This window comes from Pseudomonas sp. MD330_10 (genome assembly GCF_042610415.1).
Lineage (GTDB): Bacteria > Pseudomonadota > Gammaproteobacteria > Pseudomonadales > Pseudomonadaceae > Aquipseudomonas > Aquipseudomonas rhodesiae.
Genome location: NZ_JBHGZU010000005.1, coordinates 348,780 through 398,431 on the forward strand (window position 1 = coordinate 348,780; position 49,652 = coordinate 398,431).

42 protein-coding genes, 1 tRNA gene and 1 pseudogene (1 of these 44 only partly in view) are annotated in these 49,652 nt (G+C 60.1%); 24 read left to right on the top strand and 20 right to left on the bottom strand.

Annotated elements, in window-relative coordinates:
* Nucleotides 1–93 carry the start of a glycogen/starch/alpha-glucan phosphorylase gene (locus tag ACFZPT_RS10895; protein ID WP_034095455.1) on the bottom strand. 2,358 nt of this gene lie to the left of the window's left edge, so the window shows 93 of its 2,451 coding nt (coding positions 1–93); its start codon is at nt 91–93; its stop codon lies off the left edge, out of view.
* 236 nt (nt 94–329) lie between these two features.
* On the opposite strand from ACFZPT_RS10895, the gene ACFZPT_RS10900 reads away from it, so the two are divergent.
* The gene (locus ACFZPT_RS10900; RefSeq protein ID WP_034095454.1) at nt 330–764 is read left to right on the top strand and encodes a YkgJ family cysteine cluster protein; all 435 of its coding nucleotides are present in this window, start codon (nt 330–332) and stop codon (nt 762–764) included.
* 193 nt (nt 765–957) lie between these two features.
* On the opposite strand, the gene typA is transcribed toward ACFZPT_RS10900, so the two are convergent.
* Both typA and thiI read right to left on the bottom strand, forming a co-directional pair.
* A complete protein-coding gene (typA, locus tag ACFZPT_RS10905; RefSeq protein WP_016972267.1) occupies nt 958–2,778 on the bottom strand; it encodes a translational GTPase TypA in 1,821 nt (606 codons plus the stop codon).
* Nucleotides 2,779–2,917: 139 nt separating this feature from the next.
* Nucleotides 2,918–4,372 (bottom strand): tRNA uracil 4-sulfurtransferase ThiI, encoded by a 1,455-nt coding sequence (gene thiI / locus ACFZPT_RS10910; protein WP_034095453.1) that lies wholly within the window; start codon nt 4,370–4,372, stop codon nt 2,918–2,920.
* A gap of 334 nt (nt 4,373–4,706) precedes the next feature.
* On the opposite strand from thiI, the gene glnA reads away from it, so the two are divergent.
* The 5 genes from glnA (at nt 4,707) to ntrC (ending at nt 10,193) form a co-directional block, all read left to right on the top strand.
* Nucleotides 4,707–6,113, top strand: coding sequence for a glutamate--ammonia ligase (glnA, locus tag ACFZPT_RS10915; protein ID WP_034095452.1), 1,407 nt, complete (start codon nt 4,707–4,709; stop codon nt 6,111–6,113).
* Between the two features lie 205 nt (nt 6,114–6,318).
* Nucleotides 6,319–6,864, top strand: coding sequence for a chorismate mutase (locus ACFZPT_RS10920; protein WP_099313020.1), 546 nt, complete (start codon nt 6,319–6,321; stop codon nt 6,862–6,864).
* A 94-nt stretch (nt 6,865–6,958) separates the two neighbouring features.
* On the top strand, nt 6,959–7,384 hold the full coding sequence (locus ACFZPT_RS10925) for a cupin domain-containing protein (RefSeq protein ID WP_099313019.1): 426 nt from the start codon (nt 6,959–6,961) through the stop codon (nt 7,382–7,384).
* A 290-nt stretch (nt 7,385–7,674) separates the two neighbouring features.
* Nucleotides 7,675–8,760, top strand: a complete 1,086-nt coding sequence (gene glnL, locus ACFZPT_RS10930; RefSeq protein ID WP_034095449.1) for a nitrogen regulation protein NR(II) — start codon at nt 7,675–7,677, stop codon at nt 8,758–8,760.
* Nucleotides 8,757–10,193 carry a nitrogen regulation protein NR(I) gene (ntrC, locus tag ACFZPT_RS10935; protein WP_034095448.1) on the top strand — a complete coding sequence of 479 codons (1,437 nt, stop codon included), beginning with the start codon at nt 8,757–8,759 and terminating at the stop codon, nt 10,191–10,193. Before glnL ends, ntrC begins: the two co-directional genes overlap by 4 nt.
* A gap of 444 nt (nt 10,194–10,637) precedes the next feature.
* Here ntrC and ACFZPT_RS10940 read toward each other — a convergent pair whose 3' ends face one another.
* The gene (locus tag ACFZPT_RS10940; RefSeq protein ID WP_034095447.1) at nt 10,638–11,078 is read right to left on the bottom strand and encodes a hypothetical protein; all 441 of its coding nucleotides are present in this window, start codon (nt 11,076–11,078) and stop codon (nt 10,638–10,640) included.
* Here ACFZPT_RS10940 and ACFZPT_RS10945 point away from each other — a divergent pair.
* Nucleotides 11,077–11,532, top strand: coding sequence for a tRNA (cytidine(34)-2'-O)-methyltransferase (locus tag ACFZPT_RS10945; RefSeq protein WP_034095446.1), 456 nt, complete (start codon nt 11,077–11,079; stop codon nt 11,530–11,532). The two genes, ACFZPT_RS10940 and ACFZPT_RS10945, sit on opposite strands and share 2 nt — an antisense overlap.
* Before the next feature lie 126 nt (nt 11,533–11,658).
* Here the strand turns inward: ACFZPT_RS10945 and secB are convergent, their stop codons facing one another.
* From secB to ACFZPT_RS10960, 3 genes are read right to left on the bottom strand one after another with little or no spacing between them, the layout of a single operon-like run.
* Nucleotides 11,659–12,138, bottom strand: coding sequence for a protein-export chaperone SecB (gene secB / locus ACFZPT_RS10950; RefSeq protein ID WP_014716520.1), 480 nt, complete (start codon nt 12,136–12,138; stop codon nt 11,659–11,661).
* A 42-nt stretch (nt 12,139–12,180) separates the two neighbouring features.
* Nucleotides 12,181–12,435 carry a glutaredoxin 3 gene (gene grxC, locus ACFZPT_RS10955; RefSeq protein WP_034095445.1) on the bottom strand — a complete coding sequence of 85 codons (255 nt, stop codon included), beginning with the start codon at nt 12,433–12,435 and terminating at the stop codon, nt 12,181–12,183.
* 1 nt (nt 12,436) lies between these two features.
* Nucleotides 12,437–12,850, bottom strand: coding sequence for a rhodanese-like domain-containing protein (locus ACFZPT_RS10960; RefSeq protein WP_034095444.1), 414 nt, complete (start codon nt 12,848–12,850; stop codon nt 12,437–12,439).
* A 151-nt stretch (nt 12,851–13,001) separates the two neighbouring features.
* Between ACFZPT_RS10960 and gpmI the strand changes: the two genes are divergently transcribed.
* The 5 genes from gpmI to ACFZPT_RS10985 all read left to right on the top strand — a co-directional run bounded on the left by gpmI (nt 13,002) and on the right by ACFZPT_RS10985 (nt 19,791).
* Complete coding sequence (gene gpmI / locus ACFZPT_RS10965) at nt 13,002–14,528, top strand: 2,3-bisphosphoglycerate-independent phosphoglycerate mutase (protein WP_099313018.1); 1,527 nt, start codon at nt 13,002–13,004, stop codon at nt 14,526–14,528.
* A 186-nt stretch (nt 14,529–14,714) separates the two neighbouring features.
* A complete protein-coding gene (locus ACFZPT_RS10970; protein ID WP_034095442.1) occupies nt 14,715–16,010 on the top strand; it encodes a murein hydrolase activator EnvC in 1,296 nt (431 codons plus the stop codon).
* A 31-nt stretch (nt 16,011–16,041) separates the two neighbouring features.
* Entirely contained in the window at nt 16,042–17,358 is a 1,317-nt protein-coding gene (locus ACFZPT_RS10975) for a S41 family peptidase (protein WP_034095441.1), read from the top strand.
* Nucleotide 17,359: 1 nt separating this feature from the next.
* Nucleotides 17,360–18,145, top strand: a complete 786-nt coding sequence (locus tag ACFZPT_RS10980) for a divergent polysaccharide deacetylase family protein (RefSeq protein WP_034095440.1) — start codon at nt 17,360–17,362, stop codon at nt 18,143–18,145.
* A gap of 65 nt (nt 18,146–18,210) precedes the next feature.
* Entirely contained in the window at nt 18,211–19,791 is a 1,581-nt protein-coding gene (locus ACFZPT_RS10985; protein ID WP_047881458.1) for a trypsin-like peptidase domain-containing protein, read from the top strand.
* Nucleotides 19,792–19,863: 72 nt separating this feature from the next.
* Here the strand turns inward: ACFZPT_RS10985 and ACFZPT_RS10990 are convergent, their stop codons facing one another.
* The 7 genes and pseudogenes from ACFZPT_RS10990 to ACFZPT_RS11020 all read right to left on the bottom strand — a co-directional run bounded on the left by ACFZPT_RS10990 (nt 19,864) and on the right by ACFZPT_RS11020 (nt 25,758).
* On the bottom strand, nt 19,864–20,619 hold the full coding sequence (locus tag ACFZPT_RS10990) for an ABC transporter substrate-binding protein (protein WP_034095438.1): 756 nt from the start codon (nt 20,617–20,619) through the stop codon (nt 19,864–19,866).
* Between the two features lie 66 nt (nt 20,620–20,685).
* Nucleotides 20,686–21,456: an imidazole glycerol phosphate synthase subunit HisF gene (gene hisF, locus ACFZPT_RS10995; protein ID WP_003171107.1), complete on the bottom strand. Its 771-nt coding sequence runs from the start codon at nt 21,454–21,456 to the stop codon at nt 20,686–20,688.
* 83 nt (nt 21,457–21,539) lie between these two features.
* A complete protein-coding gene (gene hisA / locus ACFZPT_RS11000; protein WP_034095437.1) occupies nt 21,540–22,289 on the bottom strand; it encodes a 1-(5-phosphoribosyl)-5-[(5-phosphoribosylamino)methylideneamino]imidazole-4-carboxamide isomerase in 750 nt (249 codons plus the stop codon).
* Nucleotides 22,290–22,328: 39 nt separating this feature from the next.
* Nucleotides 22,329–22,586 carry a DUF2164 domain-containing protein gene (locus tag ACFZPT_RS11005; protein ID WP_034095436.1) on the bottom strand — a complete coding sequence of 86 codons (258 nt, stop codon included), beginning with the start codon at nt 22,584–22,586 and terminating at the stop codon, nt 22,329–22,331.
* Nucleotides 22,587–23,225 carry an imidazole glycerol phosphate synthase subunit HisH gene (gene hisH / locus ACFZPT_RS11010; RefSeq protein ID WP_034095435.1) on the bottom strand — a complete coding sequence of 213 codons (639 nt, stop codon included), beginning with the start codon at nt 23,223–23,225 and terminating at the stop codon, nt 22,587–22,589.
* On the bottom strand, nt 23,225–23,818 hold the full coding sequence (gene hisB, locus ACFZPT_RS11015; protein WP_034095434.1) for an imidazoleglycerol-phosphate dehydratase HisB: 594 nt from the start codon (nt 23,816–23,818) through the stop codon (nt 23,225–23,227). Before hisB ends, hisH begins: the two co-directional genes overlap by 1 nt.
* Before the next feature lie 278 nt (nt 23,819–24,096).
* Nucleotides 24,097–25,758: pseudogene (locus ACFZPT_RS11020) on the bottom strand (OFA family MFS transporter).
* A 326-nt stretch (nt 25,759–26,084) separates the two neighbouring features.
* Here ACFZPT_RS11020 and ACFZPT_RS11025 point away from each other — a divergent pair.
* The 4 genes from ACFZPT_RS11025 (at nt 26,085) to ACFZPT_RS11040 (ending at nt 29,816) form a co-directional block, all read left to right on the top strand.
* Complete coding sequence (locus ACFZPT_RS11025) at nt 26,085–28,304, top strand: AsmA family protein (RefSeq protein ID WP_047881460.1); 2,220 nt, start codon at nt 26,085–26,087, stop codon at nt 28,302–28,304.
* Nucleotides 28,301–29,368 carry an A/G-specific adenine glycosylase gene (gene mutY, locus ACFZPT_RS11030; protein WP_379555175.1) on the top strand — a complete coding sequence of 356 codons (1,068 nt, stop codon included), beginning with the start codon at nt 28,301–28,303 and terminating at the stop codon, nt 29,366–29,368. Before ACFZPT_RS11025 ends, mutY begins: the two co-directional genes overlap by 4 nt.
* On the top strand, nt 29,365–29,637 hold the full coding sequence (locus tag ACFZPT_RS11035) for an oxidative damage protection protein (protein WP_034095430.1): 273 nt from the start codon (nt 29,365–29,367) through the stop codon (nt 29,635–29,637). The genes mutY and ACFZPT_RS11035 overlap by 4 nt, the downstream gene beginning before the upstream one ends.
* Nucleotides 29,638–29,740: 103 nt before the next feature.
* Nucleotides 29,741–29,816 (top strand) — tRNA-Phe (locus tag ACFZPT_RS11040).
* A 166-nt stretch (nt 29,817–29,982) separates the two neighbouring features.
* Here ACFZPT_RS11040 and ACFZPT_RS11045 read toward each other — a convergent pair.
* Nucleotides 29,983–31,590, bottom strand: coding sequence for a glycosyltransferase family 39 protein (locus tag ACFZPT_RS11045; protein ID WP_099313017.1), 1,608 nt, complete (start codon nt 31,588–31,590; stop codon nt 29,983–29,985).
* Nucleotides 31,591–31,677: 87 nt separating this feature from the next.
* The gene (locus ACFZPT_RS11050) at nt 31,678–32,643 is read right to left on the bottom strand and encodes an arsenic resistance protein (protein WP_099313016.1); all 966 of its coding nucleotides are present in this window, start codon (nt 32,641–32,643) and stop codon (nt 31,678–31,680) included.
* Between the two features lie 176 nt (nt 32,644–32,819).
* On the opposite strand from ACFZPT_RS11050, the gene ACFZPT_RS11055 reads away from it, so the two are divergent.
* A complete protein-coding gene (locus ACFZPT_RS11055; RefSeq protein WP_034095427.1) occupies nt 32,820–33,233 on the top strand; it encodes a hypothetical protein in 414 nt (137 codons plus the stop codon).
* Nucleotides 33,234–33,278: 45 nt separating this feature from the next.
* Here the strand turns inward: ACFZPT_RS11055 and gabP are convergent, their stop codons facing one another.
* Nucleotides 33,279–34,670, bottom strand: a complete 1,392-nt coding sequence (gabP, locus tag ACFZPT_RS11060; RefSeq protein ID WP_034136523.1) for a GABA permease — start codon at nt 34,668–34,670, stop codon at nt 33,279–33,281.
* Between the two features lie 552 nt (nt 34,671–35,222).
* On the opposite strand from gabP, the gene ACFZPT_RS11065 reads away from it, so the two are divergent.
* The 5 genes from ACFZPT_RS11065 (at nt 35,223) to ACFZPT_RS11085 (ending at nt 39,434) form a co-directional block, all read left to right on the top strand.
* Nucleotides 35,223–35,996, top strand: coding sequence for an ABC transporter ATP-binding protein (locus ACFZPT_RS11065; RefSeq protein ID WP_034095425.1), 774 nt, complete (start codon nt 35,223–35,225; stop codon nt 35,994–35,996).
* Nucleotides 35,997–36,009: 13 nt separating this feature from the next.
* Entirely contained in the window at nt 36,010–36,771 is a 762-nt protein-coding gene (locus ACFZPT_RS11070) for a transporter substrate-binding domain-containing protein (protein WP_034095424.1), read from the top strand.
* Between the two features lie 71 nt (nt 36,772–36,842).
* Entirely contained in the window at nt 36,843–37,538 is a 696-nt protein-coding gene (locus ACFZPT_RS11075) for an ABC transporter permease (RefSeq protein WP_034095423.1), read from the top strand.
* A 38-nt stretch (nt 37,539–37,576) separates the two neighbouring features.
* Nucleotides 37,577–38,266, top strand: coding sequence for an ABC transporter permease (locus tag ACFZPT_RS11080; RefSeq protein ID WP_034111429.1), 690 nt, complete (start codon nt 37,577–37,579; stop codon nt 38,264–38,266).
* Complete coding sequence (locus ACFZPT_RS11085) at nt 38,247–39,434, top strand: methyltransferase (RefSeq protein ID WP_099313015.1); 1,188 nt, start codon at nt 38,247–38,249, stop codon at nt 39,432–39,434. Before ACFZPT_RS11080 ends, ACFZPT_RS11085 begins: the two co-directional genes overlap by 20 nt.
* Before the next feature lie 239 nt (nt 39,435–39,673).
* On the opposite strand, the gene bcsQ is transcribed toward ACFZPT_RS11085, so the two are convergent.
* Nucleotides 39,674–40,633, bottom strand: a complete 960-nt coding sequence (gene bcsQ / locus ACFZPT_RS11090; protein ID WP_034111370.1) for a cellulose biosynthesis protein BcsQ — start codon at nt 40,631–40,633, stop codon at nt 39,674–39,676.
* A 290-nt stretch (nt 40,634–40,923) separates the two neighbouring features.
* Here bcsQ and lapG point away from each other — a divergent pair, with 290 nt between their 5' ends.
* Nucleotides 40,924–41,616, top strand: a complete 693-nt coding sequence (gene lapG / locus ACFZPT_RS11095) for a cysteine protease LapG (RefSeq protein ID WP_047881464.1) — start codon at nt 40,924–40,926, stop codon at nt 41,614–41,616.
* An 11-nt stretch (nt 41,617–41,627) separates the two neighbouring features.
* Nucleotides 41,628–43,574: a cyclic di-GMP receptor LapD gene (gene lapD, locus ACFZPT_RS11100; RefSeq protein WP_034095419.1), complete on the top strand. Its 1,947-nt coding sequence runs from the start codon at nt 41,628–41,630 to the stop codon at nt 43,572–43,574.
* A gap of 48 nt (nt 43,575–43,622) precedes the next feature.
* Here lapD and ACFZPT_RS11105 read toward each other — a convergent pair whose 3' ends face one another.
* Both ACFZPT_RS11105 and ACFZPT_RS11110 read right to left on the bottom strand, forming a co-directional pair.
* On the bottom strand, nt 43,623–43,961 hold the full coding sequence (locus ACFZPT_RS11105) for a hypothetical protein (RefSeq protein WP_034095418.1): 339 nt from the start codon (nt 43,959–43,961) through the stop codon (nt 43,623–43,625).
* 123 nt (nt 43,962–44,084) lie between these two features.
* Nucleotides 44,085–49,631 carry a tandem-95 repeat protein gene (locus ACFZPT_RS11110; RefSeq protein WP_379555173.1) on the bottom strand — a complete coding sequence of 1,849 codons (5,547 nt, stop codon included), beginning with the start codon at nt 49,629–49,631 and terminating at the stop codon, nt 44,085–44,087.
* Between the last annotated feature and the right edge of the window lie 21 nt (nt 49,632–49,652).

Sequence of the window (49,652 nt, forward strand, 5' to 3'; positions counted from 1 at the left end):
GGGGTCCTTGCCCACCGCATAGGTGAGTTTGGTCAAGACAGCATCGCGAAACGCGGCTACCTCTGCTTCTCGTGCAAGCGGTTCCTGAGACATCGGTGTGACCTCGGGCGAGATTGAAGGAGTTGCTAGAGCCTAGTCGGTCTGACAGACGGCAGAGGCTCTGGTTCGGCAGTTTTTTAACTCATTCACCGTTGCCGGAATTAGATGCAGGGGCCGTGCCCGATCCTGCGCCGCGCCGCCTTTTAGCCGAAAACCGCAAAATATTGTTCAAAAAAGCACCAATCCCGGTATGATCGCGCGCCCTGATACCGCCCCACCCTGGAACCCTGATGAAGCCTCAACTGATCGCCGCCGCGGAACTCGACCGTCTCGAAACCTGGCAGAAATACTCCAGCCATATGTGCGGCGGCTGCGTGTCCAGCTGCTGCACGCTGCCGGTTGAGGTGAAGATCAAGGACCTGATCCGCATTGGTATCGTCGATGAGTTCGAACGCGGCGACCCGCCGAAGAACATCGCCAAGCGGTTGCAGAAGGAAGGCATCGTCGAGCGCTACAACAACAAATCCGAGATTTTTACCCTGCAGCGCATGAGCAACAACGACTGCCTGTACCTGGATCGTAAAACCCGCTTCTGCACTATTTATGACAAACGCCCGGACACTTGCCGCAACCACCCGAAGATCGGGCCGCGGCCGGGGTATTGCGCGTATAAGCCCAAAGAAGTGGTGCGCGAGACTAACTTCAAGACCCTCGATAAGTTCTGATCGGGGTTTTGTGGGGGGCTTGAGGGCCCTATCGGGGGCAAGCCTCCTCCCACATTTTGATCTGTGAACACATTCAAAGGTGGGAGGGGGCTTGCCCCCGATGAGGCCAGAACAGCCACCCCAAAATCTGCAGGCATAAAAAAACGCCCCCGGCCTTTCGACCGGGGGCGTTTTTCATTCAGCCTGAGTTAACTCAGTTCTTGGCTTTCTTGGCAGCGCGGGTACGCTCGCCTTCGTCCAGGATCTTCTTACGCAGGCGGATCGACTTCGGCGTGACTTCGCACAGCTCGTCGTCCTGGATGAATTCCAGGGCCTGTTCCAGGGTGAAGCGAACAGGTGGAACCAGGGCGATGGTTTCGTCTTTACCCGAAGCACGCATGTTGTCGAGCTTCTTACCTTTGGTTGGGTTGACGCCCATGTCGTTGTCACGGCTGTTCAGACCAACGATCTGACCGTTGTAGATCTCTTGACCGTGTTCAACGAACAGCTTGCCGCGTGCCTGGAGAGTTTCCAGGGAGTAGGTCAGCGCCTTGCCGGTTTCAACCGAAACCAGAACACCGTTCTGACGACCGGACATGTCGCCGGACTTCATGGTGTCGTAGCGATCGAAGATCGAGGTCAGGATGCCAGCACCGTTGGTCAGGGTCAGGAACTGGTTACGGAAACCGATCAGACCGCGAGCAGGGATGTTGTACTCCAGACGAACACGGCCTTTGCCATCCGGCACCATGTTGGTCAGGTCGCCCTTACGCAGGCCCATCTCTTCCATGACCTTGCCCTGGGATTCTTCAGGGGTGTCGATGGTGACGTTTTCGAACGGTTCCTGCTTCACGCCGTCAACTTGACGGATGATCACTTCCGGACGACCAACACCCATTTCGAAGCCTTCGCGACGCATGGTTTCGATCAGTACCGAGAGGTGCAGCTCACCACGGCCGGAGACCTTGAACTTGTCGGCCGAGTCGCCTTCTTCAACGCGCAGTGCAACGTTGTACAGCAGCTCTTTGTCCAGACGCTCCTTGATGTTACGGGAGGTCACGAACTTGCCTTCTTTACCGCAGAACGGCGAGTCGTTTACCTGGAAGGTCATGGAAACGGTTGGCTCGTCGACGGTCAACGGCTTCATCGCTTCTACGGTGTCCGGGTGGCACAGGGTGTCGGAGATGAACAGCGAGTCCATACCGCTGATGCACACGATGTCGCCGGCTGCAGCTTCTTCGACGTCGATGCGGTGCAGGCCGTGGTGACCCATCAGCTTCAGGATACGACCATTGCGCTTCTTGCCGTCGGCGCCGATAGCCACAACCGGGGTGTTCGGCTTGACGCGACCACGAGCGATACGGCCAACGCCGATAACACCCAGGAAGCTGTTGTAGTCCAGTGCGGAGATCTGCATCTGGAACGCGCCGTCACGGTCAACAGCCGGTGCTGGTACGTTGTCGACGATCGACTGGTACAGCGGGGTCATGTCTTCGGCCATGTCGTTGTGGTCCAGACCGGCAATGCCGTTCAGGGCCGAGGCGTAGACGACTTTGAAGTCCAGCTGTTCTTCGGTGGCACCCAGGTTGTCGAACAGGTCGAAGATCTGGTCCAGAACCCAGTCCGGACGCGCGCCTGGACGGTCAACCTTGTTGATGCACACGATCGGACGCAGGCCGGCTTCGAACGCCTTCTTGGTCACGAAACGGGTTTGCGGCATAGGGCCGTCTTGAGCGTCAACCAGCAGCAGCACGGAGTCGACCATCGACATTACGCGTTCTACTTCGCCGCCGAAGTCGGCGTGGCCCGGGGTGTCCACGATGTTGATGTGGTAGCCGTTCCAGTTGATGGCGGTGTTTTTCGCCAGGATGGTAATACCGCGCTCTTTTTCCTGGTCGTTGGAGTCCATCACGCGCTCGTCGTTGAGCTCGTTGCGCTCCAGGGTGCCGGATTGACGCAGGAGTTTGTCTACCAGGGTGGTCTTACCATGGTCAACGTGAGCAATGATGGCGATGTTACGTAGATTTTCGATCACTTGTGTATCTCGATCAGAGGATTCGGTGTGCTGTCAGGTCGTGGCAGCGATTAACAGTAGAGTCAGGCCTTGCCGTTACAGCTTGACGGCAGAGTCGGGGGGCCGGTGACGCAGGCCACAGGCAAACAGCCCCGGGCTCTTAGCTCGGTCGATAAACGCGCACATTGGCATGCCCCTCACTGAGCAAATGGTGAGCATGCAGGCGACTCATGACGCCTTTGTCGCAATACAACAGGTACTGACGGCTGTTATCCAGTTCCTTGAAACGCGCGTTCAATGCATAGAACGGCAGCGTTTGTACGTCGATGCCAGGAATCTCCAGCGGCTCGTCCTCGGCGGCATCCGGGTGACGGATGTCGATGACGATCTGGCCGGCCAGGGCTTCGCTGACTTCTTCGATCTGCACATCCTGGCCCAACTCGTCGATCACGCGATCGATCGGGACCAGTTTGGCGTTCTCGAGCGCACGCTCCAGAATCGCCATGTCGAATTCTTTCTCTTCATGCTCCACGCGGTGACGCTTGGCGTGGGTCTTGGGGTTCACCGAAATGACCCCGCAGTACTCCGGCATATGTTTGGCAAAGTCGGCGGTGCCGATTTGCTCTGCCAGGTCGATGATGTCCTGCTTGTGACTGGCGATCAGCGGACGCAACACCAGCTTCTCGGTGACGCAGTCGATGATCGACAGGTTGGGCAGAGTCTGGCTGGACACCTGGGAAATCGCTTCACCGGTCACCAGCGCGTCGATCTGCAATTGATCGGCAATTCGGGACGCAGCGCGCAACATCATACGCTTCAATACTACGCCCATATGACTGTTATCGACTTTGCCGAGAATTTCTCCCAGCACTTCCTCGAACGGCACGCTCACAAATAGCACACGCTGGGAGCTGCCGTATTTCTTCCAGATATAGTGCGCGACTTCCATCACGCCCAATTCATGTGCACGCCCGCCCAGGTTGAAGAAGCAGAAGTGGCTCATCAGGCCGCGGCGCATGATCTGGTAGGCCGCCACCGTGGAATCGAAACCGCCGGACATCAATACCAGGGTCTGTTCCAGGGCGCCCAGCGGGTAACCGCCGATGCTGTTGTGCTGGCTGTGGATCACAAACAACCGTTGGTCGCGAATTTCCATGCGCACTTCAATTTGCGGCGCTTTCAGGGAGATTCCGGCGGCGCCGCACTCGCGACGCAGCTTGCTGCCGACGTATTTCTCGACGTCCATCGAGCTGAACGGATGCTTGCCGGCACGCTTGCAGCGCACAGAAAAAATCTTGCCTTCCAGCGAGCTGCCGTAGTGCCGTTTGCACTTCTCGGTGATGTCGTCGAAGTCGCCGAGCGGGTATTCGTCCACCTGCAGAAAATGCGCGATGCCCGGCATGCAGCTCAGGCGTTCGGTCATATCCTTCAAGGCTTTGGGGTCGGTAACACGGGTTTCCAGTTCGAGGTTGTCCCACACGCCGTTCACCACCACAGCCGGGTCCAGATCGCGGAGCACGGCACGGATGTTCTTGGCCAACTGACGGATGAAACGCGTCCGTACCGGTCGGCTTTTGATGGTGATCTCGGGGAAGACTTTAACGATTAATTTCATGGAAACAGCGCGCGCAGGGCCTGCCGAAAAAGGGGGGCGCGGATTATAGCGGAAATCGCTCAAGGTTTAACCAGTTAATATGCACTTCAACCGCCACGCACTAAAGCAGTGCGTTTAACGCGAGCCGCGCCACATTGCGGTGCGCTGTTTTTGCAGTTTTGTCGCAATGCACCTTTATAGGGGCGTTTTTGGAACAGAAAACCCATGTTGGCGCACTGGCATGCAATTTGCTCTCTTGTGAGGCAGGTTGCCATGGCGGAGTATCCGCGCCGGCATCACCCACATTCTAAGGGCTAACTCCACTACCCCAGCCCGAAGCCACCCGGAGGACACTATGTCGAAGTCGGTTCAACTCATCAAAGATCATGACGTTAAATGGATTGATCTGCGCTTCACGGACACCAAAGGCACTCAGCACCACGTGACCATGCCGGCTCGCGACGCGCTGGATGAAGCTTTCTTCGAAGAAGGCAAAATGTTCGACGGTTCCTCCATTGCTGGCTGGAAAGGCATCGAAGCCTCCGACATGATCCTGATGCCGGACGACAGCACTGCCGTGCTGGACCCATTCACCGAAGAGCCGACCCTGATCCTGGTATGCGACGTAATCGAGCCTTCGACCATGCAAGGCTACGACCGCGACCCACGTGCGATCGCCAAGCGTGCCGAGGAATACCTCAAGTCCACCGGTATCGGTGACACCGTATTCGTAGGCCCGGAGCCAGAGTTCTTCATCTTCGACGAAGTGAAGTTCAAATCCGACATCTCCGGCTCCATGTTCAAAATCTACTCCGAACAAGGTTCGTGGATGTCCGACCAGGACGTGGAAGGCGGCAACCATGGCCACCGTCCAGGTATCAAAGGTGGCTACTTCCCAGTTCCGCCATTCGACCACGACCACGAAATCCGTACCGCCATGTGCAACGCCATGGAAGACATGGGCCTGGTCATCGAAGTGCACCACCACGAAGTGGCCACTGCCGGCCAGAACGAAATCGGTGTGAAGTTCAACACCCTGGTGGCCAAGGCTGACGAAGTTCAGACCCTGAAATACTGCGTGCACAACACTGCCGTAGCTTACGGCCGTACCGCTACCTTCATGCCTAAGCCTCTGTACGGCGATAACGGTTCGGGTATGCACGTTCACCTGTCCATCGCCAAAGATGGCAAGAACACCTTCGCTGGCGAAGGTTATGCCGGCCTGTCCGACACCGCCCTGTACTTCATCGGCGGCATCATCAAGCACGGTAAGGCCCTGAACGGCTTCACCAACCCATCGACCAACTCCTACAAGCGTCTGGTCCCAGGTTTCGAAGCACCTGTAATGCTGGCCTACTCGGCTCGCAACCGTTCGGCTTCGATCCGTATTCCTTACGTGTCCAGCCCTCGCGCTCGCCGTATCGAAGCTCGCTTCCCGGATCCGGCAGCCAACCCATACCTGGGCTTTGCCGCCCTGCTGATGGCTGGCCTGGACGGCATCCAGAACAAGATCCACCCTGGCGACGCCGCCGACAAAAACTTGTACGACCTGCCGCCTGAAGAGGCCAAAGAGATCCCACAAGTGTGCGGCAGCCTGAAAGAAGCCCTGGAAGAGCTGGACAAGGGCCGTGCGTTCCTGACCAAAGGCGGCGTGTTCAGCGACGACTTTATCGATGCCTACATCGCCCTGAAAAGCGAAGAAGAAATCAAAGTACGCACCTTCGTACACCCACTGGAATACGAGCTGTACTACAGCTGCTGATCCGGTTGCGCTGCTTGACGTAGCGCGATGAAAAAGGCCTCCTTCGGGAGGTCTTTTTTTTGCCCGGACATTACATAGCTCCGTATCTGCAAACCCAATCAAAAAGGTGGGAGGGAGCTTGCTCCCGATAGCGGTGGATCAGCTGATACAGGTGCTGACTGACACTCTGCCATCGGATGTAGCCCCTCCCACAAGGAGATCAGCCTTGAAACGTCGACTTGTGTTCGCTTTGTTATTGGTCAGCGCCAGCGCCAGCGCTGCGCCGCCCGGCCTGGAACCTTTACTCAACAGCATCACCGAACGCCTGGCCATCGCCGACCAGGTCGCGCTGAGCAAATGGGACAGCAAAAAGCCGGTAGAAGATAAACAGCGCGAACAGGAAGTGCTCGCCAGCGTCGCCGCCCAGGCGCCCAGCTACAAACTCGACCCCGCCGTTGCCGAGCAGTTTTTCGCCGCGCAGATCGAGGCCAACAAACTCGTGCAATACACGCGCTTGTCCGACTGGCAGTTCATGGGCAAGGCCCCGGATCTGCCACGCCCGGACTTGGTGGGTAAAATCCGCCCGCAGCTGGATCAGCTGCAAAAACGCCTCTTGCAGCAATTAGCCGACTTCGCCCCACAGCGTAACAACCCGCAATGCCCTCAATGGGTGGCCAGGGCGATTCACGAGCCACTGCACGAGCCCTTGATGCAGATAGCAAGAGCCCGCGCCACTGGCGAGCTATGCCTCCAGGCGCCTGCCAGCAAATAAATACGTGGACTACCTCATCCTAGGCAGTTTCCGGCATCTTCCGATTGGGGGCTAACCCTAGCCTGGCGGGTCATTGACCACACAGGATGGCCCCATGAAATCCTTCAACGGCTTGATCGCTGCAGCCGCGTGCTTGTCCGCGCTCGGCTGCACCACCCCACAACCGAATACGGCCCCCATCAAAACCGAGTTACTGCTGCAAAGCAACGAGTCATGGGACGGCACGCCTTACACGGCTTACCCTTCGGGCGCTCCACAGTTGACCCTGATACGCCTCAATATCCCGGCCAATACCCAATTGCCGTGGCACACCCATCCCATACCCAACGCGGCGTATATCCTTTCCGGCGAATTGCAGGTCGAAGCCCGTGAGAGCGGTGCCACCCGCACATTGCGCCAAGGCGATACGCTGGCCGAAATGGTGGGCATCGAGCATCGCGGCAGTACGGGCGACACGCCGGTCGAACTGCTGGTGTTCTATGCCGGTAGCCCCGGTATACCGCTTTCGCAAACCCACTGACCGCCTTATGCATCGCAGGATCGTTTGCCCCAAACGATCCTGCCTTCACGCTTGCTGAACAAACGTCATCAATTCGCACTATATTGGTGCAACAAGTTGCACCCTACCCAATCCGAAAACCCATTTTGGTTCGAAACTTCACGATAAAGCTGGCAGAACGCCACAGTTTCGCGCCAAAAACCCTTATTTCAGGGCCTGCGCGCTTCTTTTCGGAGCCTTGGTTTGGTTTTTGCATTTTCTTGGTATCAGCGTGTGCCTCAAGCCCGCGCCTTGCTCCAAAAGAGGTCCTGATGACCATCAGCGATGCACTGCACCGTTTGCTACTCGACAACCTGACCACCGCGACCATCCTGCTCAATGACGATCTACGTCTTGAGTACATGAACCCGGCGGCGGAAATGCTCCTGGCCATCAGCGGCCAGCGCAGCCATGGGCAGTTCATCAGCGAATTGTTCACCGAGTCGGCCGAGGCCTTGAGTTCGTTGCGCCAGGCGGTTGAACAGGCGCACCCCTTCACCAAGCGCGAAGCGATGCTCACCGCCCTTACCGGCCAGACCCTCACCGTCGACTACGCCGTAACCCCGATCCTGAGCAACGGCGCCACGCTGCTGCTGCTTGAAGTACACCCCCGCGATCGCCTGCTGCGCATTACCAAAGAGGAAGCGCAGCTGTCCAAGCAGGAAACCAGCAAGATGCTGGTGCGCGGCTTGGCCCATGAGATCAAGAACCCACTCGGCGGAATCCGTGGCGCGGCGCAGTTACTGGCCCGCGAGCTGCCGGACGAGAACCTCAAGGACTACACCAACGTCATCATCGAAGAAGCCGACCGCCTGCGTAATCTGGTGGATCGCATGCTCGGCTCCAACAAGTTGCCGTCGCTGGCGCTGACCAACGTGCACGAAGTGCTGGAGCGCGTCTGCCAACTGGTCGAAGCCGAAAGCCAGGGCTGCATCACCTTGGTGCGCGACTACGACCCAAGCATCCCCGACGTGTTGATCGACCGCGAGCAGATGATCCAGGCAGTGCTCAATATTGTGCGCAATGCCATGCAGGCCATCAGCAGTCAGAACGAACTGCGCCTGGGCCGCATCTGCCTGCGTACCCGCGCCCTGCGTCAGTTCACTATTGGCCACGTGCGCCATCGCCTGGTGACTAAAGTCGAAATCATCGACAACGGCCCGGGCATTCCTGCGGAACTGCAGGAAACCATTTTCTTTCCCATGGTCAGCGGCCGTCCGGACGGTACCGGGCTGGGCCTGTCCATCACCCAGAACATCATCAGCCAGCACCAGGGCCTGATCGAATGTGAGAGCCATCCCGGCCACACCACGTTCTCGATCTTTCTGCCACTGGAACAAGGAGCCCCATCGACATGAGCCGTAGTGAAACTGTGTGGATCGTCGATGACGACCGTTCTATCCGCTGGGTCCTGGAGAAAGCCTTGCAACAGGAAGGCATGACCACCCAGAGCTTCGACAGCGCCGACGGCGTGATGAGCCGCCTGGCGCGCCAGCAACCCGATGTGATCATCTCCGATATCCGCATGCCCGGCGCCAGCGGCCTCGACCTGCTGGCGCGGATTCGCGAGCAGCACCCGCGCCTGCCGGTGATCATCATGACCGCCCACTCCGACTTGGACAGCGCCGTGGCGTCCTATCAGGGCGGCGCATTTGAATACCTGCCCAAGCCTTTCGATGTGGACGAGGCCGTGGCGCTGGTCAAGCGCGCCAACCAGCACGCCCAGGAACAGCAGAACCAGGAAGCGCCGCCGACACTGACGCGCACCCCGGAAATCATCGGCGAAGCGCCGGCGATGCAAGAAGTGTTTCGCGCTATCGGGCGCTTGAGTCATTCCAACATCACCGTGTTGATCAACGGCGAATCGGGTACCGGTAAAGAGTTGGTGGCCCACGCCCTGCATCGTCACAGCCCACGGGCGGCCTCGCCGTTTATCGCCTTGAACATGGCGGCGATTCCGAAGGATTTGATGGAGTCGGAACTGTTCGGCCACGAAAAAGGCGCCTTCACCGGCGCGGCCAACCTGCGTCGCGGTCGCTTCGAACAGGCCGACGGCGGCACCCTATTCCTCGACGAGATCGGCGACATGCCGGCCGACACCCAGACCCGCTTACTGCGCGTGCTGGCCGATGGGGAGTTCTACCGTGTTGGCGGGCACACCCCGGTGAAGGTCGATGTGCGAATCATCGCCGCCACCCACCAGAACCTGGAAACCCTGGTGCACGCGGGCAAATTCCGTGAGGACTTGTTCCACCGCCTCAATGTGATCCGCATCCATATCCCACGCATGTCGGATCGTCGCGAAGACATCCCGACCCTCGCCCGTCACTTCCTCAGCCGCGCCGCCCAGGAACTGGCCGTCGAGCCGAAGCTGCTCAAGAGCGAGACCGAGGAATACCTGAAAAACCTGCCATGGCCCGGCAACGTGCGCCAATTGGAGAACACCTGCCGTTGGATCACGGTGATGGCGTCCGGGCGCGAAGTGCACATCAGCGACTTGCCCCCGGAGCTGCTGAGCCTGCCGCAGGACTCCGCGCCGGTGACCAACTGGGAACAGGCCCTGCGCCAATGGGCCGACCAGGCCCTGGCACGCGGCCAGTCGAACCTGCTGGACAGCGCCGTGCCGGCCTTCGAACGGATCATGATCGAAACCGCCCTCAAGCACACCGCCGGTCGCCGCCGCGATGCCGCTGTATTGCTGGGTTGGGGGCGCAATACCTTGACGCGCAAGATCAAGGAACTGGGCATGAAGGTGGATGGTGGGGACGATGACGAGGGCGACGACGCCTGATCTCCAATCTACCGAGGTCTAATGTGGAGGGGGCTTGCCCCCGATAGCAGTAGGTCAGTCACAACCTCTGTGCCTGATACACCGCCATCGGGGGCAAGCCCCCTGCCACATTTTGACCGTCACAGAGCTTCAGGGTCGTGCACCGATTCAATGCACCATGAACCGGCATCGGGCACCGACACGAGCGCCTGAACACCACCGCCGCTAAACACCGCTGCTGAGCTTAAACCGCCAAAGCCCCGAATTCCGGGGCTTTGCGCTTTTCGGCATGATTTTTTGGGGAAAATTGCAAACTCTGGCACGCGCCCTGCAATAACCCTGGTACTACCCAGTTTCGGGGACCTTGGTACAGGCAGGCCGAGAATCCCCTCTTTAACGCCGAAGCCTTTACGGCTTCACCCTGTTTTGGGAGCCCTGGTACAGGCAGGCCGGGAACTCCCTCTTTTATTGCCCTTGGAGATGGATCTCCAGCCGCCAGCGGCCGTCGACCTCAGCGCCTTTCCACTCTCCGCGCAACGGCCGCGCCGCCACCAGGTTCAGCAGCAAGCCACCATCGGTCTTGCGAATGCGCCAATTCACGTCCTTATCGTTGACCTTGAGCTGCCCACTGGCAGCCTTGCCCTGGGCGTCGAATAACAGCGCCACGGTGCCGTCGATATGTTCGCCGTGCAGTTGGGGCTCACTGTTGAACCACACCACCACGCCGTCCGGCGCCGTTTCGACCTGCTGCAACTCAACCGGGTCGGGAATGGTCAGGCGGCCGATCATCAGGCCCACCATCAAGCCGACAATCGCCAATGACCCCATAACCCTCGGCAATAGCTTCGGCCTTGGATCCTCTTCGGGGGTAGAATGCAGCGCATCTTTGCCTTCGGAGCCGTGCATGTTTCACGTCATCCTTTTTCAACCAGAAATTCCGCCGAATACCGGCAACGTTATCAGGCTGTGCGCCAACAGTGGCTGCCACCTGCATTTGATCGAGCCCCTGGGCTTTGACATGGACGACAAGCGTCTGCGTCGCGCGGGACTGGACTACCACGAGTACGCCACCCTCAAGCGCCATGCCGATTTGGCCAGTTGCCTGGAAAGCCTCGGCCATCCACGGCTGTTCGCGTTTACCACCAAAGGCTCGCGCCCATTTCATGATGCCAGTTTTGCCGAAGGCGACGCGTTTCTGTTCGGTCCGGAAAGCCGTGGCTTGCCCGCCGACGTGCTCGACGCCCTGCCCGACGGCCATCGCCTGCGCCTGCCGATGCGCGAGGGCTGCCGCAGCCTGAACCTGTCCAATACCGTCGCCGTGGCGGTCTATGAAGGCTGGCGCCAACTCGGTTTCAAGTAATACACAAAACAAATGTGGGAGGGGGCTTGCCCCCCGATGGCGAAGTGTCAGTCAACTTATGTGTGACTGATCCACCGCAATCGGGGGCAAGCCCCCTCCCACATTGGGTGCTGCGTCGGTTACAGATTACTGAACCGTCGGCGCGCCTTCCTGCTGCATGCGCTGCAGCTCTTGCGCGTATAGGGCATCGAAGTTCACCGGCGCCAGCATCAATGCGGGGAACGAACCACGGGTCACCAGGCTGTCCAGGGTCTCGCGAGCGTACGGGAACAGGATGTTCGGGCAGAACGCACCCAACGTGTGGCTCATGGAAGCTTCGTCCAGGCCTTGGATCAGGAAGATACCGGCCTGTTGCACTTCAGCGATAAAAGCCACTTCTTCGCCGTTCTTGACGGTAACCGACAGGGTCAGCACCACTTCGTGGAAGTCGCCTTCCAGGGCTTTCTGACGGGTGTTCAGGTCCAGGGCAACGCTTGGTGTCCACTCCTGACGGAAGATGGCCGGGCTTTTCGGCGCTTCGAAGGACAGGTCACGCACATAGATCCGTTGCAGCGAGAATTGCGGGCCTTGGGCTTCTGCTGCTTCGGTGTTCTGTTGATCAGTCATCGCAGATCCTTCTCTATCTTGGGGTCTTTAAGGGTTTGGGAGTCAGGCGGCCAGCAGCGCATCGAGTTTACCGGCGCGCTCCAAAGCAAACAGGTCATCGCAACCACCGACGTGCTGGGTGCCGATCCAGATCTGCGGCACGGACGTACGCCCCGCTTTCTGGGCCATTTCGGCACGCACCTGGGGCTTACCGTCGACCTTGATCTCTTCGAACGCAACGCCCTTCTTCTCAAGCAGGGCCTTGGCCCGCATGCAGTACGGGCACCAATCGCTGGAATATACGACGACCTGGCTCATATCACTTCACCAGCGGCAGGTTATCGGCGCGCCAGCTGCTGATGCCACCGGAGAGCTTGGCGGCGGTGAAGCCGCTCTTGAGCATCTCGCGGGCATGGGTACCGGCGTGCTGGCCCTGGGCGTCGACCAGGATGATGGTCTTGGCCTTGTGCTTTTCCAGCTCGGCCAGGCGGGCGATCAGCTTGTCCTGGGGGATGTTCAATGCGCCGACGATATGGCCGGTGGCGAAATCCTTGGCCGGGCGGATATCCACCACAACGGCCTCATCCTTGTTGACCAGTGCGGTCAGTTCCGACGTGCTCAGGCTGCGGCCACCACGGCTCATTTCATGAGCGATCAGCAGCGCCAGCAGAATGACAAAGGCACCCACGAGCAGATAATGGGCAGTGGCAAATGCAATCAGGTGATCAACCATCAAGGAGGTTCCAGGGCGTTAAAATGGCGGTAAGTATACACAGCCGCCAGGGGGGGCCAACCCCCGTAAAGCGGTGACGTGCTCGGAACTTCGCTTTAAACTGCCACTCCCTTTTCAATTGCCTTCCTTTATTAACGCCGCGAGAGGATCTATGACTACCACGCCTAAACCTTTGGTCCTGATAATTCTCGATGGCTTCGGACACAGTGAAAGCCACCACGACAACGCCGTATACGCGGCTAACAAGCCCGTCCTCGACCGCCTCACGGCCAGCGTACCCAACGGCCTGATTTCCGGTTCGGGCATGGACGTGGGCCTGCCGGACGGCCAGATGGGCAACTCGGAAGTCGGCCACATGAATCTCGGCGCCGGACGAGTGGTCTATCAGGACTTCACCCGCGTGACCAAAGCGATCCGCGATGGCGAGTTCTTCGAGAACCCGACCATCTGCGCGGCGGTGGATAAAGCAGTCGCGGCCGGCAAGGCCGTGCACTTCATGGGTCTGCTGTCCGACGGCGGCGTGCACAGCCATCAGGACCATTTGGTGGCCATGGCCGAACTGGCCTTTAAGCGCGGCGCCGATAAGATTTACCTGCACGCCTTCCTCGACGGTCGCGACACACCACCTAAAAGCGCGCAATCGTCCATCGAACTGCTGGATGCCACCTTTACCGCGCTGGGCAAGGGCCGCATCGCCAGCCTGATCGGCCGTTACTTCGCCATGGACCGCGACAATCGCTGGGACCGCGTCTCCCAAGCCTACAACCTGATCGTCGACGGCCAGGCCGAGTTCAACGCCGCCACCGCCCAGGAAGGTCTCGAAGCCGCCTACGCCCGCGGCGAGAGCGATGAGTTCGTCAAGGCCACCACCATCGGCGAGCCGGTCAAAGTCGAAGACGGCGATGCCGTGGTGTTCATGAACTTCCGTGCCGACCGTGCCCGCGAGCTGAGCCGCGTATTCGTTGAAGACGACTTCAAGGAATTCGAACGGGCCCGCCAGCCGAAAGTGCAATACGTCGGCCTGACCCAATACGCCGCCAGCATTCCCGCCCCCGCAGCTTTCGCGCCGGGCAGCCTGGACAACGTGCTTGGCGACTACCTGGCGAAAAACGGCAAGACCCAACTGCGTATCGCTGAAACCGAGAAATACGCTCACGTGACCTTCTTCTTCTCCGGCGGTCGTGAAGAACCGTTCCCAGGCGAAGAGCGCATCCTGATTCCATCGCCGAAAGTCGCCACCTACGATCTGCAGCCGGAAATGAGCGCACCGGAAGTCACCGACAAAATCGTCGACGCCATCGACCACCAGCGTTACGACGTGATCGTGGTCAACTACGCCAACGGGGACATGGTCGGCCATAGCGGCAACCTGGAAGCCGCAACCAAGGCGGTGGAATGCCTGGATACCTGCGTCGGCCGCATCGTCGACGCCCTGGAAAAAGTCGGCGGCGAAGCGCTGATCACGGCGGACCACGGCAACTGCGAGCAGATGTCCGACGAATCCACCGGCCAGGCTCACACCGCCCACACCACCGAGCCCGTGCCGTTCATCTACGTCGGCAAGCGCGATTTCAAAGTGCGTAAAGGCGGCGTGCTGGCGGATGTGGCACCGACCATGCTGATGCTGATGGGGTTGGAGAAGCCCAAAGAGATGACTGGCACCTCAATCCTGGTCTGATCCAAACAAACAGTGTGAGAGGGCTTTCCCCCTCCCACACTGGCTTTTAAGTGTTTGGCAGATATCTTTTTGCCATACCACCGCCACTCGGCGCCTATCTTGTCCGCTTGCCCGAATTGGGCGTTTTTTTTGCAGCGCTTGGCGGGCATACTAGGCCGTCCCTTTCCCCTGGTGTCGCCCGCCTCTATGCTTCGCGCCTTGATTACCCTTGTTCTTGTCTGCCTGCTCCAACCGGCGTTTGCCGACGAGCGCGCACAAACCCAACAACAGTTGGACGCTACGCGTCAGGACATTGCCGAGCTGAAGAAGCTGCTTGGCAAACTCCAGGAAGAAAAATCCGGAGTGCAAAAGGACCTGCGCGGTACAGAAACCGAAATGGGCAAGCTGGAGAAGCAAGTCCAGGAGTTGCAAAAAGAACTAAAGAAGAGCGAGTCGGAACTGGAGCGACTCGACGCTGAGAAAAAAAAACTCCAGAGCGCACGCGTTGAACAGCAACGCCTGATCGCGATCCAGGCCCGCGCCGCTTACCAGAGCGGCCGCCAGGAGTACCTCAAGCTGCTGCTCAACCAGCAAAACCCGGAAAAATTCGCGCGCACCCTTACCTATTACGATTACCTGAGCAAGGCCCGTCTGGAGCAATTGAAAAGCTTCAACGAGACCCTGCGCCAGTTGGTGAACGTGGAGCAGGAAATCGCCAACCAGCAGTCTCAGCTGGAGGACCAGAAAAGCAGCCTCAATGCCCAGCGCGACGAACTGGACAAGGTTCGCAAGGAACGCCAACTGGCGCTGGCCAAGCTCAACGACGACGTAAAAGCCCGCGATGCCAAGTTGCAGGCCCGCGAGCAGGACCAGGCCGACCTGGCCAAAGTACTAAAGACCATCGAAGAGACCCTGGCCCGCCAGGCGCGCGAGGCCGAAGAAGCGCGGCAAAAAGCCCTGATCGCCCAGCAGGAAGCGGAAAAAAAGCGTCAGCGCGAAGCTGAACTGGCGGCCACCACCGACGCTCCGGCACCCCGCAAACCGGCACATACAGCGCCGGGGCCACTGGTTTCCAGCGCCGGCGAGTCCTTCGGCGGCCCCTTTGCTTCGGCGCGAGGCAAACTTCCATGGCCAGTTGATGGTCGACTATTGGCACGCTTTGGGGAAACCCGTGGCGATGACACCCGCGCCAAATGGGACGGGGTGATGATCAGCGCCGCCGCCGGCAGCCCGGTCCACGCCGTACACGGCGGGCGCGTGGTGTTTGCCGATTGGTTGCGCGGCGCCGGTTTGTTGGTGATTCTCGACCACGGCAATGGCTATTTGAGCCTTTACGGCCACAATCAGACATTACTCAAGTCGGCAGGTGATGTTGTAAAAGCCGGTGAGTCCATCTCCACTGTCGGTAACAGTGGCGGCCAGGACACCCCGGCGCTGTACTTCGCTATTCGTCAGCAGGGTCGCCCGAGCGATCCCGCACAATGGTGCAGAACCCAAGGATAAGGGTCGCATCTACATTAGGAGTTCGTTCGACATGCTGCATTTGTCCCGCCTCACTTCGCTGGCCCTGACGATCGCTCTGGTGATCGGCGCGCCTCTGGCTTTGGCCGACCAGGCCGCTCCGGCTGCACCCGCCGCCACGGCCGCGACCACCAAGGCGCCGTTGCCGCTGGATGAGCTGCGCACGTTCGCCGAGGTCATGGACCGGATCAAGGCAGCCTACGTTGAACCCGTGGACGACAAGACCCTGCTGGAAAATGCCATCAAGGGCATGCTCAGCAACCTCGACCCACACTCCGCCTACCTGGGCCCGGAAGATTTCGCCGAGCTGCAGGAGAGCACCAGCGGTGAATTCGGTGGCCTGGGCATTGAGGTCGGCTCCGAAGACGGCAATATCAAAGTGGTCTCGCCGATCGACGACACCCCTGCTTCCAAGGCCGGCATCCAGGCCGGCGACTTTATCGTCAAGATCAATGGTCAGCCGACCCGCGGCCAGAGCATGACCGAAGCCGTCGACAAGATGCGCGGCAAGATCGGCCAGAAAATCACCCTGACCCTGGTGCGCGACGGCGGTAACCCGTTCGACGTGACGCTGACCCGCGCGACCATCACGGTCAAGAGCGTGAAGAGCCAGTTGCTGGAGTCGGGCTACGGCTACATCCGCATCACCCAGTTCCAAGTCAAGACCGGCGACGAAGTAGCCAAGGCCCTGGCCAAGCTGCGCAAGGACAACGGCAAGAAACTCAACGGCATTGTGCTCGACCTGCGCAATAACCCCGGCGGCGTCTTACAGTCGGCGGTGGAAGTGGTGGACCACTTCATCACCAAAGGGTTGATCGTGTACACCAAGGGCCGTATCGCCAACTCCGAGCTGCGCTTCTCGGCCACCGGTAACGACCTCAGCGAGAACGTGCCATTGGCCGTGCTGATCAACGGCGGCAGTGCCTCGGCCTCGGAGATCGTCGCCGGCGCTCTGCAAGACCAGAAACGCGGCGTGCTGATGGGCACCACCAGCTTCGGCAAAGGCTCGGTACAGACCGTGCTGCCGCTGAACAATGAGCGCGCCCTGAAGATCACCACCGCGCTGTACTACACGCCGAACGGCCGTTCGATCCAGGCCCAGGGCATCGTGCCGGACATCGAAGTGCGCAAAGCCAAGATCACCAACGAGATCGACAGCGAGTATTACAAAGAGGCCGACCTGCAAGGTCACCTGGGCAATGGCAACGGCGGCGCCGATCAGCCGACCGGCAGCGGCGCCAAAGCCAAGCCGATGCCCCAGGACGATGATTACCAACTGGCCCAGGCGCTGAGCCTGCTCAAGGGCTTGAGCATCACGCGCAGCCGTTGATATGCGTTTTGCCCTGATCATCGCCGTGCTGTGCAGCCTGGCAGGCGTCGCCCATGCGACGCCTGCCAGCCAGACACACAAAGCCTACCTGACCCTCATCATCGATGACCTCGGGCAGAACCTGCCCAGGGATCGTCGCGTGCTGGCCCTGCCCGGCCCCGTGACCACCGCGATCATGCCCGACACGCCCCACGCCGCCGAATTCGCCCGCGAAGCGCACAAGGCCGGCAAGATCGTGATCCTGCACATGCCCATGGACCCGGCCACGGGCCCGTTCGCCTGGCACCCGGAGCTACCGATCGAAGAACTCGGCAAACGCTTGGAGGCTGCGTTCGACGCTGTGCCGTTTACCGCTGGCATCAATAACCACATGGGCAGCCGCATGACCGCCCAACCGCAGGCCATGGCCTGGTTGATGGGTGAATTGCAACGGCGCCACAAGTTCTTCGTCGACAGTCGCACCAGCGCACAAACCGTGGCCGCCGCCGAAGCACAGAAAATCGGCCTGGCCAGTGTCTCGCGGGATGTGTTTCTCGACGACGAACGCACCGAAGCGGCCATCACCACGCAGTTGCAAACCGCGATCAAGCTCGCCCACAAACAGGGCTCGGCGGTGATGATCGGCCACCCTTATCCACAAACCCTGGCGGTGCTGGAACGTGAGCTGCCCAAGCTCAAGGCTCAGGGCGTCGAGTGGATCGATATCAAGTCGATGATCAGCGTGCGTAGCAACCGTGCGATGGCAGGCCACGGTCGAGACGGCACTTACCGGCCGGCCCCTAGATAACTACAGCTCGTCGCGCTTCCCGGTCCTGAATAGTGAACCCTCCGTTCACTCTTCAAGGGCATTTCATGAACACCATCAGCGTGGTTATTTCGGGGCTGCTGCTCGGTAGCCTCAGCGGCTTGCTGTATGCCGCACCCAAGGATTTCGGCGAGGGCCTGGTCAACCACCACTCAGCCCGCTTGCTGAGCAATGCACAGCATCAGCACGATCATTGGAGCGGCGTGGGTCGCATCAGAAACGAAAACCAAACCCTCTGCACCGCCAGCCTACTGGACACTCGCAGCGCCGAAGGCATATCCGGGCCGGCCTATGTGCTGACCAGCAGCCACTGCCTGCATCGCCTCAACGGCGCCGTGCAGCGGGATCTGCCGATCAAGGGCAATATCAGCTTCAATTACTTTGACGACACCCTCGAAACCATCAAGACCTTTCCCCTCAAAACCTTGAAATGGGGCAGCAGCCAAGGTGTGGACTTGGCGATCATTGAGTTGCAGGCGTCACTGGCCGATTTAATTAAAGCCGGCATCACCCCGCTGAAGCTGGCCAGCCAAGTCCCGGCTACGGGGGATGACATTCTCGCCTTGGCTGCGCCGGAATGGGACACCTTGCATCTATCCGCTTGCAGTCAACAGGTCTCACAGGAATTGGTGGAGCAACCGTTCGTATGGCGCGTCACCATGAAGAACCAATGCAAGAACATCGGCCTCGGCGGTTTCGGCGGGCCCTTGCTCGACCGCGCCACCAATACCCTGTTCGGCGTCCTCAGCACCAGCACCGCCGGCCAGCCCGAGGAGCGCAAATGCCAACGCGACGCCCCCTGTGAAATCCAGAATGGCATGCCCCTCTGGCACCCGGATACCAACTACGGCAGCCCGGTGACCTTTCTGAATGCGTGTTTCGTCGATGGCATGCTCAAGGCCGACGACGAACACTGCGAGCTATACCCGACCACGTCCATTACGTTCAGGAACCCTGAGCCTATCCAGCAATACTTCCTGAAAAAAACCGGCAGCCGACAGCAGAACATCGTGCCGCGGTGGAACCTGGCGTTCACCGTCAACACACCGTTCTATCGATACAAAACCACTCGCCGCGCGATTGATTGCGAAAATCCGGTGTCCTACAGCGCGCCCATCAGCGCGGCAGACGCCTTAGTGAAGGATCCCATCGGACCGCAAACCGGCATGCACATGTTGTGTATCGTCGGTGTGAGTTCCGCCGATCAGCGGACCACCCATGGCATGATGAGAAACGCCCTGACCCTGGCGGTAGAACTAGCCGAACCTGGACCGGCACGCACACCCAACCTGACAATTAGCTTGGATAAACAAGGTTCGGCGGCCTACACGGTTATCTGGAACCTGGCCCCTCCCTTTATGAGTCGCTACACCTACAAATATGGTCCGGCCGCCACCACCGATTGCCTGCGGCCTGTTGATTACTACAACATCCCTGAACCCGTTCCGGCTGAAGACGATGACATCATCGATCTGTTCTACGCCCCCAATGACGCTGCCGATGGTTCTCAGGAAAAGTACGCTCAGCTCATCAATGCCTGGAGCACGCCGTACAAGATCTGCACCTATGCGTTTGACCAGGCGGATCAGCCGTCGACCCTGCGCGTGGACCTGCTCAAGCCGCGCTAATCACCCAACCACAAAACGGGTAAGGCAATCTCCAAGTGGAACAACAAAGGCCAACACCGCAGGCAGGTGTAGCTAGAGGTAACGCCCCATGATCTCGCTGACCACGCCGTCTTTGCGCAACTGATCCAGTGCAGCTTGCAGCTTGGCGACGACGTCATCGGGCACGTTTTTATTCAAGGCCAGGTACAGCTGAGCACTGTTGAAACGCAGCACTGTCTTGAGCCCTGTCACCCCCACCTGACGCGCCAGGTAGCGCCCGGCCGGATCACCGGTGGCCCACAGGTCGATCTGGCCCTCCAGCAGTTTTTGCGCATTGTCTTGATCCCGTAGCACCACTACGGGGTTGAGACCTTGCTTCTCCAGGGTCTCGGCAATGGCATCGCCTTTGTAGGCACCGATCTTGTAGCGCCGGGCCTGCCCCAGTTCATCGAGCTGAATCTTGCTGTCTGCCTTTGCCAGTAGCACCCAATCATCGGGGCCGATGGGGCCGACCCATTTGAACAGCGCTTCGCGGTCCGGCAGACGCGCCATCACGAACACACCGTAACCAGGATTTTCCAGGGCGAGTTTATAGATCCGCTCCCAAGGAAAACGCAGGGTGAGGTTGTAGGAAATGCCCGCGCGCTTGAAGGTCTCGCGCACGATGTCCACGGCGATGCCTTCGATGTTCTCGTCCTTGGCGAAGTTCTTGCCGTTTTTCGCCATGTTGTAAGGCGGGAAATTTTCCGTGAGCAGCACCAGGGAGGTGCCAGGCGCCTCTTCGGCGTAGGCCGAACCGGCCAACAGGGCGCAAGTACTGGCGAGGGTGAGCAGCAGGTGTTTGAACATGAAGGTTACCGAAATCCATGGCAAGCGCAGAGAGTGCCGCGCGCCTGCCATGGTGTCCAGCAACGTTTAGCGGACGACGATACCGCGTGCCGCCATGTAGGCTTTGGCCTCAGGGACAGTGTATTCGCCGAAGTGGAAAATACTCGCCGCAAGCACCGCGCTGGCGTGGCCTTCGATGACGCCATCGGCCAGGTGTTGCAGGTTGCCGACACCGCCGGAGGCGATCACCGGAATGCCCAGCGCGTCACTGATGGCACGGGTCACGCCCAGGTCGAAGCCGTTTTTCATGCCGTCCTGATCCATGCTGGTCAACAGGATTTCACCGGCGCCCAGGCCTTCCATTTTCATCGCCCACTCCACCGCGTCGAGCCCGGTGGGCTTGCGGCCGCCGTGGGTGAAGATCTCCCAGCGCGGGGTTTCGCCCGGGCCGGAAACTTTCTTGGCGTCGATGGCCACCACGATGCATTGCGAGCCGAAGTGCTGCGCGGCTTCGCCGACGAATTCCGGGTTGAACACCGCCGCGGTATTGATCGACACCTTGTCCGCGCCGGCATTGAGCAGGTTGCGGATGTCTTGCACGGTGCGCACGCCGCCGCCCACGGTCAGCGGGATAAACACCTGGCTGGCCATGCGTTCGACGGTGTGCAGGGTGGTGTCGCGGCCGTCGACGCTGGCGGTGATATCGAGAAAAGTAATCTCGTCGGCACCTTGCTCATCGTAGCGACGGGCGATTTCCACCGGGTCGCCGGCGTCACGGATGTTCTCGAACTTGACGCCCTTGACCACGCGACCGTTGTCGACGTCCAGGCAAGGGATGATGCGCTTGGCTAAAGCCATGGGCTTATCTCCAATAAGAGTTGCAAGCTTTGAGCTATAAGCTGCAAGTAGAAGCAGATCTGCTTTTACTTGCAGCTTGCAGCTTACGACTTGGAGCTGGCCGCGTAGCTATCACAAAAAGCCTGAGCTTCAGCCACGTCCAGCGTGCCCTCATAGATCGCACGGCCGGTGATCGCGCCGATGATGCCGGGGGCCTTGGCGTCCAGCAGCGACTTGATATCGCCCAGGTTGTGAATGCCGCCCGAAGCGATCACCGGGATGCGCGTGGCCGCAGCCAATGCGGCGGTGAACGGCACATTGCAGCCCTGCATCATGCCGTCTTTGGCGATGTCGGTGTAGACGATGGCGGACACGCCATCGGCTTCGAACTGCTTGGCCAGGTCGATCACCTGCACGGTGCTGATTTCCGCCCAGCCGTCGGTGGCGACGAAACCGTCCTTGGCATCCAGGCCCACGATCACTTTGCCGGGAAACGCGCGGCAGGCTTCGGCAACGAAGGCCGGGTCTTTCACGGCCTTGGTGCCGATGATCACGTAGCTCACGCCGGCTTTGACGTAATGCTCGATGGTTTCCAGGGAGCGGATGCCGCCGCCGATCTGGATCGGCAGGTTCGGGTAGCGCTTGGCGATCGCGGTAACCACTTCACCATTGACCGGCTGGCCCTCGAAGGCGCCGTTCAGGTCCACCAGATGCAGACGACGGCAGCCCCCTTCCACCCATTTGGCAGCCATGCTGACCGGGTCATCGGAGAACACGGTGGAGTCTTCCATGCGGCCTTGACGCAGACGTACGCAGGCGCCGTCCTTGAGATCGATAGCGGGGATAATCAGCATCTGGCAAACCTTATTCGATATTCAGCAATGCTTGGGAAATCAGGGTTTCTCAAGCGACCACAGGTCGCTTTCGATGCTTTCGAACCTTTCTTTAAGGAGCGTCTGCGTATCGAAAATCGCCCTGTTGTAATAGTGCGGTGCCACTTCGTTAGTGAACAACTCAAGGATCTCGGCGACCTCGAACGAGCCCAACTTGAGCTCGAAGCGATCCTCCATGAAGCGCTTGATCTTGACGGTAGCCTCACTCTCCTGCTCGGGAGTGAGGGTCAAGATCGGCGGCTTCGGCTTCCTGGCCATTTACCAGCGTCCATCCCAGGCGGCGAAGTTCTGCAGCAATTGCAGGCCATGGGTATGGCTTTTCTCCGGGTGGAACTGCACGGCAAAACGCGAGCCTTCGGCCAGCGCCGCAGCGAAGTCGACGCCGTAGTGCCCGCCACCCACTACCTGACGCGGGTTACCGGCGGCAATGTAGTAGCTATGCACGAAGTAAAAGCGCGCCATGTCGGGGATGTCGTGCCACAGCGGATGGTCCACGGTCTGGCTGACTTGGTTCCAGCCCATGTGCGGGACCTTGAGATGGGCACCGTCTTCATGCAGGTCTTTGCCGAAGAACTTCACCTGGCCAGGAAACAGACCGATGCAGTCGACGCCGTCGTTCTCTTCGCTGCGTTCGAGCAAGGCTTGCATGCCCACACAGATGCCGAGGAACGGCCGGTCCTGGCTGACTTCGCGCACCAGGCTGTCAAAGCCCAGGCGGCGGATCTCGGCCATGCAATCGCGAATCGCACCGACGCCGGGGAACACCACCCGGTCGGCCTCGCGAATAACTTTGGCATCGCTGGTGATCAGCACCTTGCCGGCACCTACATGTTCGAGGGCCTTGGCCACCGAGTGCAGGTTACCCATGCCGTAATCGATAACCGCGACCGTCTGCATTACAGAACGCCCTTGGTCGATGGCATTTGCCCAGCCATGCGCTCGTCCAGCTCCACGGCCATGCGCAGGGCGCGGCCGAAGGCCTTGAACACGGTTTCGATCTGGTGGTGGGTGTTGGTGCCGCGCAGGTTGTCGATGTGCAGGCTGACCAGGGCGTGGTTGACGAAACCCTGGAAGAATTCCTGGAACAGGTCGACGTCGAAGCCACCTACGGTGGCGCGGGTGTAGGGCACGTGCATCTGCAGGCCCGGGCGGCCGGAGAAGTCGATGACCACGCGCGACAGCGCTTCGTCCAGCGGCACATAGGCATGGCCGTAGCGACGGATACCTTTCTTATCGCCGATGGCCTTGGCAAACGCCTGGCCGAGGGTGATGCCCACGTCTTCCACGGTGTGGTGGTCGTCGATGTGCAGGTCGCCCTTGCAGACGATATCCAGGTCGATCAGCCCGTGACGGGCGATCTGGTCCAGCATGTGCTCAAGAAAAGGTACACCGATATCAAATCGGGCCTTTCCGGTGCCATCCAGGTTGATCGAGGCTTTGATCTGGGTTTCCAGAGTGTCGCGCTCGACGGACGCCATACGTTCGGCCATCACCAGCTCCGCAAAATCATTGGGCGAAAAAGGCAGCCATTATAGGGGCGCGGGCGCTAAACAGAAACATCGAAGGGGATAAGACTGATGGAGTGTCTGTGTTAGACATGTGCAGACAAGCGGGCGCCCCAGAATGGGGCGCTGAAGGGATATCTTCTGATGGGAATGTGGGAGCTGGCTGCCTGCGATGCAACTACCTGGGGCCATTCAACTGACCGCAGTGATGCCATCGCGGGCGAGCCCGGCTCCCACCGGAACCGAGCCCCCTCATAAAGGTGTCAGTGGAACAGTACTGCGGTCTTCTGCAGGGTCACCCACACACCCCACGCCAGCGGAATACCTACCACCAGCCACGCAGCGATAGCCAATGGCTTGCTACCGGCAGACGCCTTCCACTCCAGGGAAGTGCTGGCATCAGCACCTTTGTCATGGCCCAGCGCCTGTTCGGCGGCCAGTTCGGCGTCGGTCATGAAGTACTTGTCGGCCACAGGGCGCACCAGCAGGTTGCAGATAAAGCCCAGTACCAGCAGGCCGGCGAGAATGTACAAGGTGATGTCATAGGCCGCGGCGCGCTCGACGCCGATGCTCAGTTGATATTCACGCAGGTAGTTCACCAGCACCGGGCCGAGCACACCGGCCGCCGCCCAGGCGGTCAGCAGACGACCGTGGATCGCGCCGACCATTTGGGTGCCGAACAAGTCGGCCAGGTATGCCGGCACGGTGGCAAAACCACCGCCGTACATCGATAGGATGATGCAGAACGCCGCCACGAACAGCGATACGTTGCCCAGATGCCCCAGGTTCGGGATCAGCGCGTACAGGGCGAAACCCAGAGCGAAGAACACGAAGTAGGTGTTTTTACGGCCCAGGTAGTCGGAAAACGACGCCCAGAAGAACCGGCCACCAATGTTGAACAGGCTCAACAGACCGGTGAAGCCCGCAGCGATGGCCGCGATGGACGCCAGTTGCCCGGCATCCAGCTGACCGAAGGGCACATCCACGCCCAGCAGCTTGCCGCCGAACACTTCCTGCAGCAGCGGCGATGCCATGCCGAGGATGCCGATACCTGCCGAAACGTTCAGGCACAGCACCAGCCACACCAGACGAAATTGCGGGGTCTTCCACGCCACGTTCACGTGTACGTGACGGTGGGTGATCATCGCGTTGCTGGCTTTTTTCGCCGGCGCGGTCCAGCCCTCAGGCTTCCAACCGGTCGGCGGAACGCGGTAGGACAGCGCGCCACCGATCATGAACACGAAATAGATCGCAGCCATCACCAGGAAGCTTTGCCAAACGCCCACGCTGGTGGGCGAAGCGAAATGGCCCATCAATGCCGCAGCCAGCGGCGCACCGACCATCGCGCCGCCGCCGAAGCCCATGATCGCCATGCCGGTGGCCATGCCGCGCTTGTCCGGGAACCACTTGATCAAGGTCGAGACGGGCGAGATATACCCCAGGCCCAGGCCGATACCGCCGATGACGCCGGAACCGATCCACATCAACCAGATCTGGTGGGTATAAATCCCCAACGCCGAGATCAGCAGGCCGCCGCATCAGCACAGCGCCGATACCACACCAGCCTTGCGCGGTCCGGCGTGCTCAAGCCAGCCGCCCCAGATCGCTGCCGAGCAGCCCAGGAAGATAAAGAACAGGGTGTAGATCCAGCCCAGCATCGAGATAGGCCAGTCGCATTGAGACGAGAAGACTTGGGCGATGAAACTCATGTCCGGCGCGCAGGCAACCGGTGCGGTGATACCCAGCGCCTTAGACAGCGGCAGCCAGAACACCGAAAAACCGTAGGCCATGCCGATGCACAGGTGAATGGCCAGGGCGGCCGGCGGGACCAGCCAGCGGTTGAACCCGGGCTTGGCGATAATGCGCTCCTTGGACAGGAACGCAGGCTGTGCGGCTGTAGAAGCGGCCGCAGTGCGAGTGCTCATTAGTGTTTCCCCCAGTTATTGGTATGCGTCCGTCAGGCGCGCTTCCCCCATCGGCCTTGCACGCAAAGCGTGGCCGTTTTATTGAGTGAAACTCCATTTTGGCGCGACGATACGTCGCAGAAGGCAGACGAACGCGCAGAGATTAGCATCTAAAAGCGCGACAAAAACCAAAATGCCATCACCTTTTTAAGGAATTTCGGTTTGTTTGACGTCAAAAACCTGTTCTTGCGGCCATGGATACAATGTAACGATCGATGAACTGACGCAGGCCGTCGGGCGTTATACTCTTCGGCTAATTTTTGAAATCGACATACAAGGACTCGCCCATGAAAGCGTTCGGCAAAATCCTGGGTCTGGTACTTCTCGGGCTGTTGCTGATCATTGTGGCTCTCGGCTTTGCCCTGACCCACCTCTTCGATCCCAACGACTACAAAGAAGAGATTCGCCAGATTGCCCGCGACAAGGCCCACATCGAGCTGACGCTCAATGGCGACATCGGCTGGAGCCTGTTCCCCTGGCTTGGCCTGGAACTGCACGAAGCCAGCGTGGCGACCCTGACCAACCCGACCCAACCGTTCGCCGACCTGCAGATGCTTGGCCTGTCGGTGCGCGTGCTGCCGCTGCTGCGCCGCGAAGTACAGATGAGCGATGTGCGCGTCGAAGGCTTGAACCTGCGCCTGAACCGCGACAAGCAGGGCCACGGCAACTGGGAAGACATCGGCAAGAACGTCCCCGACCCCGCCGAGGCTACCGCCAGTGCGCCCACGCCAGCGCAGCCAACTGCTGAGGTCAAACCGGAAAAACCGGCCCAACCCATCCGCCTGGACATCGACAGCCTGACCATCAACAACGCCCGGGTCGAATACAACGACGAGCAGACCGGCAAGCAGTTCAGCGCCGAAAGCATCCAGTTGAGCGCCGGCGCCATTCATGAAGGCGCCAGCATCCCGGTCAAGCTCACCGCATTCTTCGGCAGCAACCAGCCAGTGATGCGCCTCAAGACCGAACTGACGGGCAACCTGCGCATCCAGCGCGCCCTCAAGCGCTACCAGTTCGAAGACATGCGTATCAGCGGCGAAGCCACCGGCGAACCGCTGCAAGGCAAGACCGTGACCTTCTCCACCCAAGGCCAACTGCTGGTGGATCAAGCGGCCAACATCGCCGAATGGACCAATTTGAAACTGTCGGCCAACCAGCTGCGCGCGCTGGGCGAATTGAAAGTCAACGATCTGGATAAGACTCCACAGCTCAGCGGCGCGTTGTCGATCGCTCAGTTTGACCTGGCCAAGTTCCTCGACAGCGTGGGCAACCCGCTGCCGCCGATGGCCGAAGGCAGCCTGAGCAAAGTCGAACTGGTCAGCCGCCTCAAGGGCACGCCCACCAGCCTGGCCTTGGAAGACCTGAACCTGAAACTCGACGGCAGCACCTTCACCGGTCGCGTCGCCGTGGACGACTTCGCCAAGCAGTCGCTGCGTGTCCAACTCAAGGGCGACACCTTCAACGCCGACAATTACCTGCCGGCCAAATCCGAATCCGCCAAAGGCGCCAGCGCCGAACGCCAGGCCGAAGTCCAGAACAGCGAAGCCGGCGCGATGGCCGCCGGCGGCACCACACCACTGCCGGAGGCTCCGACCAAAGGCGCCTGGAGCACCGACAAATTGCTGCCGCTGACGCGCCTGCGCACCCTCGACGTCAATGCCGACCTCGCCTTCGGCCAACTGACCCTGAGCAAGCTGCCGATCCAGAATGCAGTGCTCAAAGCATCCGGCATCGATGGCCAGCTCAAGCTCGAAACCTTGAGTGGCGGGCTCTATAACGGCTCCTTCCAGGCCAACGGCAATCTGGATGTACGCCAGGACATTCCGGTACTGGCGCTGCAAAGCCGCATCAAGCAAGTGCCTGTCGAACGCATCCTGCAAGCCCAGGGGCAAACGCCGCCGGTCAAAGGCCAGGTGACGCTCGACAGCAACCTCACCGGTCGCGGCAACAGCCAGAAAGCCCTGATCGACAGCCTCAACGGTACCGCCAGCTTTGTGATCAACAACGGCGTGCTGCTCAACGCCAACCTTGAACAGCAACTGTGCACCGGCATCGCCTTGCTCAATCGCAAGACCTTGAGCGGCGAGCAACGCGGCAAGGACACGCCTTTCCAGGAGCTCAAAGGCAACCTGACCTTCCGTAATGGCGTGGCCAACAATCCGGACCTGAAAGTGCGCATCCCGGGCCTGACGGTCAATGGCAACGGCGATGTTGACCTGCGGGTGCTGGGCATGGATTACCGCGTGGGCATCATTGTCGAAGGCGACCAGCGCGAAGTGCCGGACCCGGCCTGCGAGGTGGGTGCCAACTTCCAGGGCATCGAAGTACCGCTGCGCTGCCGTGGCCCGCTGGAGCTGGGCGCCAAGGCGTGTCGCCTGGACAAGGACGGCCTCGGTCAGGTCGCTATCAAGGCCGCCGGCAACCGTCTCAACGAGAAGCTCGAAGAGAAACTCGACAAGGTCAACCCGCAACTCAAAGACGCGCTCAAAGGCCTGTTCAAACGATGAGAGACGAGCAGTTTTCAACGGCGGTGCTGGATTGGTACGACCGCCACGGTCGCCATGACCTGCCTTGGCAACAGGGCATAACACCCTACCGGGTGTGGGTCTCGGAGATCATGTTGCAGCAGACCCAGGTGAGCACCGTGCTCAATTACTTCGACCGGTTCATGGCGTCCCTGCCAACGGTCGAAGCCCTGGCCGCCGCACCGGAAGACGAGGTGCTGCATCTGTGGACCGGCCTGGGTTACTACACCCGCGCACGCAACCTGCAAAAAACCGCGAAAATCGTGGTCGCCGAGTACGGCGGCGAGTTTCCGCGGAGCGTGGAAAAACTCACCGAGCTACCCGGCATCGGCCTGTCCACTGCCGGCGCGATCGCCAGCCTGAGCATGGGCCTGCGTGCACCGATCCTCGACGGCAACGTCAAGCGCGTGCTGGCACGGTTTACCGCGCAAGAGGGCTACCCAGGCGAACCCAAGGTGGCCAAGCACCTGTGGGCCACCGCCGAACGCTTCACGCCCCATGATCGGGTCAACGCCTACACCCAGGCCATGATGGACATGGGCGCCACCCTCTGCACCCGCAGCAAACCCAGCTGCCTGTTGTGCCCGCTGGAAAAAAGCTGCGAAGCACACATGCTTGGCCTGGAGACGCGCTACCCGATCCCGAAGCCACGCAAGAGCATTCCGCAGAAGCGTACGTTGATGCCGATGCTGGCCAATGCCGAGGGCGCGATTCTGCTTTACCGTCGCCCGTCCACCGGCCTGTGGGGCGGCCTGTGGAGCCTGCCGGAACTGGACGAGCTGCAAGACCTTGAACACCTCGCCCATCAGCATGCCCTTGAGCTGGGCACGCAACAGGAACTGCCGGGGCTGATCCACACCTTCAGCCACTTCCAACTGGCCATCGAACCCTGGCTGGTCCAAGTGCAGGAATCCGCCCATCACGTGGCCGAGGCCGACTGGCTCTGGTATAACCTCGCCACCCCGCCGCGCCTGGGCCTCGCCGCCCCGGTGAAAAAACTGCTCAAACGCGCGGCCGATGTATTGAACGCAGGAGAGTCGTCATGACCCGCACCGTAATGTGCCGCAAGTACAAAGAACAATTGCCCGCCCTGGAACGCCCTCCGTATCCGGGCGCCAAGGGCCAGGACATCTACGAAAACGTCTCCGCCAAGGCCTGGGCCGATTGGCAGAAGCACCAGACCCTGCTGATCAACGAAAAACGCCTGAACATGATGAACGCCGAAGACCGCAAATACCTGCAAGGCGAAATGGATAAGTTCTTTTCCGGCGAGGATTACGCCAAGGCCGAAGGCTACGTACCACCTGCTCAATAACTGATCAAAAACCGGGGTCGGAACGTAAGCGACGGTAATAATTAAATATTTTTTGAAAACTTGCTTGACGACCCCCTGAAAAACCCGTTTAATGCGCCCCGTTGCCCAGATAGCTCAGTCGGTAGAGCAGGGGATTGAAAATCCCCGTGTCGGCGGTTCGATTCCGTCTCTGGGCACCACTCATTAGTTTCAGGTAGTGCACATATCATCTGAAACACATAAGAAACCCGCCTAGTGCGGGTTTTTTATTGCCTGGGATTTGACGCCCCCAGGCCTGTTCGAAGCAACGAACCGTTCCATTAGCCCCACTCCTTCGAGGCTTTCCCGCGAGACAAAAAACTCACCTCACTCCAGCAAAAACACCATCAGCGGATTGTCATTCAACCGCCCATTGAACGCCGGAGCCAGATGCTCCAACGGTGTTTGCTTCAACAGCGCAGTTTCCTTGCGCGCTACGATCACCCAGGCCGGACGCGGTAACGTGGCCAGGCGCTGTACTTGATCACGACCGACGAACAGCGGCTGTTCATCGTGATCCAGGTTCATCATGTAGCGCACCGCCCAGGTGTCCCGCCCCAGATTGACGAACACCAACGGCCCCGGCCGCGCGGCACGCAGCGCCTCGACCTGGCCGACAAAATGGCGTGTATCGAATTGCAGATCTTTAACCGGCTCCACCACGCTCACCAGCAGCAACCATTGCCCCAGCAACGCAATCAGACTGAGCCACACCAGGCGCCGCGGCCGACGCCAGCTGATCAGCGCGGCCACTTGCATCACCAACAGCGCGCCGATCAGCAACGGCAATGAGACGTCTGGCCAGTAGCCGTGCTTCTGCCATGTGTGTCGACACGCAAACACCACAACCACACACAAGGTCGGCAGCGCCGCGACAAGCACCTCATAGCAGCGGCGCACGCCGATCAGCCAGCTTTGCGCCTGGAGTAGCCCGTAGGCGGCGACAGCGGCGAACATCGGTACCATCGGCAGGATGTAATACGCCCGCTTGAAGTGCGGCACCGACAACCCGAGCAGGATCATCAAACCACAGGCGCCCAATCGCACCACGAGCTGCATATCATCATTCGCCCAGCGCGCAGACCAGCGATGACGCAACGCAAACAACGTTGCCAGCGCCAGGGGCACCACGGGGAAGTAGCGGTACAAACTCAACTGGAAGTAGAAATAGAACGGCTCGCCGCTTTCATCCAGGCGCCCGCCCACCTGCATTCTAAATACCTCGGCGGCAAACCCATCGCCACCGCTCAAGCGTGCGAGCTCCATCAGCAACCACCAGCACGCCGCCAGCAGTATCAACCCGATAACCCCATGGACAAGCACCTGCCTGACCCGCTCGCCCGGCTTTCCCAACGCCCAATACACGCACACCACACCGCAGACCTCGATCAACCCCAGCGGCCCGCGTATCGCAAAGCCCAGCACGAATAGTGGGAAGACCGCCAGTTGCCTGAATCGTGAACCCAAGCGCTCCCCCGTGTGCAGCAGATAGAAACTACCTACACACAGCAACGCCACCATCTGATCCAGACATACCGAACGGGACTTTTCGAGCAATTGAGTGGTGAGCAATGTCAGCAGCACGCTGAGCAGCGCCCACTGGCGGCTTGACGGAGCCAGCAAGCGATAGATCAAGGCCACGACCCCAGCAGAAGCCAGCGCCGTGGGCATTACATTGGCCAAGTGATTGGGCGCGCCGAACAGACGGGCAAACAGGTAACTGAAGAAGGTCGCGGTGCCAGGATAGTCCGCGTAAGGCTGGCCGTACGTCGTAGGAAAAAGACCGGCGCCGTGGCGATACATTTCTTGCAGGAACAGCGCCCAGCGCCCGTCAAATCCCTGCGGCTGCTGGTCCCAGATGCCCAGCGTAAACAGCATCAGGGCGAACAAAAAAATGCCCAGGGACTCCAGGCGAAAGCGGTTGCGGTGGTCCATCGTTTGACCTGTCAGGTAGAAAGCGCCGACCTATGGTGCCGGTCGCCCTGCTGAATAGCGCCTGAACAACCCTCAATATTTCACCCTTCAGCGCCCGCCACGCCATACCAGTGCAGGCACCAGGCGCACGTAGATCAATTCGCCGACCAGCTCCACCAGGGTTTGCAGGATGACCGCCGTCGCGGCCAGCCCACGCACCTCCTCGGGCAATGCCAACGCCAGCGGCAGCACCACCAGCGAATTGCGCGTCGACGCGCTGAACGTCACCGCCCGCGCGGGCGCACTCGGCAACGCGAACAGCCGCGCGGCCAAGGCGCCCGTCAGCGGCGCCAGCAACAGGAAACCTACATAGGCCGGAATGACCGGCAGCAACAGGCTGAAATCGCGCACCACCGACGTGATCTGCGAACCGATCACCACAAACAGCACCAGCGCCATCGCCGGCACCGGCAGCCAGGCCCAAGCCGCGTTCCAAGCGCCGACGACTGCCGACCTGCGCGCCACAAACGTGGTCGCCACCGCCGCCACCATCGGCACCACAATCAGCAGCACAAATGCCTGCACAAACGGCTGCGCGTCAATCACCACACCGGATTGCGCCCCTAGCATCAGCCCCAAGTACAGCGGCAACAACAGCAACTGCAGCAACAGCAGCACCGGCGTCGCCGCGAGCATCAAGCGTGAATCGCCCTTACCGATATGGGTAAACACCACCACGTAATCGATGCACGGCGTCAGCAACACCAGCAACGCCCCCACCAGCAGCGCCGGACGCTCCGCCAAGCCAAGGGTCAGCCCCCACACCAGCAAGGGCACCAGGATGAAATTAGCCAGCAGCAAGGCCGCCATAAAGCGCTTGTGGCTCAAGCCTTCGCGCAGGTCCAGAAACGGAATTTGCAGGAACATCGCGTACATCAGCACCGCGATGGCCGGTGTGATCCACACACCCAGGCCGTGCCCCCACGAAGGCGCAAGCAGGCCGAAGCCGACAGCCAGGAGGACGGTGATGAAGTAGATAGGGATCTGGTGATGTTCGAGGGTGTCGCGGGTCATGGAAACGCCCTGGTGGAACGCAAAAGCGCAAGCCTAAGCATCTACTGGCGTGATTACCAGGCGAGCGGCTGGAACGGCGAGAACATGTCAGCCAATTAATGGCCGATACCCTTGGGATTTGCGCCAACCTGCGCTTCAATACCCAACCCAGATCCTGACCCCAAGGACGTGAGCCCATGGCCTCGCCGAACAAGCAACAAAAACGTGCCCACCGGGCGAAGGCCAAGGCCAAGCAGAACCGCACCCAGCGCGCGGTCGCGACTAAGCCGGATGCGTTCGCCGGCGATGAAAGCCGTATCGATCTGGAGTCGGTGGATTTAACAGAGCTGTTCGTGGAGATGCGCGTTGCCGGCGAGATCAGTCAGCAAGCGCTGTGTGCCGCATTCCTGGCCCACCCGCTGCTCGCGCTGGTACTTGAGCAGGAAGGCGAAGAAGAGGCTACCGACTTTATCCTGGCGGCACTGATCGAATATCGGCAGTGGGCCACGGACAGCGACGATGAAGCCGCCGCATTGGCGTGGATCGAATCGCCGCAGTTTCAAGCGGACTACGTTGCCGCCTCCCAAGCCCTTACCAACTCGCAAGACTGACAAAAAATGGGAGGGGCTTGCCCCCCTCCCACATTGGAATGGCGGTCAGTTAAGCACCGCCGCCCCTACTCTCTGAGCCTTGCGCCGGCTCGACACCATCAACCCCGCCGCCACTACCAGCAGGCTCAGGATGCCCGTCGCGATGATCTCCACGCGATGCGCTTCCTGGAACAGCATGATGGTCAACGTGCCCACGATGAACACCATCACCGCGTAGGTCAGGCCGGGGAACAGCCACATCTTGAAGACAATCTTCTCGCCCGCCGCTGTGCGTTTCTGACGCATGCGCAGTTGCGACACCGCGATCACCAGATACACCAGCAGTGCGATTGCACCGGAGCTGGCCAGCAGGAATTCGAACACTGCCGCCGGGGCCACGTAGTTGGCGAACACCGCCAGGAACGCTGCGCCAGTGGACAGCATCACCGCCCAGTAAGGCGTGCCGCTCTTGTTGGTGCGCTTGGACACAGCCGGGGCATCGCCGCGACGCCCGAGGGAAAACAGCATGCGCGACGCGGTGTACAGCGCCGAGTTCAAGCAGCTGGTCACGGCCACCAGGACCACCAGGTCGACGATCAGCTTGGCATTCGGAATGCCCATGCGTTCCAGCACGGTCTGGTAGGAACCTACCGCCGCCAGGGTCGGATCATTCCATGGCACCAGGGAGACGACGATGAAGATCGACAACAGGTAGAACAAGCCGATACGCCAGATCACCGAATTGGTGGCCTTGGTGATTTGCTGGCCTGGGTTCTTCGACTCGGCCGCGGCGATGGTGACGATTTCGGTGCCCATAAACGAGAACATGGTGGTCAGGATCGCAGCCAACACTGCGCCCATGCCGTTCGGCATAAAGCCTTGGGTGTCGAACAGGTGCGAAACGCCGCTGACCTGACTGGTCGGCAGGAAACCGAAAATCGCCGCCAGGCCGAGGATCACAAACCCAACGATGGCCACAACTTTGATCAGCGCGAACCAGAACTCGAACTCGCCGTAGTTCTTCACACTGAACAGGTTGGTGGCGGTCAGCAGCAGTGTGATCACCAGCGTGAACACCCAGATCGCCACATCGGGGAACCAGGCATGCAGGATAGTGGCGGCCGCGTTGGCTTCCAATGGAATCACCAGCACCCAGAACCACCAGTACAGCCAGCCGATGGTAAAGCCGGCCCAGTGGCCAATCGCACGGTCGGCGTAAGTGGAGAACGAACCGGTATCCGGTGAAGCCACGGCCATTTCGGCCAGCATGCGCATCACCAGCACCACCAACGTACCCGCAGCGGCATAAGCCAGCAGCACCGCAGGGCCGGCAGCAGCGATCGCGTGGCCGGAGCCGACAAACAGGCCGGCGCCGATAACACCGGCAATCGACAGCATGGTGACGTGACGCGGTTTGAGCCCCTGTTCGAGGTCATTGGAGCTTTGCGTACTACTCATTGACACACCTTTGCGAGGAATTGCGAAAACGGTCCGCCCGACCTGGGATCCTCCTCGTGAAAAGAAACCAACAGGGCGTTCTTTATTTTTTACGCAAGATTTGCGCCAAAATGTTACAGAGCCGCGATTGACGCGGGCTGCAGGACTTTTCCACAGCGCACGCAAGTCATTGAGAACAATGGCATTCCGCTATAGCGTTACCGTCCGACTCACTATTCAGGCCGATACGCGCACCAAAAACACACACACAAAATAAGTAACGCCCCATAAAAGCTCCGATAGCGACCGTTTGCCCGTTTAACCCTTCCAACACCTGGCCAAAGCTGGCACCATCGCGCCCTTTTTGACGCGAAGCCTGCGGCTTTCCGGGTTCAAACGCTTGTTCGGTTGTTGACGGCGCGACACGTCGCTGTGCCGATGCGACACCCTGCCGCATGCCGCCCGCTTACCGCCCGCCGCGCTGTTGGCTGCCATCCGGACGCTATGCTAGCTTGGCGCCTCGCCAGGAAGGCGGCCCAACAGCAGGCACGCAGAACACAATGAGGACCCCCCATGGCCGAGGCCACGCCCGCGCTTGAAATCCGCAACTTGCATAAACGTTATGGTGAGCTGGAGGTACTCAAAGGTATCTCGCTGACCGCTCGCGACGGCGATGTGATCTCGATCCTGGGTTCCTCCGGTTCCGGCAAGTCGACTTTCCTGCGCTGCATCAACCTGCTGGAGAACCCTCATCAGGGCCAGATCCTGGTGGCGGGTGAAGAACTCAAACTCAAAGCCGCGAAGAACGGCGAGCTGATGGCCGCCGACGGCAAGCAGATCAACCGCCTGCGCAGCGAAATCGGTTTTGTGTTTCAAAACTTTAATCTATGGCCGCACATGAGCATCCTCGACAACATCATCGAGGCGCCCCGCCGTGTGCTGGGCCAGAGCAAGGCCGAAGCCATCGAAGTGGCCGAAGCGCTGCTGGCCAAGGTCGGCATCGCCGATAAGCGCCACGCCTACCCGGCACAATTGTCCGGCGGCCAGCAACAACGCGCCGCCATCGCCCGCACCCTGGCGATGCAGCCCAAAGTCATCCTGTTCGACGAGCCCACTTCCGCCCTTGACCCGGAAATGGTTCAGGAAGTACTTAGTGTGATCCGCGCGCTGGCCGAAGAAGGTCGCACCATGCTGCTGGTCACCCACGAAATGGGCTTTGCCCGTCAGGTGTCCAGTGAGGTGGTGTTCCTTCACCAAGGCCTGATCGAGGAGCAAGGATCGCCACAGCAGGTATTTGAAAACCCGCTTTCGGCGCGCTGCAAACAATTCATGTCCAGCAACCGCTAACGGAGCAACATGCATGCAGAACTATAAAAAGTTCCTTTTGGCCGCCGCCGTCACGATGGCGTTCAGCGCCTCGGCCATGGCAGAAACCTTGATAATGGGGATTGAAGCGGCCTACCCGCCGTTCAATAACAAAGACGCCAGCGGTAACGTCGTTGGCTTCGACAAAGATATCGGCGACGCCCTGTGCGCCAAGATGAAAGTCGAGAAGTGCGAAGTGTATGTGTCCGACTGGGACGGCATCATCCCGGCCCTGAACGCCAAGAAATTCGACTTCCTGGTGTCCTCGCTGTCGATCACCGACGAACGCAAGCAGGCCGTCGACTTCACCGATCCTTACTACTCCAACAAGCTGCAGTTCATCGCGCCCAAGACCACCGACTTCAAGACAGACAAGACTTATCTCAGCGGCAAGACCATCGGTGCCCAACGCGCAACACTCGCTGGCACCTGGCTGGACGACCGCAATATGGAAGATGACTACAACGTCAAGATCAGCCTTTATGACACTCAGGAAAACGCCTATCTCGACCTGATCTCCGGGCGTGTCGATGGCATTCTGGCGGATAAGTACGTGCAGTATGAGTGGCTCAAAAGCAAAGACGGCTCCAACTTTGAATTCAAAGGTGAGCCTGTCGTGGAAAGCGACAAGATCGGTATCGCCGTACGCAAAGGCGACCCACTGCGCGAGCGCCTGAACAAAGCCCTGGCGGAGATCAAGGCTGACGGCACCTACAAGAAAATCAACGACAAGTACTTCCCGTTCAGCATCGAATGACCTGAACGCCTGCCCGGCGCGCTCCCCCGAGCGCGTCGGTCCTGAGCTTTACCTTGCGAAACGACTAAACCATGAATTTCGACCTTTACGGATTCGGCCCCGCGCTCGCCGCCGGCGCGCTGATGACCGTCAAACTGGCACTCACGGCCCTGTGCCTGGGGCTGGTGCTCGGCCTGGCCGGCGCCCTGGCCAAAACATCCCCGTACAAGCCGCTGCAATGGCTTGGCGGTGCTTACTCCACCGTGGTCCGTGGTATCCCGGAACTGCTGTGGGTACTGCTGATTTACTTCGGCACGGTCAACATGATGCGTGCCCTGGGTGAGTTTTTCGGTAACCCCGATCTGTCTCTCAGCGCCTTTGCCGCCGGGGTCATTGCCCTGGGCCTGTGCTTCGGCGCCTACGCCACGGAAGTATTCCGCGGCGCGATCCTCGCCATTCCCAAAGGCCACCGCGAAGCGGGCGTGGCATTGGGGCTTTCGAAGTTTCGGATCTTCACCCGCCTGATCATGCCGCAGATGTGGCGCATCGCCCTGCCGGGCCTGGGCAACCTGTTTATGATCCTGATGAAAGACACCGCCCTGGTGTCGGTGATCGGCCTGGAAGAAATCATGCGCCACGCGCAGATCGGCGTCACGGTGACCAAACAACCGTTCACCTTCTTTATGGTTGCGGCGTTCATGTACCTGGGGCTCACCGTCCTGGCGATGACCACCATGCACTTCCTGGAAAAACGCGCCGCCCGCGGCTTTGCGAGGAGCACCCAATGAGCGGCGACTACAGCTGGCTGGCGCATTTCGACCTGGGCCTGAACTGGGCCGTGATCATCAAGTGGCTGCCCAAACTGGCCCAGGGCGCCATCCTCACCCTGGAACTGGTGGCCATTGCGGTCATTGCCGGGCTGCTGCTGGCGATTCCTTTGGGCATCGCCCGCTCGTCGCGCCGCTGGTACGTGAGCGCCCTGCCCTACGCCTATATTTTCTTCTTCCGTGGCACGCCGCTGCTGGTGCAGCTGTTCCTGGTCTACTACGGCCTGGCGCAATTCGATGCGGTGCGTAACAGCTTTATGTGGCCATACCTGCGCGATCCGTTCTGGTGCGCCACCGCCACCATGACCCTGCACACCGCCGCCTATATCGCCGAGATCCTGCGCGGGGCGATCCAGGCCATCCCACCGGGCGAAATCGAAGCCGCCCGCGCCCTGGGCATGTCCAAGCCCAAGACGCTGTTCTATATCGTCCTGCCTCGCGCCTCGCGCATCGGCTTGCCGGCGTACAGCAACGAAGTGATCCTGATGCTCAAGGCCAGCGCCCTGGCGAGTACGGTGACCCTGCTGGAACTGACCGGCATGGCGCGAACCATCATTGCCCGAACCTACCTGCCGGTGGAGATCTTCTTCGCTGCCGGCCTGTTCTACCTGTTGATGGCCTACATCCTGGTGCGCGGCTTCAAACTGCTGGAACGCTGGCTGCGCGTCGATGCCTGCCAGGGACGTTAAGGCGCACTTCCAGGCACTGGATGCCTTCCTGATCGAGCACCAAGGGCTGTGGAAACCACGGCCCTTCACTCATCGCCAATTGGCCTGGGAATCACGACATCCAGAGCTGGCACACTGGTTGCGCCAGCGCTCGCTGGATGACGCCGAAGCCAGCCACAACGCCCCCTATGACCTCCCGGCGCCCGCGCCTTTTGCACAACTTGCCGCACAGGCGCGTCAGCTCAGTGCTGTGGATAAGTTGCCGACGCAGCCCCTGCCGCCCGCGCGCCATCGCTTGAATGTCGATGTGCCGGGCCGCAAGTGGCAGCAAATCGAAGCCTTCGGCGCCGCCCTGTCGTTTGCGCAAGCCCCCACGCACTGGCTGGATTGGTGTGCCGGCAAGGGCCACCTGGGCCGCCGGCTGCTGCAAACCGCGCAACAGCTGACCTGCCTCGAATACGACCCGGCACTGATCGCCGCAGGCCAGGCCCTGAGTGACCACCATGGCTTGGCCGCGACCCATCGCCTGCAAGACGTCATGGCGGGCGTCACCCTCAGCGCCGAACACACCCCCGTCGCCCTGCACGCCTGTGGTGACCTGCATGTGCGCCTGCTGCAACTGGCCAGTGCACAAGGCTGCAAACAGCTGGCCCTGGCGCCCTGCTGTTACAACCGCATCAGCGCATCGACCTATCAACCACTGTCCGAGGCAGGCCGCGCTTCAACGTTGCAACTGTCGGTCGAAGACCTCGGCCTGCCGCTCAGCGAAACCGTCACTGCCGGCAAACGCGTACGCCAGCAACGGGACACATCCATGGCCCGCCGCCTGGGCTTCGATCAACTGCAACGGCAGCTACGGGGTTGCGATGAGTACCTGCCCACCCCTTCACTGCCGACCGCGTGGCTGAGCGTACCGTTCGCCGACTACTGCCAAGCGTTGGCAAACCTGAAAGGTTTATCCACAGGCGAGCAGGATTGGGCCGCGCTGGAGGCCTATAGCTGGGCTCGCTTGGCCGAGGTGAGAAACCTGGAACTGGTACGTGGTCTGTTTCGGCGACCGCTGGAGATATGGCTGGTGCTGGATCGTGCGCTGTTTCTGACCGAACAAGGCTACCGCGTTGAACTGGGCAGCTTCTGCGACGCCGCACTGACGCCGCGCAACTTGATGGTGCTTGCCGAGCGCGATTAAGAGGCAAATTGACGCAGTGCGGCCTGTGGATAACTCTGTTGATGGTTTCTTTACGAAGCCTTTAATCATCTAGCTCGCAGGCCAAAACCCGAGCTGTTCATTTTTTGTTCACAAAATAAAATGCACGTAAAACAGGCAGTTAAGCCCAGATGAGAACCGCTCCGCAAAAAGAGTGTTTCTTAATGGCGCATCCAACCGATTGTGCATAAGCCTCTGACGATTAGCCTCTAAACCACGCTTTACGCGGTTCGCTTACGCGCAATCAATAAGCGGCAAAGCTCATTGATATCCGCACCTGCCTGACTGGACGCCACGTTATCCAGCGGGTCGGTGGCAAACGCCAGGGCTTGGCTGATCAGCGCGTCATCATGTACGACCGCCAACGCGTCAGCCTGGCGACGCAGCGTAAAGGCTTCCAGCATTTCCCGGTTAAACGCCGATTGGTCATCCACTTGATTGATCACGAAATGGCAACGGGGCGGGCGCGCACGCTCAAGGTAGGGCGCCAGCAGTGCGTCCAACTGGTCCTGGGTGCCGAGGCAGGCGGCGTTAGGTTGAGCGATGACCAACACAATATCGGCCACGTTCAGGGCTTGATGCAGATAAACGTTGTTACCCGCGGGGGTATCGATGATCACCGTGTGAGCTTCGCTCAGCCCCATGACCGACAGGTGCTCGGCCAACCAAGTGGGCTCGCGCGTAAGCCAGCGTTGCAGGCCCTCCTTCTGGCGGCTGTCGGTGTCGCCGAATGGGATCACCTGAGAGCCGGCGAACCCCGCTTGCAAGGCGCCGGCCCACGGCGCATTGAGCAAACTGCTGCGCCCCACACCGGGGCGCTGATGATCGACGCCGAAGTGCTGGCGCAGCGCATTCTGCGGGTCCAGATCCACGGCCACCACCGCCTCACCCAAGCGTTGCAACCCGCTGCTCAATGCCGTGACCAGCGTGCTACGACCTACGCCGCCGTTGATCGAGACCACCGCCACCACAGTGGCACGCAGCGGCACGGGTTCGGCCTGCGCGGACGGTTGATTGCCGTGAGCCCCATGAGGACGAACGAGCGAGCCATCTTCACGGTTTACCCGGGTGCCATCATCAAATGGAATGCTGCCGAAAAAGTGCAACCGAGCGTTTTTGCCCTTTGGGTCACGGGAAACGCTGTTGCCGAACAGGGCAAATAGATCATCGGTGCGGCTCATGGCCGGGCTCCTTCGCAACGCCATCGGAAGACGTGGAAGGTCGGCCCATCAAGGCTTCCCATACGTGTTCATATTGGCGTGTTTATTGGCTGCATTCTGTGTCAGCCCCGATGAAGTGTCATTATTTTGATCAAAAATCCACCGCCCTTTCAGACGAGCGGAAAACTGCCAATTTACTGACGAAAAATACCGTCATTTGATAGGCGGTGATTTCATCGTGCCATTGTTTTTTACCCGCCATCCCCGCACCATTGCGGCAACTTCCCGGCTGTACGTTTTGGATAAGCGCAGTGGCGATACGCTTTAAATTCCCTCGGTTCCTCTACGGCCTCGCCATCGCGGTGGTGCTGGGCGGCGGACTGCTGGGCGATTTACTCGCCGATTGGGATTTCAGCCAGATCAGCCGTAAAGCCGAAGCGCTCTACGGCCCCCTCGGCCCCGGTCGACAGCGCATTGATGCCTGGCAACAGCTACTGGCCACAGAAAAGCAGGTCAGCGAGAGCGAACAACTCAAAGTGGTTAACTTGTTCTTCAATCGTCAGCTGCATTACGAAGAAGATATCGACCTGTGGCACGAGGTGGATTATTGGGCGACGCCCATTCAATCCTTGTGGAAAGGCGCCGGCGACTGCGAAGACTACGCCATCGCCAAATACTTCAGCCTGCGTCATTTGGGCGTACCGGCCGAGAAGCTGCGCATAACCTACGTCAAGGCTCTGCGCCAGAATCGTGCACATATGGTGCTGACCTACTATTCAAGCCCCGAGGCCATGCCCTTGGTACTGGACAGCCTGATGGACCCGATTCTGCCGGCCAGCCAACGGCCGGACCTGCTGCCGGTTTACGCCTTCAACGGTGAAGGGCTGTGGCTGACCGGCGCGACGGGCAACAAAAAAGTCGGCGATACCAAGCGTCTGTCGCGTTGGCAGGATGTATTGAAGAAAATGACCGCTGAAGGGTTTCCGACCGGTTCGGATAATTAACAGGAGCTACGATGTCACTGTTCAAACAATTGCTGATCGCTATCTGCGTGTTCCTGGTGGTCGCGTTCAGCGGTAGCTTCTTCGTCAGCCTGGAAAGCTCGCGTACCCAGTACGTCAACCAACTGCGCTCCCACGCTCAGGACGCGGCCACCGCGCTGGCGCTGTCGTTGACGCCGAACATCGATGACCCGGCGATGACCGAGCTGATGGTCAGTTCGATCTTCGACAGCGGCTACTACGCCAGCATCCGCGTGGTGGACCTGAGCAACAACCAAGTGCTGGTAGAGCGCGCCGCCGAGCCGGACGCCAGCAGCGTCCCGGCGTGGTTCGTGAAGATGATCGGCTTGGCGCCGGCCGGCGGCGATGCGATCGTCAGCCGTGGCTGGCAGCAGGCGGCGCGGGTCGAGGTGGTCAGCCATCCAATGTTTGCCTTGGCCAAGCTGTGGCAGAGCGCATTGGGCAGCCTGGGCTGGCTGCTGCTCTGCGGCGCCGTGAGCGCGGTACTGGGCGCCCTGTTGCTGCGGCGTCAATTGAAGCCGCTGGATTATATGGTCGAGCAGTCCCATGCCATCGCCCGCCGTGAATTCCTGAGCCTGCCCGATCTGCCCCGCACTCCTGAGCTGCGCCGGGTGGTGCAGGCCATGAATCAGATGGTGGAGAAGCTCAAGGCGCTGTTCCGTGAGCAGACCGAACGCAGCGAGAAACTGCGGGTGGAGTCCTACCAGGACAGCCTCACGGGCCTGGCCAACCGTCGTTATTTTGAAATGCAGCTGCAATCGCGCGTCAGCAACGTTGAAGAAGCCAGTTCGGGTTACCTGCTGATGTTGCGGGTCAACGACCTGAGCGGCCTCAACCAACGCCTGGGCGGGCAACGTACTGACCAACTGCTGCAGGCCGTCAGCCAGCAACTGGTGCGCACCTGCGCCAAGTACCCGGAAACCCAGAACCTGATCACCCGCAGCCGTGGCGGCGAGTTCGCGGTGCTCGCCCCGGGGCTGGTGCGCGATGAAGCGTTGCAGCTGGCCCAGGCCCTGGAAGGCACCCTGCAAAGCCTTTACGAAACGGGAGCCACCGATATGCCGATCGTGGCTTACATCGGGCTGGCACCGTACAAACCGGGTGATGCCTCGGCAGACCTGCTAATGCTGGCCGACCAGGCACTGGCCCAGGCCGAAGCCGGTACAGGCCAGACTTGGGTGTGCCTGGAACACCAGACCCAAGGCACCGTCAGCGACGATCACCACAGCTGGCACACCTTGCTCGACGACGCCCTGACCCAAGGGCGCTTCCGGTTGTTTTTCCAGCCGGTGGTGAGCAGCAGCGACACCCAACAGGTCCTGCATTACAAAGTGTTGTCACGCTTGCTCGACCCGCAGGGCCAGACCATCGCGGCGGGCCACTTCCTACCATGGCTGGAGCGCTTCGGTTGGACTGCACGCCTTGACCAATTGATGGTTGATCTGGTGATCAAGCACCTGGCCCAGCACAGCCCATCGGTGGCCTTGAACCTGTCGGCCGCTACCCTGAACGACCCGCAGGCACTGGAGCGCGTCTTCGAACGCCTGGCTCAAAACCCCGCCCTGGGGCCGCGCCTGACCCTGGAAATCGGTGAAGAACAAGTGCCCGAGCAGTCGCAGCTGGAGCGCCTGACCCGACGCTTGCGCAGCCTGGGCTTCAGCCTTGGCCTGCAGCGTTTCGGCGGGCGTTTCAGCATGATCGGCAACCTGGCGAACCTGGGCCTGGCGTACCTGAAAATCGACGGCAGCTACATCCGTGCCATCGACCAGGAAAGCCACAAGCGCTTTTTTATCGAAGCCATCCAGCGCGCCGCCCACAGCATCGATTTGCCGTTGATTGCCGAACGTGTGGAAACCGAGGGTGAGCTACAGGTGATTCGCGAGATGGGGATTGAAGGGGTACAAGGCCAACTGGTGGGTGAACCGGCGCCCTGGAAGTAGAACGTCCTCGCCTCCTTGACGGTCATGCCGTGAAGGAGGTGGGGCGGCTCAGATCAAGCCGGTTTCATCGTCATTGATCAACTCGCTCAACCCACCCAATGCTGCCCGGGCCTGGGTACGTTCGAGGAACTTGGCCTGCGCGGCGGGCGGCAAGTCCGTGATGCTCATGACGTTCTTGGTGATCAGAACCTGGATCAAGTCGTCCAGTACCCGAATCATCTCAAAGTCACTTTGCTTGAGCTGCTTGAGGCTGTTGTCGACCACATCGTCGGCAAACCACGCCTGTATCTCATGATGGTCGGCCGGTAGCGTCTCGGTGGCCTCGGCATAGGCCTGCGCCTCGACACGGATCAAAGCGTTGTTTTGATCGCGTTGCACGTAGAACATCAACGTTCTCCCAATAAAAAATCCCTGCAGGTGCCGCGCACGGCCTCTGCAGAGATTACACACATTTGCCCGACGCTGATGCCCACGCAGCGCCAATCCCGAAAGATTGGCGCTGCTGGGGGATCAGTCGTGGTGCTTGACGGTCAAGTCGCCACCGGCGATCAGGTTGTTGATCGCGGCACTGCCATTGCCCCAGTTAACGCCATCGACCTTGATCGTGACATCGGCCGTGCCACCCGCCGTGAACGAGCCGGTGCTGCTCACACTCAGCGTCGAGCCTGACGAGTCGGTGGTCAACTTCAGATAGCTCGACAGGTTGGTGTCATTACTGCCTTGCAGCAAATCGGACAGATCCAACTTATCGCCTTCGCTGTGCTTGAAGTCGGTGATGGTATCGACGCCAGTCCCGGTGTTGGTATCGCCTTTGAGCCACACGAAGGTATCCGCCTGCCCGCCGCCGGTGAGGATGTCGTTACCCTTGCCGCCCACCAAGATGTCATTACCGGCACCGCCGGAGAGGGTGTCGTTGCCGCCCTGGCCGAACAAGATGTCGTTACCGGCGTTGCCGATCAGGGTGTCGCCGCCATCATTGGTGCCGTAGATGTTCGACGCGTTGGCCAGAGCACCGATGTCCTGCACGTGTTCAGTGATGTACTGGTGCAAAGTGCGGTCATCAATGTGGTCGACCGTAGTGGACAACTTCTCGGCGGCGAACGCCTTGAGTGCGGCACTGCCTTCCTGACCTTTGTAGGTGATCAGGTCACCGAACACGATGTCATTGCCAGAGCCGCCGGTGATGCTGTCGGCGCCCGCGTCGGCGGTATGGCCAGTGATCGCATCCGCCAGCTTCGCGGTGTCGATGGTAGCGACCACCTTGTCGGTGTCGAATTGCTTGAGCACAGCAGTGTCAATGCTCGAACCCAGGCCGATTGCCTCGACGGTGACCTTGCCGCTCACTGCGTTAACCAGATCGTTGTAGGCCGTCTTCGCGTTCGTCAATGCGGTGCTGGAGTTGTTATAGACCGCAGCCACATCAAAGCCGCCGTTGCTGTTGGCCACCACGGTGCCTTCATAGGTCCGATTGTTCCAACTATCGTAGGAATAGACCCTGCCATCCGCATCGACAACCATGTGGGAGGAACCGTTGATGGTGGTGTAAACGGCCTTGCCCTGGCCCAAAACGTAATTCGAGCTGTTGACGATGCTGTCGAAGTAAACGCTGGAGCCCGAGCCCCATACCTTGACCCCACCCAGGTAAGGACTGCCTTGCACGTCAGTGTACATATTCGGCGAGCCGTCGGTGATGAAGTACGTCAGGTTCGTCGCACCCTTGTTACTCGTGGCTTCGCTGCTCTTGAACCAGTTTGTGGCGGCGTTGAACGCATCCTGATAGTTGGTCATGTCGCTCGAATTAGAGCTCATCTGGTTCAACACCGCCTGCAAGGCCGCTTTGGCACCGTCCTTGTCAGCCAGATTGACCGAGACCTGCGCCTGAACCTGGGTGTCGAAGTCCACCAACATGACTTTCACCACGCCGGAGTCCTTGGTGCTGGCATTGGCAATCAAGGTATCGAATACGCTGGCCAGTTGAGCCTTGATCGACTTCATTGCATCGGTACCGATACTGCCCGACGTATCGACGAGGAAAGCAATATTGTAATTGCTGCCCTGGGTGACCACGCCGGCTTTGTCGCCCACCACCACGTTATTGGTCGAACCGCTCAAGTTGATGGTATCGACAAGACCGGTGCCTTCCGTCACCTGATAGGTCTGCGGCGCCACTGTGATGGTGCTGGTGGCCACGCTTGAACTCAGGCTGTTGCTACCTTCATTGTCAGTTACGGCGATATCGATGGTGCGATCACCAAGTGACGGGTATTTGCCGGTGTTGGTGTACTGGAACGACTCAAGCAGGGCTTTGTAGGTGGCCGCATCAGCCGCACCCGACAGGGTCAATACAATCTTGCCACTGACGTCCGTGCCGACGCTGGTCAGGGTGACGCCGTTGTAGGTCCCGCCCACATTTATCAGGCTTGAGCTCAACTGATCGCCCGCGCTGGCGTTTTTCAAGGTAATGGTCGCGCTTTGCATCTGGCTGCTGTCGACGTCGCCGATGGCAACGCTGCCGGTAATTGCCACACCGGCAGTGTTTCGCTCGGTGTACGCAGCGCTATAACCGGTGGCAACCGCGCCGTCTGCGGTGCTGAGGTCCAGGGTAGGCGCGTCGTTGACCGAGGTCACGGTGATGGTGCCGTTGGCCGCTGGCGAGGTCAGTACGTTGCTGCCGTCAGCGTTGCCGCTGTCGGTCGCGGTGTAGGTGAAGTTCGCCGTGCCGTTGAAGTTCGCGTTTGGCTTGAAGTAAACCGTGGCTTCGCCGTTGACCGCGTTAATAGCGCCGGTCAACGCTTTGGTCATGGCCGCGTCGGTGTAGAAGGTGCCATTGGTTGGCGTGCCGACAGTGAAGGATTTCACGTTCGCCAGGCCATCCACGTCGGTTGCGTTCAGCTTGACTGCGATACCAACCGTTGGATCTTCAGCACCGGTCGCAGTAGTCGCCGCAGCCACCGGCGCATCGTTGACCGGAGTCACGGTGATGGTGCCGTTGGCCGCTGGCGAGGTCAGTACGTTGCTGCCGTCAGCGTTGCCGCTGTCGGTCGCGGTGTAGGTGAAGTTCGCCGTGCCGTTGAAGTTCGCGTTCGGCTTGAAGTAAACCGTGGCTTCGCCGTTGACCGCGCTAATGGCGCCGGTCACTGGTTTGGTCATGGCCGCGTCGGTGTAGAAGGTGCCATTGGTTGGCGTGCCGACAGTGAAGGATTTCACGTTCGCCAGGCCATCCACGTCGGTTGCGTTCAGCTTGACTGCGATACCAACCGTTGGATCTTCAGCACCGGTCGCGGTAGTCGCCGCTGCCACCGGCGCATCATTGACCGGAGTCACGGTGATGGTGCCGTTGGCCGCTGGCGAGGTCAGTACGTTGCTGCCGTCAGCGTTGCCGCTGTCGGTCGCGGTGTAGGTGAAGTTCGCCGTGCCGTTGAAGTTCGCGTTCGGCTTGAAGTAAACCGTGGCTTCGCCGTTGACCGCGTTAATGGCGCCGGTCACTGGTTTGGTCATGGCCGCATCGGTGTAGAAGGTGCCGTTGGTTGGCGTGCCGACAGTGAAGGATTTCACGTTCGCCAGGCCATCCACGTCGGTTGCACTCAGCTTGACTGCGATACCAACCGTTGGATCTTCAGCACCGGTCGCGGTAGTCGCCGCAGCCACCGGCGCATCGTTGACCGGAGTCACGGTGATGGTGCCGTTGGCCGCCGGCGAGGTCAGTACGTTGCTGCCGTCAGCGTTGCCGCTGTCGGTCGCGGTGTAGGTGAAGTTCGCCGTGCCGTTGAAGTTCGCGTTTGGCTTGAAGTACACGGTGGCTTCGCCGTTGACCGCGTTAATGGCGCCGGTCAACGCTTTGGTCATGGCCGCGTCGGTGTAGAAGGTGCCATTGGTTGGCGTGCCGACAGTGAAGGATTTCACGTTCGCCAGGCCATCCACGTCAGTTGCGTTCAGCTTGACTGCGATACCAACCGTTGGATCTTCAGCACCGGTCGCGGTAGTCGCCGCTGCCACCGGCGCATCATTGACCGGAGTCACGGTGATGGTGCCGTTGGCCGCTGGCGAGGTCAGTACGTTGCTGCCGTCAGCGTTGCCGCTGTCGGTCGCGGTGTAGGTGAAGTTCGCCGTGCCGTTGAAGTTCGCGTTCGGCTTGAAGTAAACCGTGGCTTCGCCGTTGACCGCGTTAATGGCGCCGGTCACCGCTTTGGTCATGGCCGCATCGGTATAGAAGGTGCCATTGGTCGACGTGCCGACGTTGAACGACTTGACGTTGGCCAAACCATCGACATCGGTGGCGGACAGCTTGACCGCGATCCCGACACTTGGGTCTTCAGCACCGGTCGCAGTGGTGACGATCGCCACTGGCGCATCGTTGACCGCAGTGACCACAACGCTCACCTTGCCAATCGTGACCATTTCAATCTGCGTGCTCGACTCCATGGCTGTTGCCTTCACAGTCAGATCGAAATTGGCCGTCGCATTCTTGGCCGGAGTGACGGTCAAGGTAGCCAGGTTCCAATTGCTGACATCGTACTGGGTGGTCGCACCCGTCGAGGTATAGCTGTGGCCCGAGGCGCCGTCGGTAATGACAGCGCCTTCAGGCAGGCCGCTGATTTCTATCTTGTGCAATTCCGACTGGTCATTGTCGACAAACGTGGTCGTGATCGGGCTGATCTTGATCGCACTGTCTTCCAGGCCGTGGTTGTAAACGTAGCCGGTGTAATAGCCTTCTCCGTTGACCACGTGAGCATCGTCAAAGACCGCCCCGGCGGCTTTCAACGCGTCCAGGCTGGTATAGGTCTGCACGCCGCTGCTACCCAACGCCATCGACGGGCCGCTGTTGATCGAGACATTGACGTCGTAGTTGCCCGGGCCGGCCTGGTTGTAGTGATAGATGTCGAGGGTGTAATAACCCGACTCTGGCGGCGTAAAGGGGGCTGCGTTAATCCCGCTGCCCTGGCTCCAGGTCTCGGTCGACACCAACTTGCCGCCGACGGTAACCGCCAGGCTGTCATCGGCGCTGCCGGTGAAGCTGTAGCTCTTGCCGGCTTCCAGGTAAACCAGGCCGGAGACTTTGGTCGCGGTGTGCTCCACCACATTACCGTTGCTCACGTTGGCGGTCACACCGGTGGAGGCTGCGCTGCCAGGGGTTTGGGCGTTGATGACCCGGATCAAATCGCTGGACTGAACAACACCATTACCGTTCGTACCCAATGCACCAGGCAGGTTGCCGCCGGTCCAGGTTTGAATGGTCAAGCCGGTTGGTACGTCACCGAACGAGCCGACGGTCACGACAGGAACGTCCGTCACTGGGTGGATATCCACGGTGATGGTTTGAGTGTCGCTGTTGAGCTGGCCGTCGGTAGCCTGGAACTTCAGCTCGGTGTAATCATCATGCTTGTTACCGATGCCGGCGTTTTTGAAGCTGTCATCGCCCGACTCGTTGGCCGCTGGGCTGTAACGCACATTGTGATTGTCGAAGTCGGCCTGGCTGAAGGCCTTGCCCGGCGACGTATCGGTTTTCAGATCAGCTGCGTTGAGCTGGACCCAAACACCGTCGACTTTGTACTCGATGGCACCGTTGGGCAGGCTGGTGAAGACGACTTTCAGGTCCGTGGAATCCACATCATTGACCCCGAACGTCGACCACTTCAGCTCGACTGGGGTGTCTTCGTTGCTTTCTATCCGGCCATTGCTCGCAGTCGGCGCATCGTTGACCGCAGTCACAGTGATGATGCCGTTGGCGGGAGCCGACGTCAGCGGGTTGCTGCCATCAGCGTTGCCGCCGTCGGTCGCGGTGTAGGTGAAGTTCGCGGTGCCGTTGAAGTTTTCGTTCGGCTTGAAGTAAACGGTCGCTTCGCCGTTGACCGCATCAATGGAACCGGTCACCGGTTTGGTCATCGCCGCGTCGGTGTAGAAGGTGCCATTGGTAGGCGTGCCAACGGTGAACGATTTCACGTCCGTCGGGCTGTCTACGTCGGTCGCGGACAGTTTGACCGCGATACCTACGCTTGGGTCTTCAGCACCGGTCGCCTTAGTGGATTCAGCCACCGGCGCATCATTGACCGCAGTCACAGTGATGATGCCGTTGGCGGG

Bases quoted from the DNA above. Each gene is read 5' to 3' on its own strand.
- ACFZPT_RS11005 (WP_034095436.1), bottom strand. From the start codon at position 22,586: ATGGCCAGGAAGCCGAAGCCGCCGATCTTGACCCTCACTCCCGAGCAG.
- ACFZPT_RS11025 (WP_047881460.1), top strand. From the start codon at position 26,085: ATGAAAGCGTTCGGCAAAATCCTGGGTCTGGTACTTCTCGGGCTGTTG.
- ACFZPT_RS11075 (WP_034095423.1), top strand. From the start codon at position 36,843: ATGAATTTCGACCTTTACGGATTCGGCCCCGCGCTCGCCGCCGGCGCG.
- ACFZPT_RS10980 (WP_034095440.1), top strand. From the start codon at position 17,360: ATGCGTTTTGCCCTGATCATCGCCGTGCTGTGCAGCCTGGCAGGCGTC.
- lapD (WP_034095419.1), top strand. From the start codon at position 41,628: ATGTCACTGTTCAAACAATTGCTGATCGCTATCTGCGTGTTCCTGGTG.
- ACFZPT_RS10940 (WP_034095447.1), bottom strand. From the start codon at position 11,078: ATGCACGGCTCCGAAGGCAAAGATGCGCTGCATTCTACCCCCGAAGAG.
- hisF (WP_003171107.1), bottom strand. From the start codon at position 21,456: ATGGCTTTAGCCAAGCGCATCATCCCTTGCCTGGACGTCGACAACGGT.
- ACFZPT_RS11035 (WP_034095430.1), top strand. From the start codon at position 29,365: ATGACCCGCACCGTAATGTGCCGCAAGTACAAAGAACAATTGCCCGCC.
- hisB (WP_034095434.1), bottom strand. From the start codon at position 23,818: ATGGCCGAACGTATGGCGTCCGTCGAGCGCGACACTCTGGAAACCCAG.
- ACFZPT_RS10990 (WP_034095438.1), bottom strand. From the start codon at position 20,619: ATGTTCAAACACCTGCTGCTCACCCTCGCCAGTACTTGCGCCCTGTTG.
- ACFZPT_RS10925 (WP_099313019.1), top strand. From the start codon at position 6,959: ATGAAATCCTTCAACGGCTTGATCGCTGCAGCCGCGTGCTTGTCCGCG.
- ntrC (WP_034095448.1), top strand. From the start codon at position 8,757: ATGAGCCGTAGTGAAACTGTGTGGATCGTCGATGACGACCGTTCTATC.
- ACFZPT_RS11070 (WP_034095424.1), top strand. From the start codon at position 36,010: ATGCAGAACTATAAAAAGTTCCTTTTGGCCGCCGCCGTCACGATGGCG.
- ACFZPT_RS10960 (WP_034095444.1), bottom strand. From the start codon at position 12,850: ATGGTTGATCACCTGATTGCATTTGCCACTGCCCATTATCTGCTCGTG.
- hisH (WP_034095435.1), bottom strand. From the start codon at position 23,225: ATGCAGACGGTCGCGGTTATCGATTACGGCATGGGTAACCTGCACTCG.
- ACFZPT_RS10945 (WP_034095446.1), top strand. From the start codon at position 11,077: ATGTTTCACGTCATCCTTTTTCAACCAGAAATTCCGCCGAATACCGGC.
- grxC (WP_034095445.1), bottom strand. From the start codon at position 12,435: ATGAGCCAGGTCGTCGTATATTCCAGCGATTGGTGCCCGTACTGCATG.
- ACFZPT_RS11065 (WP_034095425.1), top strand. From the start codon at position 35,223: ATGGCCGAGGCCACGCCCGCGCTTGAAATCCGCAACTTGCATAAACGT.
- glnL (WP_034095449.1), top strand. From the start codon at position 7,675: ATGACCATCAGCGATGCACTGCACCGTTTGCTACTCGACAACCTGACC.
- secB (WP_014716520.1), bottom strand. From the start codon at position 12,138: ATGACTGATCAACAGAACACCGAAGCAGCAGAAGCCCAAGGCCCGCAA.
- ACFZPT_RS10970 (WP_034095442.1), top strand. From the start codon at position 14,715: ATGCTTCGCGCCTTGATTACCCTTGTTCTTGTCTGCCTGCTCCAACCG.
- hisA (WP_034095437.1), bottom strand. From the start codon at position 22,289: ATGCTGATTATCCCCGCTATCGATCTCAAGGACGGCGCCTGCGTACGT.
- gabP (WP_034136523.1), bottom strand. From the start codon at position 34,670: ATGAGTAGTACGCAAAGCTCCAATGACCTCGAACAGGGGCTCAAACCG.
- glnA (WP_034095452.1), top strand. From the start codon at position 4,707: ATGTCGAAGTCGGTTCAACTCATCAAAGATCATGACGTTAAATGGATT.
- bcsQ (WP_034111370.1), bottom strand. From the start codon at position 40,633: ATGAGCCGCACCGATGATCTATTTGCCCTGTTCGGCAACAGCGTTTCC.
- ACFZPT_RS10975 (WP_034095441.1), top strand. From the start codon at position 16,042: ATGCTGCATTTGTCCCGCCTCACTTCGCTGGCCCTGACGATCGCTCTG.
- ACFZPT_RS11085 (WP_099313015.1), top strand. From the start codon at position 38,247: ATGCCTGCCAGGGACGTTAAGGCGCACTTCCAGGCACTGGATGCCTTC.
- thiI (WP_034095453.1), bottom strand. From the start codon at position 4,372: ATGAAATTAATCGTTAAAGTCTTCCCCGAGATCACCATCAAAAGCCGA.
- ACFZPT_RS10985 (WP_047881458.1), top strand. From the start codon at position 18,211: ATGAACACCATCAGCGTGGTTATTTCGGGGCTGCTGCTCGGTAGCCTC.
- ACFZPT_RS11105 (WP_034095418.1), bottom strand. From the start codon at position 43,961: ATGTTCTACGTGCAACGCGATCAAAACAACGCTTTGATCCGTGTCGAG.
- ACFZPT_RS11050 (WP_099313016.1), bottom strand. From the start codon at position 32,643: ATGACCCGCGACACCCTCGAACATCACCAGATCCCTATCTACTTCATC.
- ACFZPT_RS11055 (WP_034095427.1), top strand. From the start codon at position 32,820: ATGGCCTCGCCGAACAAGCAACAAAAACGTGCCCACCGGGCGAAGGCC.
- ACFZPT_RS11045 (WP_099313017.1), bottom strand. From the start codon at position 31,590: ATGGACCACCGCAACCGCTTTCGCCTGGAGTCCCTGGGCATTTTTTTG.
- ACFZPT_RS10900 (WP_034095454.1), top strand. From the start codon at position 330: ATGAAGCCTCAACTGATCGCCGCCGCGGAACTCGACCGTCTCGAAACC.
- mutY (WP_379555175.1), top strand. From the start codon at position 28,301: ATGAGAGACGAGCAGTTTTCAACGGCGGTGCTGGATTGGTACGACCGC.
- gpmI (WP_099313018.1), top strand. From the start codon at position 13,002: ATGACTACCACGCCTAAACCTTTGGTCCTGATAATTCTCGATGGCTTC.